This is a genomic window from Pseudomonadales bacterium (assembly GCA_041395945.1).
In the GTDB taxonomy this organism is placed as follows: domain Bacteria; phylum Pseudomonadota; class Gammaproteobacteria; order Pseudomonadales; family Azotimanducaceae; genus SZUA-309.
The window spans coordinates 346,029-403,471 of sequence record JAWKZN010000001.1 but is presented as its reverse complement, the minus strand read 5'-3'; the positions used below and the strand labels follow the sequence as shown (position 1 = coordinate 403,471).

The following is a 57,443-nucleotide window of genomic DNA, read 5'->3' as shown; positions in this document are numbered from 1 at the left end:
GCACCACGGCAAGGTATAAACACAGTGTGGACAGCACCGCGACGGACGCTGCCCGTGGCCAATTCGCGGAAGGTTCGAGCGCGGCAGAAGCGAACCTGGCTTGTTCGACTCTGGCCTTGCGACGCACGAAAGCGTCTGCACCCAGCACGATGAGTCCGTTGCCGAGCGCCCAGATCAGAATCTGATTGGTTACACCCTGGGGGAACAGCGCATTGGCCGTGAACAGTGCGCCCAGCCCGGTGAGCGGATAATAGGTCAGGGCGGGAATCGCGGCGGCCAGCGCTGCACTCGACCACCAGCCACCCGGCAGTGCTGCCGGTGGCACCCCGGCCAGCCGCTGAAAGGCCGGCATCCCCAGGATCAGCTTGCAGCTGCCCAGCAGCACCAGCATTCCGCCGATCAGGGCAATCAGGGTACCGAACTCCTTCCAGTGCCAGATCTGATCCGCAGAGTCGAGTTGTGTACCACCGGACAGCGTCATCGCCATCCAGTCGACCGTGTCGCCTATGGCTTCACCGGAGAGGTGATCGCCTGGATGAGTGGTATCGGGAATCGTCAGCCAGCGTGCGGTGCCTTGTTCTATGGAGCCGTAAAGCTGCTCCGGGACCACGGGTGCCTCTGTCCCGAACACGGCCCGCAGCTTTTCACTCTGCCCGACGTCTGCCGCATCAGCCACGCCCCACATGAGTGGGGCGAACTCATCGTAGCGGCTGAATATCACACCGAGATTACGGGGAAATTCCGGGGTTCCGACCGGGACAAACCCCGGACCTGTCGAGGATCCCACCAGTGCCAGTGATCTGTAACCGTCCGGTTGATCGGCGGCTGCCGCCAGGCTGGTCCAGCCTCCCATACTGTGGCCCTCGAGGCCGATCTGACTGGTGTCGACAAAAGGCAGCCCGCGCAGGTAGCGCAATCCCGCCGGACCGCCGAATCCTGCGCCGAAGGCAGGACCTTCGCTGAAGCCATGACCGGTCTGATCGATGGCCAGCACCACATAACCGCGCCGCGCAAATTCTATGGCGAAGCCGCTTTGTGTTTCACGGGAATTGATGTAGCCGTGCACGGCCAGAATACCCGGCGCCGGAGAGGCCGGCGTTGCATTCGCGGGTCTGTACAGCAGTGCGGACAGGTGCCTGCCGCTTTCGTATTCGAAGCGCACATCTTCGATGTCGATCCCGCCGGTGGTCTGAATGAGGTGTGCCAGACTCCCACCGAGAACGATAAGTACCCATCCGGCGATTGCCAGCTTTGCCTTGTTATACATTGCCGTCCCCATGAAGTCGGCAGAGTATAGCCGCGCGCCCTTTTGCACGCTGAACTGCAGCGTTTGGCCGACGGGCGGACATCCACAGTGCCGGATGCGGCCCTATACTGATGGAAATGGTCACAGGGGCATTCGGATGAGCGCCTACCAGCACCTGATCGGACAGTCTTTCAACCGCAACGGTACCCGCTTTACCGTGATCAAATGCGAAGGGGCAACCGTGATTGCCGGTTTTCTGCACCAGGGCCGCCTGCAGCGCATGCTGGTTCCACTGGGCGATGTGCTGAAATCTCTCGACGTGACAGAGATTGAAATGACCGAATTGCCCACCGTGCCGCGGGAAGACAATCTCCGTCCGGTCACCAGTCGCTGACTGCTACCCGCCAAACAGCGTGAATCGGGCGGCTTCGATGATGCGGACGACAGCGGGATGCTTCAGTTTGCGTTCAGGAGAAATGGCGAAGTAGTTTTCCAACACACCTTCAGCCTCTCCTACCACGCTGGCGTGATAGGTTCGCTCGATCTCACCGGATATGGCTTCCGGCGCGGGAAACACTCCTATGCCTGCCTCACCGAACGCCTTTAACAACGCGCTGTCGTCGAACTCGGCTACCACCCGCGGCAGGATGCCGACACGCTCGAACCACTCATCCAGTCTCCGTCGGAGCGCACTGGAATGCATGGGCAGCAGCAGCGGTGCGGCGTCCAGCGATGCCGGAAAACCTTCCGCATAACGCGGCCCCAGGCCTGCCCCCGCAAAAAACGAGATTTCACTTTCTCCCAGCGCGTGGTTGTAGGCCTTCACATTCAATCCTGTCGGTATCGGGCGATCGGAAAGCACCAGATCGAGCCGGTGGACGGCGAGATCCCCGAGGAGCGTTTCCAGATCTCCCTCCCGGCAGATGACCCGAAGCGGCTCTTCGAGCTGCAGAGCCGGTTCGATGATGCGGAACGCAATCAGCTTCGGAATCGAATTGACGATCCCGACATTGAGCGCCACCGGCCTGCCCGCGCCACCCGCCTTCACTCTGGAGCTGAGTTCCACTCCGAGTGAAAAAATCTCCTCCGCATACTGGTTCACCAGGGCTCCGGTTTCCGTCACCTGCAGCCCGCGACCCACCCTCTGCAGCAGGGGTTCACCCACCGACTGCTCCAGCAGTTTCAGCTGGCTGCTGATGGTCTGAGGCGTGAGATGCAGGGTTTCGGCAGCGCGGGCGATGCTGCCCTCTCTGGCAACGGTCCAGAAGTAGAGCAGGTGGTTGTAGTTCAGATGTTTCATGCTGAGTCGACTGCCTGTGTTGACCAGGGAAGACGCGGGGAAATCTAACACATCGAAAATATCTGTGTATAAGTATCAAATATTCGAATTGAACGAATTAATGGCAGGGATAAGACTGGCATCCTTTTCACAGGTGTGGAGCTGGAAATGGGTGAGCTGAGATCGATCAACACCGCCGCCGGGACAAACCGGGTAACTGCTGCAGCGGTCCCCGCCGCCAGTCGCGATTTCTCCGCTCAGATCGCGCCGGGGGAGCGTCCGGTCCTGCGCAACACCTACCGTCTGCTCGCCATGACCCTGGGTTTCAGCGCCCTGGTTGCGGGGGTGTCCGCCGCTCTCGGTGCACCAGCACCCGGCATCCTCCTGACGCTTGCCGGCTATTTCGGGCTGCTGTTTCTGACCTCCCGCCTGCAGAACAGCGGCTGGGGTCTGGTCAGCGTGTTCGCTCTGACCGGCTTCATGGGCTATACCCTCGGCCCCATTCTCAGCGCCTACCTCAGCCTGCCCAATGGCGCGACGCTCGTGACGACGGCCATGGCCGCCACCGCCGCTGTGTTCGTCGGCCTGTCGCAGTATGTCCGATCGGGCCGAGCGCCAAACATCCGCTCCTACGGTACGTTTCTCTTCGTCGGCGTGCTGACGGCCTTCGTGCTGGGTCTGGCAGCCATCTTCTTCCAGCTCACCGCACTGTCCCTGGCGGTTTCGGGTCTTTTCGTGCTGCTGATGAGTGGACTGATCGTCTACCAGACCCAGGCAATCATCGACGGCGGTGAAAGCAACTACATCATGGCCACCGTCACCCTGTTTGTGGCGATCTACAATCTGTTCCTGAGCCTGCTGCAGCTGTTCGGCTTCTTCGGTGCGGACGATGCCTGAGTCCGTTGCGCGCCTGGGCATCCTCGGCGCGGGCCAGCTGGGTCATCTGCTCTGTGCCGCCGCCCGGAAGCTGAACGTCCGGACCATCCTTGTCGGCGCCGGCCCGGACGATCCGGTGGGTGGCAGCCCGGACGAAACCCTCTATGCGTCCTGCATCGACCTGAAAATTCTCCAGGACCTGGTGTCCCGGGTGGACGTGATCACTTTCGAAAAGGAAGCCATACCTGTGAATGCGCTTGAGTTTCTGATCCAGGCCGAACAGGCGGGTCAGGTAGCGGTGCATCCCAGTCCGCGCATTCTGCTGATGCTGCAGAACAAGGGGCTGCAGAAACGCTGGTTGAGCGATCAGGCGTTTCCGACTGCACCATTCGAAATTCTTGCGCCGGAAACAGCGAACCTGTATCCACAGATCGAACGCTTCGGCCTGCCTCTCGTGCAGAAGGCCCTGCAGGGTGGTTACGACGGACGCGGCGTGCAGATCCTGCGGACACAACAAGAGTGCGGAAATTTCTGGACAGGGCCCAGCCTCATCGAGCAGTTCGTAGCAGACAGGCGGGAACTCGCGGTGCTGGTGGCACGCAACGCCCAGGGTGAGCTGCGCAGCTATGCGCCGGTGGAACTGCGTTTTGATACTACCCGTAACGTGCTGGATCTCGCCCAGGCTCCCGCAGACATCGACGCTTCCATTACCCGCGAAGCTCTGCAACTGGCAGAATGCGTGATCTCACGGCTTAGAGGAATCGGCGTGTTCGCGGTGGAGATGTTTCTCACGGACGACAACACCCTGCTCATCAACGAAATCTCACCCCGCGTACACAACGCGGGGCATCACACCATGGAATCCTGCCTGACCTCCCAGTTCGAGCAGCACGTCAGGGCGGTCTGCGGGCTGCCGCTCGGCGCCACGGAACAATCCATGCCGGCAGCAACGCTCAACCTGCTCTGTACACCACTGCTAGCACCCCTGTGCGAAACAGGTACCCGGGGTTACCCCATCAGTGAGGCAGGCCTGTTCCTGCACTGGTACGGAAAACGACAGGCCAGGACGGGTCGCAAACTGGGGCACCTCACCTGCCTGGATACCAGCACGGCTGAAGCAGCCCTTCGTGCCGGCGTGGCAGCGCGGCGTCTGGGCGAGTTCGCTGAGGGTCTTTCGCCATGACCATCCGTGTCGGCATCGTGATGGGCAGCGACTCAGATCTGCCGGTCATGGAAAAAGCCGCCGAGGTGCTGTGCGAACTCAAGGTGCCCTACGAACTGGATATCGTCAGTGCCCACCGGACACCCGATCGGCTCTTTGAATATGGTCGCGAAGCCGAAGGGCGCGGCCTGCGGGTGATCATCGCCGGCGCCGGCGGCGCCGCCCACCTGCCCGGCATGATGGCCGCGCTCTGTGTGCTGCCGGTGATCGGCGTTCCGATCAGCGCCACCTGCCTCGAAGGCGAAGACGCGCTTTTATCCATCGTGCAGATGCCTGCCGGCGTTCCAGTCGCCACCGTGGCGATAGACAACGCCACCAACGCCGGAATTCTCGCGGCACAGATACTGGCCACTGCAGACGACGCCCTGCGCCTGCGGCTCCACGATCACAGGCAGTCCCTGGCAGACCGGGTCGTTGCAAAGTCTTCAGCCGTCTCGCGCAGCGGCTGAAGCATTGGAATCCCTGTTTCTCACGAACCTGGCCTCTCCCCCGCTGCTGTTCTTCTTTCTCGGCGTCGCAGCCGTGCTGCTGCGTTCCGATCTCGAGATTCCCACAACCATTGCCAAGGCGCTGTCGCTGTATCTGCTCTTCGCCATCGGTTTCAAGGGCGGTGTCGCGCTTGCAGCCAGCCCGCTGGATGCCAGCGTAGGTCGCGGGCTGACAGCCGCCTTCGGACTTTCGATCGTCGTTCCCATCTATGTCTTCTACCTGATCCGCCGGAAACTGCCGCTCGCCGATGCCGCCGCAGTAGCTGCCACCTATGGCTCCATCAGCGCCGTGACCTTTGTCACGTGCACCAGCTATCTGGATCTGAACAATGTCCCCTGGAGCGGTTACCTGGTCGCAGCCATGGCGCTCATGGAGTCTCCAGCCATCATCATCGGCATCCTCCTCTATCGACTCCACAGCGACAGAGCGGCTGCAGGCAGCAGCGGAGGGCTGGACTGGCGCGAGCTGTTGCGCGAGTCCTGCCTGAATGGATCCGTCTTTCTGATAATCGGCAGCATGATGATCGGTTTTGTCGCCGGACCCAGGGGTGTAGGCCAGCTTCATCCCTTCGTCAACGATCTGTTTACCGGCCTGTTATGCCTGTTTCTTCTGGACATGGGCATCGTGGCCACCCGAAGGCTCCAGGATCTGCGCAGCGCCAGGGATCGGATTGCCATTCTGCCGCTGGCAGGTTTCGCCCTTGCACTGCCGATGGGCAACGCACTGCTGGCGGGATCCATCGCCTGGTCGCTGGGCTTGAGCGAAGGCGACGCGCTGCTGCTGACCATCCTCGGCGCCAGCGCCTCCTACATCGCTGTACCCGCTGCGATGCGGCTTGCCCTGCCGGAGGCGAATCCCAGCATCTACCTGCCGATGTCCCTGGCCATCACTTTCCCGCTGAATCTGACACTCGGCATCCCCATCTACCATCAGGCGCTGCGATGGGTGCTGGGTTGATCGGGCTGTCAGTGCCGCATTCACTCCACTGTTCTTACTTCAAAGTCCCGGTAGGGGTTCATCATGAAAGCCTGCAAAAGAATTGAAATAGTCATCGAACAACCCCTCGCCAGACGTATGGCCGATCTGCTCAGTGACCTCGGTGCACCCGGCTACACCATCATCCAGCAGACAGGCGGCCGTGGCGATCGGGGTCTGCGCCGCGCCGACGAGCCTACGGGCACTTCCAGCAACTGTGTGTTCATCATCGCCTGCGAGACGGAAGATGCGATGACACGAATCATCGAAGGTGTCCGTCCGCTGCTCTCCCGATCCGGCGGCATCTGCCTGGTATCAGACGCGATGTGGGTAAGGCACTGACGCAGCACGGGGCTGGTGAACGGCAGCGCATTCCAGCGCTGCACTGTAGAAATGCGTATTGCTGCGCGCTAGTGGCATCGATGCCGATAGGTGACAATGTTCCCGGGGCGGGAGCATGGCGCTCGCGGCCTGACTGATCGACAGCAACCGGACGGAGAAATTCAGTGAGTGAACCCTACGATCTGAGCAACCGGTTCGTCACCGCGAATGCTCTGCAGTTTCACATCGCGGTGGATGGTGACCCGGCTGCACCTACCCTCGTTCTCGTCAACATGGCGAGCCACAATCTGACCTGCTGGGAACCCGTAATGCCCGGACTGCTGGAGCACTTCCGGGTCCTGCGTTTCGATATCCGCGGTACCGGGAAGAGTGGCTGGGGTGCAGATGACGCCTTTACTTTCAGTCAGTACGCGGACGATCTCGCGGCCATTATGGATGCCGTGGCTATCTCACAGGCTTTCGTAGTGGGCGTGGCCTACGGTGCTCGAACTGCCGCCCGCTTCGCGCTGAAGCACCCGCAGCGGCTCACGGCGCTCGGGCTTTTCGATGTTTCACTTACCCCGCCAGTCGAACAGTCCGGCCAGCGAGCGCTCGCGGAAGAGGCCCGGAGCCTGCTCCTTAAAGCCGGTGAGCCCATGGTGGCAACGCGGAAATCCTGGCGTTTTTACGAGAACCGGGAAGCGGCACTCAAGGCCCACACCGCTCATCAGGGTGAGCCGGATCTCTCCGAGTCACTGGCTGGTGTGAGCGCACCGGTGCTGATTGCCTGTGGCCGCCAGGACATGAATCTCGCCGAAGCGCAGCGCATCGCAGCGGCCACGCCCGGCAGCAGCTTCGAAATCATGGAAATGACCGGACACGGTTCCCCATTTTTCCGCCCGGGACTGTTCGTCTCCCTGTTGCATGAGTTCGCAGAACAACATCGGCTTCCCGATACCCGGCAAAAGGCGTAGCACCGCTCGAAGGCAGGTCTCAATCAGCCGGGTTGCAATTCTCGAGGGAACTGACGCTCAGGGATTCAGTTCGAGCACCCTGCCATCGAGACCGGCCGGGGTTTCAATGCCCAGCAGATCAGCGAGGGTCGGGGCCAGATCGATACTGTGCGCGGGCGTCAGATCCTTTCCCGCACTCACACCGGCGCCATAAAAGAGCACCGGCACCGATCGATCCTGAGCGTAGACGGAACCGTGTGTGGTCCCCTCATCGCCGATGATGCAGTCCGGATGGAGTTGCAGAAACAGATCACCGCTGACACCCGGCACCACGGAATTGTGCAGCAGTCGTGCCACCTCATCCTGGCTCTTTTCGAGTTCTGCCAGAGTCCATGCTTTCATCACACCCGGGGTACTTTCGAGAATCTCGATCAGACTGGCGAGCACCGCCTCGGCGTCGAGGTTCTCCTGCGCCACATAGGCAGGGTTTACATAGACCTGACCGTCGCCGAACTGCACCAGTTCTGTGGGGGCATCGAACGGAAAGGTATGTCGCCAGTATATTCTGCCGTAAACACCCGCGAGCAGTCGCCAGATCGACATCCGGCTTCCCGGCACGGGACAGCGATTCACACCCCTGGCAAGCGTCCATTCAGGCAGTTCGGTAATGCCATGATCCGAACTGAGCGCTACCACGTAGCGATCGCTACCTATCCGTCTGTCGAGAAAATCCAGGAATTCCCCGAGCCGGAAATCCAGACGCCGCAGAGCATCCTCGGCTTCCGCGCTGAAGGGTCCATAGAGGTGGCCGACGGTATCGGTCGCAGATAACGACACCGCCAGCAGATCCAGGCTGTCCCCCGAGCCGAGCTGCTCGCTGACGACAAGCGCCTGCGCAAGATCCAGTGTGATTTCATCGAGATAGGGCGACTGGGAAATCTGCCGACCTGCCTCTTCACCTGCAGCGAGCGGGTGACCACTGACCCTGCCGTTTTCCTCCGACTCTCCGGGAAAATCATCCACACGATGCGAGCCTGCCGCGTGCTCCCAGCGAGCCGGCAGGCGACCTGCGAGCGTGGAATTGAAGGCCTTCAGGTAAGCGGGCATTTCCCGGGTGTAGTAGCCGCTGGTCGTGAAGACCGCCTGATCCGCATCGAACCAGTACGCGCCGTCCGGTGCCCGCCCGCCCATCATGATCGATGAGCGGTCCTTGCCACCGACCGAAAAGACTCTGCGCGCCGGATCGGCAGCCTTAAGCCAGTCTCCGAGCCCGTCGACCTTGAGCAGCCCCGGCGAGCGACCGTCTGTGCCACCAAGCACTCGGTGCGCGGGATCATCGTCTTCGACACAGTAGCGGGTACGCCAGTTTTCGCGGTCGACATAGGTGTTTCCGGGAATGCCAGCGCGACCCGGCTGCATGCCGGTGATGAGGGACGCATGACCCGGGCAGGTATTCGTGAGCCCGTGATCCAGACTGCTGTTCATGAAGCGCCGGCCGTTGTGAACGAGCCGTCCCAATCCGCCGGAGAGCGCATCGGTCAGCCGCTCATTGGTCAGCTGATCGATGGCGATCACCACTGCAAGGGCTGGTGCCTGTGCCGCAACCGCGGGAGCATCGAGCCACAATGCAGCCAGCAGAACGACGAGCCTGAGCCTGGTGCGCATGGGTGGTCTGTACATTCGCCGATGGTACGCATCGTATCAGTGCGCCGTCGAGCCAGGCACTCCTTCTGATTCGCCATCAGCGGATGCGTGGATCCACCGGGCCGCCGCCGGTGTCAGCTTCCTGCCGGTCACGGTGCGTGTCCGCAGCAGCCTCTGTTGACACCGCTTCGCCTGCCCAGCGGTTGTCGCCGGGGTCCCCGTCCGGCCAGTCCGCGAAGGGGAAAGGTCGGTCTTCAGAATTGAATGTCTCAAACTGCAGGATCTGCCGGACATAGTTCCCCAGGTTGTACCCGAACCGCAACGCCGGCTCATTGGCGCGGCGCGTGAAAAGAATTGTCAGAAACTGAAAGATCACCACCAGACCCAGGACGATTTCTGCGACGCTGTACGCGATCACAAAAAACAGCATGTACAACGCCCGCATCCACAGATCCCGACTGGTCAGTCGCTCTTTCATTTCAGCATCCATTTTTTTAACTCCTGTCGGTAGGTGACAGTTTACCGAGCAAGATCGGTACCATGATATTTTTCTATTAATATCAACTAGTTATCGCATAGGAGTTAGCGCCGGGGTGGTGCATTGCACCAACATTCGGTGGGAACACACAGGACGGGCTTTCACACAGCCGGGGCACGGGCGCTCAGTAGTGAGGGGGCGGGGGCTCCGGTGGCTGATCAGCCACTTCAGAATCTTCGCCGATCCGCTCGATGAGTGACTGCAGCATCTGTTCCAGCAGATCCAGGCGCTCCTGCTGCCTGACCAGGGCCTCATTCAGGCTGGCGATGGTGTCTTCCTGGAACTCCACCCGGGACTCGATAGCGTCGATGCGGGTATCCGACTTCATCTCTGACCTGCCTGATCGGAGCCGTCCAGCGGTTCGAAATCCGCGAGGTACTGTTCGAGTTCGTACAGTCCCCGGGTGCGTTTCAGGTCAGGGTACAGTTTGTACCACCAGGTATAGTTCAACGCGACGCCACCCGGCACCGGCAGAGGCAGCGCGAAATTTCTCAGTGATCGATCCGTGACCACACAACGGCTGAACTCCCCCTCGTCATCTTCGATGCACACTCTGTACTGCGCTCGTCGGCCGCTGTCCCGGGTATTATCCAGGTCCATGCGCACCCGTCGCCGCACACCGTCTTCTTCCACATACAGATAATTGCGATCAACCACCGAGCGGTCGATTGCAACCTGCAGGCGGCGCTCTCCGGTAGAGGGTTCTTCAAGACCGTGCAGCAGCAGGAAGTGTCTGGAGGTAGGGCGGAGTCTGCCGGTACAGGCACGATTCGTGACCTGCAGATCGAAGCGAGCCGTCCAGCGCAGCGCGTTCGTTTCACCCTCAGTTCTGCCCGCGGTCTCGAAGGATTCCAGTGCCCCGATCTTCGTACCACACCCTCTCCCCAGCAGATCCAGCCTGTCGTCCAGGGCACGACCCGACTCGTTGCGATAGAAAGCCACTGCGGGTCGAGAATCCGCAGCAACATCCAGCTCGAGAAGGATGTTGATCAGCGGATCTGCATGCACGGAACAGTCGCGTACACGGTCGTCACAGGGGTTGAAGTTCAGATCGTCGTCCGGAGCGGGGGTGAGAGCGGAGGCAAAGCTACCGACATGCAGACCCAGATAGGGGTTCATTGCGGCGTAACGTCCGTCGAGACTGCCACCGTACGCCGCACCGACACACAGAGGCAGAGCGATGACAACCCATCGACAGCCCCTCAACCATTCCTCGCTTTGGCTTCCCGACGCCGTGCGTGCAGCACGGGTTCGGTATACCCGCTGGGTTGTTCAATGCCTTTCAACACCAGATCACAGGCTGCCTGGAAAGCGATGCTGGCAGCGAAATCCGGCGCCATCGGCCGGTAGGCGGGATCATCGGCGTTCTGTGCGTCCACCACCCCCGCCATGCGCTCGAGAGTCTTCACCACCTGATCACGGCTGCAGATACCGTGATGCAGCCAGTTGGCGATGTGCTGACTTGAAATGCGCAGTGTTGCCCGGTCTTCCATCAATCCCACATTGTTGATGTCCGGAACTTTGGAGCACCCCACGCCCTGATCGATCCATCGCACCACATAGCCGAGAATGCCCTGGGCATTGTTGTCGAGTTCTGCCTGCACTTCCGCCGCGCTGAGGTTGCGACCCGCCAGCAGGGGGATACGCAGAATGTCGTCCAGGCTGGCCGGGGCACGTTTGCTCAGTTCTTCCTGCCGGGCGGCGACATTCACCTGATGGTAGTGCAGGGCATGGAGGGTTGCCGCGGTCGGCGACGGTACCCACGCGGTATTCGCACCCGCCATCGGATGAGCCGACTTCACCTCGAGCATTTCCTTCATCTCATCCGGCTTCGGCCACATGCCTTTACCGATCTGCGCCACACCGCGGAAGCCAGTGCTCAAGCCGGCGTCGACATTGGCGTTTTCATACGCCTGGATCCAGGGTTCCTGTTTGATCGCATCCTTCGGCAGCACCGCTCCTGCCTGCATGCTGGTATGGATCTCATCCCCGGTGCGGTCAAGAAAGCCGGTGTTGATGAACACGATCCGGTCTCTGGCGACTTCTATGCAGGCGCGCAGATTAACCGTGGTACGGCGCTCCTCGTCCATGATGCCGACTTTCAGCGTGTTGCCCGGCAAACCCAGCATCTTTTCAACCTCGGCGAACAGCTCGCAGGTCAGGGCTACTTCCTCAGGACCATGCATCTTCGGTTTCACGATATAGACACTGCCGGTCCGGGAATTGCGGAATTCACCCTTGCCGTTGAGATCGTGCATCGCGGCGAGCACCGTCACCGCGGCATCGAGAAAACCTTCGGGAACTTCTTCCCCCTGGCTGTCCAGCACCGCGTCTGTGGTCATCAGATGGCCGACATTACGGACGAGCATGAGACTGCGACCGTGGAGCCGGACGGGATTACCGGTGACCCCCGTGTAAGTACGGTCGGGATTGAGCCGCCGCCGTACCATGGTGCCGCCTTTGCTGAACGATTCTTCCAGGTCGCCCTTCATGAGGCCGAGCCAGTTTGCATAGACGACGGCCTTGTCTTCCGCGTCCACCGCGGCCACCGAGTCCTCGCAATCCTGGATGGTGGTGATCGCGCTTTCGAGAACCACGTCTTTGACACCGGCGGGGTGCAGCGCACCCACAGGGTGTTTGCGATCTAACTGTATCTCGATGTGCAGACCGTTGTGCACGAACAGCAGCACGCTGGGATCGTCTTCGCCGACAAAACCAACGAATCGCTCGCTGTACTCCAGGCCTGTGTTACCACCATCCGCAAGAACCGCGCGAAGTTGACGCCTGCCACCCGCGTCGCTGCCGATACCGTAGGCCACCACATCGGCGTGCTTCGCACCTGCAAGCGGGATGGATGCGTCGAGAAATTCCGCCGCCCTGGCAACCACCAGCTCACCACGAGCCGGATTGTAACTGCTGCCCTTCTCCCGACCCGGAGTCTCCGGGATCACATCTGTGCCGTAGAACGCATCATACAGACTGCCCCAGCGGGCATTGGCCGCGTTGAGCGCAAATCTCGCATTCATCACGGGCACCACAAGCTGGGGTCCCGCGATGCGAGCAATCTCGTCGTCAACGTTGCGGGTCCGGATGGTGAAGGGGGCCGGCTCCGGGACCAGATACCCGATCTCCTCGAGGAAGGCCCTGTAGGCGACCGGATCGAAAGCCTTACCACGACGCTCGAGGTGCCAGCGATCGATGGCAGACTGAATCTCGTCTCTGCGTGCGAGCAGAGTCCGATTGCTGGGCCCCAGTCTGGTCAGCAGCGCCTCGAATCCGGACCAGAACTGTTCCGCCCCTATCCCAGTACCCGGCAATATGCGACGGGAAATCAGCGTATCGAGTTCGGCGGCAACACTGAGGCCTCCATGTTTTACTCTGTCGCTGGTCGTCATGGGCTGCCCCCTGGGTGAAAAAGCCGCTAAGTATAGCCGCAGGTGTCGAGTGTGCCAGCCGCAGGATCGACCGGACACTCCGATCACGCGTCTTTGACAACCGATTCAGTCACTCGATCCACGCGCTGGCGAGGCGGCGTGACGGTGCCCTCAGAAGAGGTATGCTGGCAGAAGCCAGCTTGGCGAAGGATATTGAACATTGAACGTTGAACCCCTGAGCCCCACGATTGGTGCCGAGGCAGGCGGCTGCAATCTGCGCGCACTCGTTCACCACCAGTTCGCAGGGCTGCGCCGTGCTTCCGCCCGCCACCAGGTGCTGCCGCTGCTGCTGTCACTCCTGCTGCACGGTTGCGGTAACGGGAGCGGATCTGCGGGCGGATCTTCCACGATCCCGGTGGATCTGATCCTTCACAATGCTCAGGTACTGACCATGGCAGCGGTCCCAGAAGACCCTGCCCCAGGCTCGACTGACGCTACGGTGACCGCTGTTGCTGTGACCGATGGCCGGATCGTCGCTGTAGGGGATGAGAGCCTCCCGGATCGCTACCAGGCCGTCCGCAGCGAAGATCTCCAGGGTCGGACCCTGATGCCGGGTTTCATCGATTCCCATATTCACATCAGCGGCAACCCGGTCCACTACATCGATCTGACCGAGGTCGAATCGGTAGCTGAGATCCGCGAGCTGGTTGCACGGAAAGCGTCTGTCGTGGGATCGGCTAACTGGATCACCGGCTACGGCTGGTCCGAGGACGAACTCGAAGAGCAGCGCCGGCCGGAGCGGTCAGACCTCGACGCCGCCGCACCCGGGCATCCGGTGTTTCTGGTGCGCGCGGGGGCACACAGCGCGGTCAGTTCCAGCGCCGCTCTCGATCTCGCCGGTATCGATGCCGGCACTCCGGATCCGGAAGGCGGCACCATCGAGCGGGATCCTGAAGGCAATCTCAACGGCATTATCCGGGAACGCCACGAAGAACTCGTGGGTCACCTGGTACCCCCTTCCAGCGATGAAGCACTCCGTCCCAGCCTCATCGCCAATCTGCAGGCTCTGTTTGCCAGCGGTATCACGTCGATCATCCAGGCCAGCGACAGCATCGGCCACTACCGCGAATGGCAGACCGTGTACGCACAACATCCCGGCAATCTCCCCAGGGCGGCCGTACAGGTCACCTACGAAGGTCAGACAGCGATGGCCGCTTTCGGGATGGTTTCCGGAGCAGGTGACGAGTTCCTGCGGGTGGGCGCAATCAAGATTTTTGCAGACGGCGGGTTCACCGGCCCGGCGGCCTACACGAGCAAACCCTACAAGGGCGAAGATGAGTATCGCGGCAAGCTGAACATGTCCGAAAGCGATCTGCGTGCGCTCATCATGCAGGCCCACGAGGACGGCTGGCAGCTGGGCATCCACGCCATCGGCGACGCAGCCATCGCCCTGACCGTCGACTATCTGATTGAGGCACTACTCACCAGCCCGCGGGCCGACCACCGCCACTATCTCAATCACTTCACGGTAATGCCCGATGCGGGCACCATGGCTGACATGGCCAGGTACGGTATCGCGATCACTCAGCAGCCGAACTTCACGTACACACTCGAAGGGCGCTATGTGGCCAATCTCGACGGTGAGCGTCTGGAGACCAACAATCCTCTGCGTACTCCGATGAACCATGGGATTCACACTGCCCTGTCCAGTGACATCCTGCCTATCGGACCGCTGACCGGAATCCATGCCGCTGTCACCCGCAAGGGCATGAGCGGCAGGGTGTTTGGTGCCGGCGAGCGCCTGACCGTGGCAGAGGCGCTGCGCGGCTACACCACCCTGGGGGCGTGGCTGACCCGGGAAGAGTCGAGCAAAGGTGTGCTTGCACCTGGCATGCTCGCAGACATGATCGTGCTGTCTGAGAATCCTCTGCTTGTGGATCCGGACGACATCCTCAGGATCGAGGTACTGAAGACCTACCTCGGTGGCAGAACTGTCTTCGAAAAATCTCTGTGAATCGGGAATAAAGAATGGGCCTCTACGAAAACCATGTGTTGCCAAAGCTGATCGATCTCGCCTGCTCCCAGCCGCCCATGACCGAACTGCGCGCACGTTACGTGCCCAGAGCCAGCGGCGATGTGCTGGAGATCGGTATCGGCAGTGGCCTGAATCTCTCTCACTACGGCGACGATGTTCGCTCCATCACCGGACTGGATCCGGCGGCAGCATTGACCGAGCGTGCCCGGGCGCGCGCAGGCCGAATCAGGCCGGATGTCGAGATCCTGCAGATCTCCGGCGAAGAGATACCGGCAGACGACGCCCGGTTCGACAGCATCGTGTGCACCTGGACCCTTTGCTCAATTCCAAATGTCTACAGAGCGCTACGGGAAATGCATCGGGTGCTGAAACCAGGCGGCAACTTCTACTTCGTGGAACACGGTCTGGCACCGGATGGCAATGTACGAAGCTGGCAGCGTCGTATCGAGCCTTTGTGGAAGATCATTGGCGGAGGCTGCCACCTGACCCGTGAGGCGGACCGGCTGATTCAGGATGCGGGATTCCAGCTCCCCGAGCTCGAGTCCGGCTATCAACCCGGACCCCGCTGGGCCGCCTACATGTCACACGGCGTCGCCCGGCGACCCGTCTGAACGGCGCGCGGGAACGCGCTCCACCGCGGACCGCTCAACGCTTGAGTCTGGATAGCAGCAGATCCCGGTAGGTCTCGTAGCGCGGCATCTGCTCGGCGCTGAGGAAGCCTGCCATCCGTTCATCCATTTCCCGGGTCAGGGACTTACGCTTGCGTCGTACCTGGTTCTCCAGATTGGGTACCCCTCTGCGCACAAGTTTCTCGACTTCCTGCCCGAAGGACTGGAGAAAAAGGGTGACGGATTCCCGGAACTGCACCTGCTGGGATTCATCCATGCCGATGCGGATGGCGGCGCCTACCACTTCCTCGTCGAGCCAGGCCGGACGCTCCCCATTCTGGGCGGCTGATACCGGCTCGGCCGCCCAGCCGCTGCCGGACCACCCACCCATCGCCACAACCAGTGTAAAAACCAACGCGACAGCTGTTTTCATGAACACATTCTCTGGAGGAGCCTTCAGCGAATATAAAGAGCCTTCAGCGCATACAAAGAGCCTTCAGCGCATACAAAGAGCCTTCAGCGCATACAAAGAGCCTGCAGCGGAATAAGGAACTCAGCCAAATGGTGCGATGAAGCGGATATTACCTGCTGTCATCCCGCTTGCAACAACCTCCAGTCCACCGCTCTTGATCATCCACTCGAGCCGGTGATCCCGATACTCCCGCTTGAACAATCCCTGCTCCAGCGCCTGGCGCACTGCAGTCAGACTGGCGCCGGATGAGTCCATGGCCACGGCGCGAGCCGCTGCCACACAGGCCGCCACGCTGGCCCGACCATTGGCACGCTCGAGCCATTGCGCCAGACTGCCCTCCACGGGGTGTCCGAACCCCACAGCGCCATTGAGAAACGGCACCACGCAGAGGTCGCCCCAGCCGAACTGAGTGCCATTGAACCAGGTCCGTGTGCCAAGTTGTTTTGTCAGCCAGCGATACCAGCCGGCGAGCTGATCCCGGGCCGCCGACTCCAGACGCTGCGCTACCGCTCCCCCGCCACGGCCGAAATTGCGTACCTCCGACAGCCCCCAGGTGATCGCCTCGAAGTGTGTGTCCATCGCATCTTCGAGCATGCGCACCCGCGCACGTTCCGCCGGTGCGGCCGGTAACAGCGCAGGCTCCGGCCAGCGCTCCTCGATGTACTCCAGAATCACCGTCGAGTCGAACACGGCGGTCGCGTCATCCACCAGCACAGGCACTTCGCCGCGCGGACTGACCTCGGCGAACGGACCCCGGGTCTGGCCACTGCCGATCGCGCCGGGCTGCACAGCCTCAAACTCAACGCCTTTCTCAGCGAGGGCAATTTTTACCTTCTGCCCGTAGGGGGACAGTGGATGGTCATACAGGGTGATCAATGCTCGGACTCCCTTCACAGGCACGCATCGGGTACCTTATCCCAATTCATGGGTTTTGACTCGAGGGCGTAAGGATGAGCAAATCACAGCGGCTGGACGGACGCCGTGTCCTGATCACCCAGGCGGACGACTACATGGGCCCGGCGACGGCTGAGTTGTTTCGCGAGCAGGGCGCCGACGTCATCTGCGACAATCGGGATCTGACCCTCCCGGGTGCCTGCGAATCGCTCATCGATGAGACCGGTCGCATTGATGTGCTCATTGCCAATCTGGCCTCTGAGAATTTCAGCGGAATTCCGGTGACCGATCTCGACGACAGAAGCTGGTCCAGAACCTTCGATGTGATGGTACATCCGCTGCATCGTCTGACCCGGTCGGTCCTGCCGCAGATGCGCGCGCGAAAGGCCGGAAAGATCGTGGTCTATGGCAGCGCGACCGCACTGCGCGGACTGAAAACGGTGGCTGCTTACAGCGCAGCACGGGCTGCACAGGTGGGCTACGTGCAGTCAGTGGGGGTAGAGGTCGCACCGGACAACATCCAGATCAACCTGATCGCCCAGAACTACGTGGAAAACCCCGTTTACTATCCGCCTTCATTACGTGAAAACGAACGCTTTCAGGCCTCTTTGAAGCGACAGGTGCCACTCGGCAGACTGGCTACCGCCAGAGAGGATGCGTTGTTTGCTCTGTTTCTGGCGAGCGAGGAAAGCGATTTCTTCATCGGTCAGGCTATTCCCTTCTCGGGTGGCTGGGTACAGCGCTGAGGAGCAGAACTGCAGCGCAGGAATGCGGTGTAATACGCAGAGGTCTGGTATATACGAGTCTGCCAACAGAAGTTGCGGTCAATGTCAGCCAATGGAGACACAGCCATGCACATGCGACAGTTCATACTTACCCTGCTGCTCGCCACTCAGAGCGGTGTCGCAGGCGCAGAAGCGGCGCAGGGTGAGCCCCGCAATGAGCCGATAACAATCTGGAGCGACGGTACCCGGCTCGCCGGAAACCTCTGGAAACCGGAAGGGCTGGCTGCAGACGAAAAGCGACCTGCCATCCTGCTGGTACACGGCTGGGGTGGACTCAGGTCCCACCTGAATCAGGCCTACGCGCCCCAGTTCGCCCAGCTGGGATACGTCGTCCTCACCTTCGACTACCGCGGCTGGGGCGATAGCGATGGCAAACTGGTGCGTACCGGTGCCCGGCCCCAGGGCGACCTCACCGAATACGTGCTGCGGGTTCAGGAAATCCGGGAAATTGTCGACCCGCTCGACCAGCTGGAGGATATCCGTGCCGCTTACTACTACCTGCTGGGTGATCAGAATGTCGATACCGGGCGCCTGGCGATATGGGGCAGCAGCCTCGGCGGCGGACTGGCCCTGGCCACCGCGGCCAGCCTGCCAGGCTTCAAGGTGCTCATCACTCAGATCGGCAGTGTCAATCCCCAGGCAGGGCTGGACTCCCGGAATCCGCAGAGCCCACTCTCGGCGGACAGCTTGAATCGCTGGCGTACCGCGCGCAGCCGCGGCGAGGTTCCGCCCTTTCCAGGAAGTGACAGCGCGATGGAAGGACTGCGTGGCAGTCCGGACTGGCCCGAGTTTGTGCGCTACGATCCCTTCCCGAGTCGCGAGAGCCTCACCGCGGCAACCCTCATCATCGATGCTGCCAATGAGGAACTGTTCGACATCAAGCGCAATGGTGAGGCCCTTTATCTGTCGATCAAAGACCGTGTCACCACCCGTTACGAAACCCTGCCGGGCACCCACTACGACATCTACCGGGGTGAGGGTTATCAGGCCGCTCTGGCTATGGAAATGGACTGGTTGCGCGAACATCTCCCCGTCTCCCCGAGACGGAATATCCCGCAGAGCCGGTAAGCACGTATGACCAGAACCTTTCTGCGCGGTCTCGGCGTGGTGCTTCCGCTGGTGGTCACCGTCTGGGTGATCGTGTGGCTGGCCACCGGCACGGAAGCCATGCTGCACACGCTGTTTCTGCTCGTTCTACCTGCCGACTATTACCTGCCGGGGCTCGGTCTGCTGCTGGGTGTCTCCTTCATTTACCTCTGCGGTCTGCTCGTCGGACTGCTGCCGATCCGCAACTTCTGGGATTATGTGGAGAGCTGGCTGCAGCGGATTCCTCTGTTCAAAACCATCTATCGCGCGATCAGCGACTTCACCGATTTCTTCAGCACACCACCTGCACCCGGAGACTCCAAAGTGGTGAGTGTGGACATGGGCGAGGGCAGCCGGCTGATCGGCTTCGTCACCGACCACGACCCGAAACTGGACCGGCTGATCGAGGATCCGATCGAGCGGATCGCCGTCTACCTGCCGATGAGCTACATGATCGGCGGCTATACCCTGCTGGTGCCAAGAGCGCGGGTCACCGAACTGCCGATCGGTGTTGAGGAAGCGATGCGGCTGGTGCTCACGGCCGGCATACAGAAGCGTCGCTAGGGCGTCGCGGGTCGGCAGAACAGCGACGGCTAACGACGATACAGCCTCGCGAGTCGCGCCCGCGCTTCCTCGCCCACCGCACCAGACGACTGGCCTGCGGCTTCGTAGTAGCGGGCGGCCGTTTCGAGATTACCTTCCGCTTCGGCGATCTTGCCAAGTTCCAGATAGGCAATCGTTGTCGGCAGCAGTTCGATCGATGACTCCAGATCCGCTTTCGCCAACCCCCTCTCACCCCCGGCCGCCCGCGCCATCCCGCGTCCCAGGTAATAGGCGTAGTAGGCGTTATTGCGTTCGATGGCGCGATCAAAATTGATTCTGGCATCAGCCCAGTTTTTCTGACGGAGCCTGATCTCACCCCGCAACCCATGAAAACCCGGCTCCGCATTCTGCAGCTCGATCGCGCCGCCCACCAGTTCAAGCGCCTTGTCCAGGTTGCCCTCGAGCATGGCCTTGCGTGCCTCGTCGTGCGCCTTGTAGGCGGGCGCATCCCTGCGCAACCGGCTCGTGGCCGACTGGTATTCCTGGGAGCGGTATTCACCGCCGGTGAAACCTTCCCGACGCAGGGTCTCAACCAGACCGCGGTTATTAGCAACCCGCTCTGCAGAGGGCGGATGGCTCGAAAACATACCCGCCGCCGCCGGTGAGCCACTCTCCTGGGAGAGTTTCAGAAAGGTTTCCTGCAGGGTCACTGCAGCATTGGGATCGTAGCCGGCCTGAGCGAGCATCCGGGTACCGTAGTAGTCGGCCTCACGCTCCGCATCCCGGCCGTATTTCAGATTCACCAGATTGGCCGCCATCTGGGCACCCTGCATGACCGAATCCGCAACCGGTGTTCCTTCGGCGGTGACCGCTGTCACTACCAGCGCCCCCTGCAGCAGTATGCTGCGCTCCATCTGTTTTGCGCCGTGTCGCGCCGCCGCATGCACGATCTCATGACCGAGCACCGCTGCCAGTTCAGCCTCATTGCGCAGTTCCATCAGCAGGCCGCGATTGATGGCGAGCTTGCCGCCGGGCAGTGCCCAGGCATTGGGCACCGAGTTGTTCAGAACCACAAACTCGTAGGGCAGGTTGATGTTCGAATACCGCGCGAGGCGCCCGCCCACCTCGGACACATAAGCTGTCAGTGCCGGATCCACCGTGTAGAGCCCGCCCTGCATCTGCTGGGCGGGTCGATACTGCTGCTCTCCCACACTGATCTGTTGGGCCGTGCTGACAAAGCCGACTTCCTGGGCACCGGTAACGGGGTTTGTGACACAGCCTGTCAATACCAGGCTCAGGCCCGCCAGCGCGACCCCCGCTGCCGCCAGGCCCCGGAAACGTACCAGAATTCGTGTATCCGCCATGGCTATCCTCTTTGAAAACCTGTCCGGACCCTGCTGAATCCGGCTCTGCGCCATTAGACCACTGCCATCCATATTGCTTCCAGAATTGATCCGTCCTGTTTGCAGAGTCCAGGCATAGCATCGGTCGGGTATTGGTAGTGGTGTTGAAGGCTGACATGAGTCTCGGACGATCCATCGCGCAAACCTCTCCTGGAACCGGCGTCTCCGGCCGGGTCGATGAGTCGAGCGACCAGCTGAGCGGAGCCGAAAGTGCTCTACTCCTCGGTGCTTTCTTTACGCTGGCAGTGTCCCTGATGTCGTTTGTCACGCTCTGAAATATCGCCACCAATCTGACTCTCCATAGACCTTGTGATGACCAGATGGCCAACCCCGCCTGACAAGGCGGGGTTTTTTTTGCTCGGATTTCCGACCCGGATTTCCCCCGGTGAGCGCCCATCTGTAGTCTCCGTTCGAAGGATCCATCGGATACCACAAATGAAATACCTGCATACCATGATCCGGGTCACCGACATCGATGCCACCGTCGCTTTTTTCAATCTCCTGGGTCTGGAGGAACAGCGACGCCACGAGAGCAAGGCCGGACGCTTTACCCTGGTATTCCTTGCGGCTCCGGGGGACGAATCTGCTCAGGTGGAACTCACCTATAACTGGGATCCGGAGACGCTCAGCGGTGGACGTAACTTCGGCCATCTGGCCTACGAAGTCGACGATATCTACGCGCTGTGCAAAAAACTCCAGGACCATGGCGTGACCATCAATCGGCCACCACGGGACGGACATATGGCATTTGTGCGATCACCGGACGGTGTGTCCGTGGAGCTGCTGCAGGAAGGCGATCCGCTGCCTGCACAGGCACCCTGGCGTGATATGCCCAATACCGGTGAATGGTAGGTCGATGGTGTGAAACCACCAGGGTCCCTAGAATAGCCGAGCTGTTCATCGGCGATCTGCACCCGGCTTACGCGTTCGCTGATCCGAACTACTGATCCAAGTTACCAATCTCAATCGACAGGAGACGCGCATGAAATTTTATAACTCGATGGGACCGAACCCCCAGGTTGTCCGCATGTTTGCCGCAGAGCGCGGGATTACCCTGGACAAGGTCGAGATCGATCTGATGGGTGGCGAGAACCGCAAGCCCGAGTACCTGAAAAAGAATCCCACCGGTCAGTCACCGTGCCTGGAACTCGACGACGGCACCGTGATCTCCGAGGTTACCGCCATCTGCGAGTATCTCGATGAGACTGCCCCGGGTGATCGACTGCTCGGCAGCACGCCCGTCGCTCGCGCCACGGATCGCATGTGGACTCGCCGGGTGGACCTCGGAATCTGCGAGCCCCTGGCCAACGGATTCCGCTTCTCCCAGGGTCTGGAGCTGTTCAGGGATCGCATCCTCTGTCGCCCCGAAGCCGCGGACGGCCTCAAGGCGATGGCCCAGGATCGCCTGAAATGGCTCGACGGTCAGCTGCAGGGCAAGCAGTTCATTCTCGGTGGGAAGCTCGGTCTCGCAGACATCCTGCTTTTCTGTTTCCTCGGCTTTGGCGCCAATGTGGGACAACCCCTGAACCCCGAAAATAAGAACATCACAGCCTGGTTCGAGCGCATGAAATCCCGGCCCAGCGCAAAGGCCTGATTCCGCAAAGGTCTGTGAGATTCCGCGCCGTTTTCAGACCACATCCAGGCGGTTGCCGGTCTGTCCGGAATCTACCGGCCCTGCTGTTGCAGCAGGGCCTGGCGATTTCACAGGAATTCGACGACGGTCGGACTATCCTCCAGTCACACAATGCGCTGACACGGTCTAATTTATCTATGCAGAGGCTAGATCGGTGTTCGGGCTTGTGTTACTTTTCGTAGCACTTTCTGCATAGACGATGGCCGGCCTCCGCGTCGTTCGAGTTATCCCTCCTTAAGACACAGCAGGATCGCCAATGCGTGCCACGTACATCACAGCCACCGTCATCGCTCTGGCGATTCTGGCCTGGCTCTTTTCAGGGCAGATCGGCAACGAGTCCACCATCGACGGGAGCAACCTGGCTGAGCGCAACCGGCAGGCCGACGCTCTGCAGCAGGATCGCAGTCCGACCCGCATACGCGCACGCGTCATCCAGGCGTCACCCCAGACTCAATATGTGGTACTGCGCGGCAAGACGGAAAACAAACGCACGGTGAGTGTGAAGGCGGAAACCGCAGGGCGTATCGTTGAGCGTCCGGTCGAACGCGGCGAGCGGGTCGAAGCCGGTGAGCTGCTTTGTCAGATCTCCCTGGAAGACCGCTACGCAAGACTCACCGAAATGCGCGAAGCCTTCAATCAGGCCCAGATCGAATACCAGGGCAGCCTCAAGCTGAAGGAGAGAGGCTTTCAATCCGACACCGCGATCGCCCAGGCGAAAGCGCGTCTTGCTGCCGCCGAGGCCCAGGTACATCGTGCGGAAATCGAGATTCAGCGTACCTACGTGCGCGCGCCTTTCGCAGGCGTGGTCGAAGACGTGCACCAGGAGGTGGGAGATTATGTGACCCCGGGTGCCGCCTGCGTCACGGTGGTGGACCTCAATCCCATGCTGCTCGTCGGACGGGTTGCAGAAAAAGATGTGCAGTTGCTCGAGCTCGACCAGCATGTGACGGGAATACTCAGCGATGGCACCGAAGTCACCGGACCGGTCTCGTTCATCGGCCAGCAGAGCGATCCGGCCACCCGTACCTATGCGGTGGAGATCCAGGTGCCCAACGCCGACTACGCCCTGCGTTCGGGGCTCACCACCGAGATCCGGGTGCCTGTCGCACAGGTGATGGCACAGAAAATCAGCCCCGCCCTCTTCGCCCTCAATGACCTCGGACAGATTGGCGTCAGGACAGTCGACGAATCCGGAAAGGTACGTTTCCATCCGGTACAGATCGTGCGGGATACGCCGGACGGGGTCTGGGTGTCCGGTCTGCCGGAAGTGGCAACATTGATCACCGTCGGCCAGGAACTCGTGGTGCCCGGGGAGCAGGTGGAAGTCGACTACGAATCCGCGACCGAGCTGCCGGCAGCCACGCCCCGGAATACCGAGCCCGAAACCGGGAAGGATGGGCTCACCGCGCTCAGTGACAACAGGCCGAACTCGATCAACCGCTCATGAACGCTTTCATCGATGCGGCACTGAACCGCACCCGGACCACCATGCTGCTGATGCTGATGGTGGTGATTGCAGGTCTCATCGCTCGCTCTGCCATTCCCATCGCCAACGAGCCTCATATCGAGGTGCCCTTCTTCATCATCGGAGTCGCCCACGAGGGCATCTCTCCGGAGGATGCGGAGCGGCTCCTGGTGATGCCCATGGAAGTGGAACTGCGCAAGGTCGAAGGGGTCAAGGAACTGACCGCCTATGCCTCCGAGGGCTTCGCCAATCTGATGGTGGAGTTCGACGCCGACTTCGACCTCAATCAGGCCCTGCTGGATGTACGCGAAGCCGTGGATCGCGCCAAGGTGGAGCTGCCCAGCACGGCAGAAGAACCGTTCGTGCAGGAAGCAACAACGGATGACTTCCCCATTATCCAGGTCAATCTGGTCGGCGCAGATGTACCGGAGCGGGTGCTCTACAACCTGGCTATCGATCTGCGTGACGATATCGAAGCCATTCCCTCGGTACTGGAGGCCAGGCTCCAGGGGGCCCGGGAGGAACTGCTCGAAGCGGTGATCAACCCGACCGCACTCGAAGCCTATCAGATCTCCAACGAAGAACTGATCAACACCATCGTACGCAACAACCGGCTGATTCCGGCCGGCAGCATCGACACCGGCCAGGGAAGATTCTCAGTGAAGGTGCCGAGCGTAATCGAAGACGCCCGGGACGTTTTCGATCTGCCGATCAAGACCAGCGGCGACACCGTGGTAACCCTCTCCGACATCGCTGAAGTGCGCCGCACCTTCAAGGATCGGACCAGCTATGCGCGGGTCAACGGCCGCAACACCCTGTCGCTGAACGTTTCGAAACGCGCAAACGGCAACGTGATCGAAACGATCGATCAGGTCAAAGCCATCGTCGAACGCCACAAGGAGCGCATGCCGGGCAAAGTCGATGTCTTTTATTCCCAGGACCAGGCGCCTTTCGCGAGACAGCAGGTCACCGAGCTGCAGGGCAACATTTTCACAGCGCTTGCTCTGGTGATGGTGCTGGTTGTCGCCGCCATGGGCCTGCGCAGCGGCATCATCGTCGGGATCGGCATTCCGGTGTCTTTTCTGTTCGCCCTGATCTTCATCTATCTGCTGGGCTATACATTCAATTTCATGGTGATGTTCGGCATGCTGCTGGGACTGGGCATGCTCATCGACGGTGCCATCGTGGTAACCGAATATGCCGACCGCAAGATGACCGAGGGCTTCGATAGAAGAGCCTCCTATTCGATGGCCGCAAAGCGCATGTTCTGGCCGGTAACTGCCTCCATCGCCACCACTCTGGCCGCCTTCCTGCCACTCATGTTCTGGCCCGGCGTGTCCGGAAAGTTCATGCGCTATCTGCCGGTCACGGTCTTCACCGTGCTCACCGGTTCCCTCGTGTATGCACTGATTTTCGGACCGGTGCTCGGCGCCATTTTCGGTAAAGCAGGTTCCCGCGATGCGGTGGCCATGGAAACCCTCAAGCAGCTCGAAGACGGTGATCCGACCAGGCTGCGGAACCTCACCGGTCTGTACGCCAAGCTGCTGGCAGTCGCCAGTCGCTACGCTGTCGTTACCCTCACCCTGGTATCGCTGCTGCTGGGCAGCATTTTCTGGGCATACGGCCAGTTCGGACAGGGCATGATTTTCTTCTCCGATCCGGATCCGAAATTCGCCAATGTCACGGTCAGAGCCCGGGGCAATCTTTCTGCCGACGAGATCAACGCCCTGGTGCTGGAAGTCGAAAGCGAAATACTCCAGGTCTCGGGTATCGAAGGTATCAATACCCAGACCATGCTCACAGGCGGCGCCTCCCGGGACGGCTTCGACCGCATCGGTCGGATCTTCATCGAGCTGATGGATGAGAACAAACGCAACCGCAAGGGTGCGGACATTTTTCGCGAGATTCGCGAACGCACCGCACCGTTCGCCGGAATCTCAGTGGAAATACAGAAAATGGAACAGGGCCCACCCGTGGGCAAACCGATTCAGATTCAGTTCTCTTCCTATCAGCGTGAGCTGCTCGAACCTGCGGTTGCCAGGATCCGCGCACATCTGGACACAGTGCCTGAGATCATCGACATAGACGATACCCGTTCGCTGCCGGGTATCGAATGGCGACTCACCGTGGATCGAGCCCAGGCCGCCCTCTACGCGGCGGACGTCTCTCAGGTCGGCATCGCCGTGCAGCTGGTGACCAACGGTGTCAAAGTCGGCGAGTACCGTCCGGATCGTTCGGATGATGCGGTCGATATCCGGGTCCGTTACCCGCAGGAGTATCGGGGCGTCAGCTCCCTGGATGATCTGAAGATCAGCACGCGCAACGGACTGGTCCCCATATCCAATTTCGTGCAGCGCGAGCCCGCGCCGAACGTCGACACCATTCAGCGCATCGATGGCGTTGCGGTGGAATTCATTCGCGCCAACGTGGCAGACGGTGTGCTGGCAGACACCGTAGTCAAGGAGTTGCAGGAGTGGCTCGCCAGCCAGCCGAAAGACCCTCGCCTGAAAATCGAGTTCCGCGGGGCAAATGAAGAACAGGCGGAGTCGATGGCATTCGTTCAGGGTGCATTCCTGATGTCGCTGCTGCTGATGTTCGTGTTGCTGGTGACCCAGTTCAACAGCATCTACCAGAGCGTCCTGATCCTGCTGGCCGTGGTGATGTCTACCGCCGGCGTACTGCTTGGCCTGATTATCCTCGAAGCCCCCTTCAGCGCAATTCTGTCGGGCGTGGGCGTGGTCGCACTCGCGGGCATCGTGGTCAACAACAACATCGTGTTGATCGATACCTACAATCACATACGTCGCGAACACCCGGAACTCGATTACGTGGATATGATCGTGCGAACCGGTGCTCAGCGTCTGCGGCCGGTCATGCTCACCACGGTGACTACCGTCTTCGGCCTGCTGCCTCTCGCCAGCAATCTGTCCATCGACATCATCAATCGCACCATCGTCTATGGCGGCCAGTTGTCGTCGTTCTGGGTGCCTCTGTCACAGGCCATCGTCTCCGGACTGACCTTCGCGACCATTCTGACACTGATCGCCACACCGGCATTGCTGGCATTGCCTCACCAGCTTCGAGGTGCGATTCGAGCAGTACGGGGCAGGCTGCGTCCCGCGGAGAATCCTGCCAGCGCCTGAGCTTGCGGATACTTCAACTGTCAGCAGTTGAGGAGATTGTGTTGAGGCCGCAAGCGCGTACCATTGCGGCCCATGCAGGGTTCTGACTCCTGGCTCATCCCGCTGTCCCACCCTCTGTGCGCAGACGACAGTCGGGTCGGCGGCAAAGCCGCACAGCTTCACTGGCTCATCGAGAACGGGTTTCCGGTACCGGACGCCCGGGTACTCACCGTGGGCGCGTTTCACCAGCATTTTCCCGAGCTGGATCTATCCTGCCCGCCGCCAGCACCACAGCTATCTGCAGCACTGACGGAAAGTCTCAGCAGCGTCTGCGCACCACTCCTCGACGGGGCGTCTTCTTATCTGGCGGTGCGCTCTTCCGCAATTGGCGAAGACGGTGCGGCATTCAGCTTCGCGGGTCAGCATGCCACCTACTACTACGTGGATGCGGATACCCTGCCCAAGGCGGTGTCCGACTGCTGGATGTCGCTGTTCTCACCGGCGGCAAACGCTTACCGCGGGCATCTCCAGCTGCAGGCGCGCGAGGACGCCCGTGCGCGCGAGGACGCCCGTGCGCGCGAGGACGACCAGGCGCGCGAGGACGACCAGGCGCGCGACTTCGGAATGGCCGTGATCATCCAGCGGATGGTGCAGGCCGACCGGGCTGGCGTCTGCTTCACCCAGGATCCCAGCGGCGCGCGACCGGACCTGGCCCTGATCGAGGCTGCCTGGGGTCTGGGTGCCGCTCTGGTGGACGGAAGAGTGTCTCCGGATCGCTACTGGCTGGACACCGAAGGCCGTCTTTCGCGGCAGCGGATCGGGCGCAAACGTCTTCGAGTGGCCGCCAATCTGCCGGAGCCCGGGGCACCCCGCCTGGAACCTGTACCGCTGCCGCTGCAGACGAAGCCGGTACTCAGTGCCGGGGAAGTCGATCGCATCGGTGCCACTGCCCGTCGTATCGCTCGTCTCAAACGAACACCCCAGGACATCGAGTGGGCCTACAGCAGAGGCGAGCTGTACGTGCTGCAGACCCGCCCGATCACGGCCATCACAATCCGACCGGTGCCCGACGTGCCAGGCCGTTGGGTGCTCTTCAAACCGCTTATCGAAAATTTTTCAGAGCCACTGACCCCGATGACGGTGGATCTGTTGCGCAGAGTCCTGCCACCGATCGGCAGATTCATCCATGGCTGGTACTACCTGAGTCTCGAACACCTCCAGCGTGTAACCCCGCTGCAGATGAGCGATGCACAGCTGGTCCAGGCACTCCTCCTGCGGAAGCAACGGACCGGGGCAGGTGAGAACCAGGCCGCACCTGCGCCCTGGAAATGGATGGGACTGATCCGTGCAGCCACACTGCTCTTTTCAGGCTATCTGAGTGCCGGTGCTTTCTGGTCCCGCGCCAGCCGCGCACCTGCCCAGCGACTGATCGATTTCGAGGCGCATTGTAAGCGGGTGCTGGAAGATCCTGAATGCGATGCGCTTGGTGCTCTGAAACGCCTGCTGCACAATCGCCACCCCTTGCGGCCGATCGGCGAGTATCCGATACAGGTGAATCTGGCCAGCGGCCGGTACATTGTTCTACTCGGCGTACTGAAACGTCTGCTCCGGCATCTTGCACCCGACTACGATCAGACCGGGCTTGCGATACTCTGCAGCGGTGGCAGCGGCATGCTGTCGCGAACCATGGTGGAGGAAATACAGGCACTGGCCCGCATCGCCCGCCAGGATCCGGAAGTACGATCACTCCTGCTCAGCGATGACGGCATCGCCTCCGCAGGTCTGAGCGAGCTCGATGGAGGCAACGAGTTCTCCCAGGGGCTGGCCGGTTTTCTGAGCCGCTTTGGCCATCGCACCATGCGCGAACTCGAACTGGCCACGCCCAGATGGCGGGAAGATACCGCGGCCGTACTGCAGATGATTCGAACCACTGCGCGCAACTTCACGACCAGCGAGCGTGCACCTGGTACCCCTGACCATCATGGACAACTGCTCGCGGCCCGCGATCAGCTCCATCAGTCACTGCGTTATCGTTCAAGCCGCTCGCTGATCGACTGGCTGATTCGCCGCATCCAGCACTACGCGATGCTCAGGGAGAACAGCCGCCACTACCACGCGATGCTCTTCGACACAGTGCGTCGCAAACTGCTGTTACTCGAAAATCAGCTGATCGCATCGGGCCGCCTGCGCTGCGCGGACGACATCTTTTTTCTCGAGTATCCACAGACCCTCGCGCTTGCGCAGGGCCGCATGGACTGGCGGGATGTGGAGGACAGTATTCGTGAGCGTCGACTTGCCCATCAGCGACGCAGTCAGCAGCCGCCTCCGGCGACGATCAACATCGATGTGCCCGACACAGCGGTGCAGATCCCGGGTGGTCGACGGCTGCAGGGGGATTGCGCGAGTCCGGGAATGGTCGAAGGCGTGGCCCGGGTCATTTTTGATCCCGCCACGGATGCCGGGCTCGAACCGGGAGAGATACTGATCGCACCCTACACGGATCCCGCCTGGACGCCTCTGTTTCCATCCGCAGCCGCCATCGTTGTTGAGATCGGCAGTTACCTGTCCCACGCCGGCACCCTCGCCCGGGAGTTTCAGGTGCCCTGTCTGGTAGATGTGGCCTCATGCACCCAGCAGATCCGTACAGGGCAGAGGCTGCGCGTCAATGCCAGCGAAGGCTGGGTGGAGATCCTCGAGTGATGGCCGCCCTCTACTTTCTTGTCACCCTGCCCCTGGCGGTGCAGACCCTGGGCGCGCTGCTGCATGTCTTCGATCACCTCGACCGGGCCCGGGGTCTGCTGCGACTGTGCCTGTACCTGAGCCTTTTCGTGGCGCTGATTCTGGCAGCCGGGCCCGAGCACCGGAGCTGGATCGCCTGGGCCTGTCTTCTGGTCTGCACCCTGCATCTGCTGGCACAACTGATCATACGAGCGGGTCTACGCTACGAGTGGTGGGTATCCGAGCGGGTCGAATAGTGGGAAAGGAAGGAAAGAAACACCCCGGCGGCGGGGGATTGGGGAGGGGAGGGGAGGTTGCCGCCGGGGTGTTTGTAAACTCAATCCTTAGAGCCTGGGCCCTGGGTAATTGTTCCGTTGTTGCCTTAATAAAGTTATAGCAGAAGGCTGAAAACCCGCCAGGATGCCGCCGAAATCTCTGTCAGCTCCCTGAGCAGGCAGCCCCCGGCGCTGATCTCAGGACTTAAGCCATTGAATAACATAGGGATAGGCTGCAGCATCCTGGATGAGGAAAAGGTGGCCACCTTGGAAAAACTGCAGTGTCGAGCCGGGAATCTGATCCGCCAGTGCGGTCAGATTGTCTACCGGCGCGATGCCATCGAACCTGCCACCCGCCAGCAGCACCGGCATCCGCAGCGCAGGCAGCCGTTCCCAGGTGTCATGCCCCGCTCTGGCCGCCAGCGGGCTGTCGAAAACATTGGGCCGGGTCCGCAGATCACCACCGGTACCACCGATGAACAGCAACTTCTCACCCTTTCCCGCTGCTGGCATTGCGGTTTCGTAGTAGAGATTGATTCCGTTCCCTCGCAGCAGGCTCATCTGGTGGTTTTCCTGGGTTTCCCGGCTCCTGTATGCTGCCGCTTCCATCGACGGGAAGCGGGTAATGAGTATCTCACTGGGTGTTCATGTGGGCCAACAGAACATGACCATGGACGCCATGCGCGGTCTGTGGCGCAAGCTGGACCGCAGCGGTGTGGACTGGATTTCCTCGTGGGATCATTTCTACGAAGCACCACCCAAGGGTGGCACTCAGCCCCACTTCGAAGCCCTCGCTACCCTGGGCGCGCTGGCCGCCGAGACAAAAAACGCCCGCATCGGCTGTCTGGTGTTTTATGTGGGGTATCGCAATCCGGCTCTGCTGGCGAAAGCGGCAACCACCCTCGATCACATCACCGGCGGTCGCTTCGAACTGGGCATTGGCGCCGGCTGGCACGTATGGGAGGCGAGCGCCTATGGCTACCCCTTCCCCGACATCGGCACCCGACTGGACATGCTTGAGGAAGCCGCACAGATCATCCGCCGCATGCTGACCGAAGAACGCACCACTTTCTCCGGCGTGCACTATCAGGTGGATAACGCCAGCTGCCTGCCACCACCCATCCAGAAGCGACTGCCGATCTGGATCGGCGGGGTCGGGGAAAAGCGCACACTGAAAATCGTGGCCGATCACGCCGACGGCTGGAACGCCGCCTACCTGCCGCCTGAAGAGTTCGCCCGGGTGAACACCGTGCTCAATCAGTGGTGCGAAGATGAAAAGCGGGATCCGCGTTCGCTGAAGCGGGCCGCCAACGTGCTGTTCAATCTGGGTGTCGACGAAAAAGCGCTGGCACGACAGCGGGAGATTCTTGCCAGTGACTGGGGCGAACTGGCAACCCGCACGGCTGGAGGGGCGCTGCTGTGCACACCGGATCAGGCCGTGGATCGCATCATGGAATACGTCGAAGCAGGCGCCGATGAGATCAACATCGCTTTGCGCGCGCCCTGGGATGAGGAAGCGCTGGACGCCTACCTCTCCGACGTCATGCCCCGGGTACGGGCCGCAGTCGGCTGACAGCCGTCCGTCGGCTGATCGCCAAAATCAATCGCGACCGGCCATCGCCTCGGCGAAGGCAAGCACCCGCTCTGCTTCCGCGGCATGCAGGTTCTCGATGAGCCTGCCGTCCAGTTCGGCCACACCCTTCCCGGCCTTCTGGGCCGCCTGCCAGACTTCGAGCACTGCCCGGGCATCCGCGATCGCCGCCTGGGAGTAACCGAACACCCGATTGGCGATATCGATCTGGGTCGGATGAATCAGCGTTCTGCCGTCGAAACCCATGGCCCGCCCCTGCTCACAGGAAGTCTGGAAACTTTCCAGGTTGCGGAAATCCAGGTGCACACCATCAAGCACGTCGACTCCGGCCATTCTTCCTGCCAGCACACAGCGTTGCAGCGCATAGGCGAGATTGTTGCGGGACTCGATATGGGTTGCCCGCAATTCTTTGACCAGATCGCTCGTGCCCATTACCAGAGCACTCAGTCGTCCGGACGCCGCCGCCACCTCTGCGACATTCCACACCCCCCGGGGGGTTTCTATCATCAGCCACAGCGGCAGTGTGTGGGCGCCCGTTTCGACCGTAATCGCCTCGATTGCCCGCAACTGCTGCACCGATTCAACTTTGGGAAACAGCAGTCCGTCGATCGGCAGCTGCGCGACTGCGGCGACATCTGCGGCACCCCACTGTGTATCCAGTCCGTTGACCCTCACCACCAGTTCCCGATGACCGTAGCCGCCGGCTGCAATCATTGCACACACGGCAGCACGGGCGGCTTCTTTGGCCTGCACGGACACCGCGTCTTCGAGATCGAAGATGATGGCATCGCAGTCCAGTCCCCTGGCTTTTTCCATGGCCCGCTCATTGGCGCCCGGCATATACAGCACGGAGCGTCGCGGCCGCAGTGTTGCTGCGTTCGATGCAGCAGAAACAGTTGGAGAGGTGGTCATCTGAATTTCTGTATCACAGCAGGATCAGTCAGGAACGCGGGTGCACACACCAGGACGCAGGTGCACACACAGATCAGCTCTGGTTGCGGATATGACTCGGCACAGAGAAGAAGGCATGACGGCGAGCCTGCCGGGCTTCACGGCACTCGGCCTTGAGCCGACAGCTGTAATCGGAGAGCACGGGGATCATCATGAAGGCACTGAGGATCAGACAGACGGCAGCCCAGCCACGCTGATGCATATACCAGTCAGCGGCCAGCTTCGGGACCACGACAAAGAAGCCGGCGAAGAAGAAGAACATGAGTGCGGTGGTGGTGATCGCCAGTACCAGCGAGACGGATTCGCGGATTTCCTGTCGCAGTGTCAGAAAGGCGAGCGTGGCCCCCAGTGCATAGGGAACCCAGACAAAGGGTGTCGGATGCGGCACGTGCATCAGCGCAAACAGCAGCAGTGCGCAACCGATCAGACCATGTATGTACTGCATACGCCCGTTCCACCCCCTGTTAAGCGATTGAGCAATAAATTCCGGCAACTTCTCGCTCTGAAGCGCCCATCTTTTTTTGTTATGCCCGAATACTCTAACTTCAGTCCAATCCAGTCAACCGGTTTGTTACGCTTCGTGACAATTCCGGCGGCTTTTCCACACTTTTCTTCGTCCAGAAGCAGTCTGAGCAGCACAAGCCCGGCTCCCCCATGAGCCCTATTACCTTGTTTTACAAACAGTTATTGCATACCTGAGACTCAGAAACTGCTGCAGTTACACATTCAAATTTATAAAAAAATATATTAAAAACTCGTTCAATATTCCTACCGGAGCTAAAAAGTGCCCGTTTCCGCCGTTCAGCCAATTCTCGCAGCCTGCCCACCGTCCACCGGCAGGTTTACCCCGGTGATGAAGCGGGCTTCATCCGAGGCCAGGAACAGAGCGGCGTTGGCGACATCCCAGGCACTGCCCATGCCGCCGGCAAGGGGCACCGAAGCGTTGCGGCGTCGGATCAGTTCTTCCCGATCAGCACCTGCCGCCACATTGCCTTCGATCGCCATCGGCGTCTCGATCAGGCCCGGCATGATGACATTGGCGCGGATGCCGAACCGGGCATTCCCCATCGCCAGCGCGTGTGTATAGGCGTTGAGCGCCGCCTTGGAGGTCTTATAAGCCACTATGCCCACGGAGCAGACGGCGGCAACGGAGGAAATGTTGGTGATCACACCGCTTTTCCGGGAGCGCATGACGGGAACCGCGTGTTTACACAGAAACATTATCGCTGTGAGGTTGGTCGAGAAGATCCGCTGCCAGGCTTCCTCGGACATACTGGTGATCCCGCTGTCACCTGCACCAATGCCGATATTGTTATGCAGAACGTCGATGCGTCCGTACCGATCAACACAGTCTGCAATCAGACTCTGACAGGCCGGTTCACGGGTGGCATCGAGTTCGAAGACACAACCCTTTCCGCCCTCTTCCCGGATCATTGCCAGTGTTTCCTCTGCCGAACCGGCATTGCGGTCAACACAGACGACGGTGGCCCCTTCCTGCGCAAACCGGAGTGCGGTTGCTCTGCCATTTCCGATAGTGGCTCCCGGTGTCTGTCCGGCGCCCACCACCACCGCGATCTTTTCTGCTAGACGTCCCATCCGGGCAGCCCCTTGTCCGGCTGCACGCCGAAACTGTTCAAAGCCATGGATACCAGGTTGTACTGGCCGACTGTAAAGACCACATCCATCATCTGCTGCACACTCAGATGCCTGTTGAGCAGAGTCCAGGTTGCGTCGCTGACGTGGGCGTCTGCGTGCAGTTCGTCGGTCGCCAGCAGCAGCGCCCGATCCAGCTCGGATATTCCCTTAGTGTCAGGGCCGGTTTGCGCCAGCCGGATTTCCGCATCGGTCATGCCCTCCCGGCGCGCGATCAGTACATGCTGTCCCCATTCGTACCCTGACTGGCACAGGTAGCCGATCCGCAGAATGATCAGTTCCCGCTCACGCACAGGCAGTGTCGACTTGCCCAGAATGTGGTTGGCGAACACCATCCACCGTTTCGCCAGCGCAGGATGATTGGCCAGCGTCTTGAATATGTTCAGGACGTCTCCGCGTTCGACAAACGGCTGCATAAGAGCCGCTGCTCCTTCGTCCCAGTCATCCGCTTCCAGTGGTTTGATTCGCGGTGCTTTCAGGCGCATCAGTTTCCCCTTCAGATTCCATGGCAATTGCCCATCACGCTAACACAATCCCGCTGAATCCGGATCCATACCGAGACTGTGGCCAGCCCGTGATTCCGAGAGCGGTCGCCTCCGCGAGGACGGATGAGATAAGCTCGACCAACCTCTGTATACGGACACAGTACATGGCATTTTCCGAACGGCCGGCCTTCGGTGTGACAATGTTCCCCACCGACTATGCGATCCAGCCGGTGGCTCTGGCGAAGGCGGTTGAAGAGCGTGGTCTCGACAGCCTCTTCTTCCCCGAGCACACCCATATTCCCACATCCAGGGCAACACCCTTTCCCGGCGGCGGCGACCTGCCCGAGATGTACTGGCACACCCACGACCCCTTCGTTGCGCTGGGTGCGTGCGCGGCGGTTACCAGCAGAATCCGTCTCGGCACGGCCATCTGCCTGGTGATCGAACGGGATCCCATCACACTGGCCAAGGAAGTCGCCTCTCTCGATGTGATCTCCGGCGGCAGAGTGATTCTGGGCATCGGCGCCGGCTGGAACCGGGAAGAGATGGAGAATCACGGCGCCAGTTACCCCAAACGCTGGCAGATCGTGCGTGAGAAAGTGCTCGCCATGAAGGCAATCTGGAGCCAGGACGCGGCCGAGTTCCATGGCGAACACGTCGATTTCGATCCCATCTGGTCCTGGCCCAAACCGGTGCAGTCCGGCGGCCCGCCGATCTGGATCGGCGCCAATTCGAAATGGGTATTCGATCGCATCGCCGACTACGCCGATGGCTGGATGCCGATTGGCGGCCTGGGTTCAGGCAACATGCCGCGCCTGGAAGCTGCCCTGGCGGCGAAGGGACGCAGCGTGAAGGATCTGGATCTGGCGCTGTTCGGCGCACCAGTCGACCCGGAACAGCTCAAAGGCCGCATCGATCAGGGATTCGATGAGCTGGTGTTTTCACTGCCACCCAAACCGGAAGCAGACATCCTGCCCATGCTCGACAATCTTGCGGAACTGGCACAACGGATGCGGCAATAGAGCATCAGGCGTGAACGATGCCCGGCGGATGCAGTACACCCTGCATCAGCAGTCGCAGTGCAGCGTCCGTATCGGCCTGCAGCGCATCGAGTGAACGGGTGGTAAGCCGCTGGTTTGACTGATCCGCAGACCCGGTTCGAAACAGGACCAGCGATGCGATGCCATGGACGGCCGCCCAGGTGACACCACCCAGCTGAACGGGCGTCATCTGCCAATGCGGATACCGCTCAATCAGCGCTGCCATCGCAGCCAGCACGGGTGCGTAGGCCGCTTCCGCAGCTGCGGCAAGATCGGCATAGGCAGAAAAGTCATCCACGATCGTGCCGAACATGATCTGGTAAGTTGTCGGACGGTCGAGGGCGAATCCGATGTAGGCCCTGCCCAGATTCAGCAGACGCTCCTCCAGATCCTCGCTGAGACGTTCGTGTGCCTGCACCCGGCTCAGTAATTCGCGAAAACCCCGGGTCGCCAGCGCTGCGAGCAGACAGCGCTTGGAGGGAAAATGTCGATAGGGGGCTGCAGGGGAGACACCCGCCTCACGGGCCAGGCCGCGCAGACTGAGCCGTTCGGTGCCCTCCGCTGAGATCCTTGCCAGGGCAAGATCCATGAGCGTCACCGCCAGATCGCCGTGGTGATAGCTGTCGTTCGAGTCTGCTGTCATGTTGACATCGCTAACATCCCCGTTAGTATCGCCGCATATGTTAACGATGTATACATCCGTACAGGGCATTACCCGTCCTGCCCGTCCCGCCGCGGCCCTGCTCCTCGTCCTGGCACTGACGCTCACGCCAACCTGCCTCATACAGGCGGAAACCTCTGTATCCGCCCTGCGCATCGAACATACCAGCAGCTACAGCGCGACACGCTCCTATGCCGGCCGGGCGGTCGCCGCCCGTGCTTCGGAACTGGGATTCCGTCAAGGGGGTCAGTTGAGCCGGATCGACGTGGATATCGGCCAGCAGGTGGAGGCCGGTGCCCTGCTCGCCCTGCTCGACACCGCCAGCCTCGAAGCACAACGGGAACAGGCCAATGCCGAAGTCCTGCTTGCCAGCGCGAATCTGGTTGCCCTGGAGGCCGAGAGTCAGCTGGCACGGCAGACCGAAGCACGCTTCCGCAGCCTCGCGGAGACCGGACACGTCTCGCTGCAGGCTTACGACGAGCAACAGCTGACACTGAGAGCGAAGAATGCCCAGTCGGATGTCGCCCGGGCAAATCTGCTGCGTGCTAAGGCGGCTCTGCACGCGGCCCGGATCAATCTGCAGGAGTCCCGGATTCTGGCGCCATTTGCCGGGACCATACAGGCCCGTTACATGGACGAAGGCACCCAGGTGCTGCCGGGTCAGGCAGTTCTGCGTCTGATTGAGAGCGGACACATCGAGGCCCATGTCGGCATACCTGAAGTTGTCGCCGCCCAACTCCGGGTCGCGGCTGAACACCGCGTGAGCTGGGAACACCAGGACTTCCGGGCCGAACTGAAATCGGTACTTCCGGAAGTCGACCCATCGAGTCGCACCATGACCGCGGTTTTCGACATCCCGGACAGCCCGATTCCGCCCGGATCCGTGGTCGAACTCAGGCTCGATGCCACCGTAGTCACCCCGGGTTTCTGGCTCCCGCTCACTGCGCTGACTCAGAACGAGCGCGGCCTGTGGGCGGTGTTCGTGATCAACGCGGATTCCGCCGTGGAGAATCGGCTGGTCGAGATCATCCACACCGAGTCCGATCGCGCCTATGTGCGAGGCACCCTGAACAACGGAGAGCAGATCGTAAGCACCGGTGTGCAGCGGATCGTGCCCGGGCAGACAGTGCAGGTCGTCGAAGGCGACTGATGGGCGCCTTCTATACCAATCCACGCCTGTCGGCGTTGACCGTAATTTTCGTCCTCCTCATTGGCGCGCTCGCGCTTTCCTCCCTGGCACGCCAGGAAGATCCGACCATGACGGAGCGCTGGGCCAGCGTGTCCACTTTCCTGCCGGGCTCCAGCGCTGAGCGGGTCGAATCCCTCGTGACCGAGCCGATCGAGACGAAACTCAGGGAAATCCCGGAGATACGTACCCTCGATTCCCACTCGCGTATCGGGTACTCCCTCATCGGCATAGAACTCTATGACCATGTCGGTCCCGGTGAAAACGACATCGTCTGGTCCGAAGTGCGCGACAAACTCGCCGAGGTCCATGCGACTCTGCCCGGAGCCACTGCCGTACCGCTGCTGGAGATGCGCGCACCGCTTGCCTCCACCATCGTCGTTGCACTGTCCCGGGAGGACGGCGATGCCATCGAAATGAGCATCCTCTCCCGGCTGGCGGCCGCACTGGAAATACGCCTCGCCAATCTTCCCGGCACCAAAGAAACAGATGTACATGGAGAGTCTGAGGAAGAAATCCTGATTTCCGTGGACCCTTACCAGTTGACCGCAGCAGGACTCACTGCGGCCCAGATGGCAGCGGTAGTCGGTCGAGCGGACACCAAGGCTTCGGCGGGGCGGCTCCGATCGAGTCTGTCCGACCTCATCATCGAAGTGGACGCGGAACTCGACACGCCCGAGCGCATCGCCGGCATTCCCCTCAAGGAGACAGATTCCGGCAGAATACTCCGGGTTGGTGATCTGGGCGAAGTGCGGAAATACCAGGTGGATCCCCCCCGCACACTGGCTTTTCATGGCGACACCAGAACCGTCATGGTCACCGCGACCATGGAACCCGATGGCCAGATTGGTGTGTGGATTGAGCGCGCGCTGCAGGAAGTGGCGCAGTTCACTTCCCGCCTGCCGGCCGGCATCCGCGCCGAGGTGATCTACAACCAGAACGACTACACCAGCGAGCGGATGGATACCCTGCTCCTGAATCTGCTCTCCGCCCTGGTGATTGTGATGGTGACCCTCATCTGGTTCATGGGGGTGCGCTCCGCACTCACCGTGGGTATCGCCCTGCCCCTGTCCGGCGCGATGGTCCTCGGTTTCATGAACCTCATGGATGTCCCCCTGCACCAGATGTCCGTGACCGGACTGATCATCTCCCTGGGCCTGCTCATCGACAATGCCATCGTGGTTGTCGAGGACTACAAGCTCAATCGCAGCCGCGGCCATGAGATTGCGGCCGCCATAGACCTCAGTCTGCGTCATCTCCGCATTCCTCTGGGGGCCTCCACGCTCACTACGGTATTCGCCTTTCTCACCATCGCGATGGCGCCGGGCGGCATCGGAGATTTCACCGGTACGATCGGGCTCTCCGTGGTGCTCGCAGTTTCGAGTTCCTACTTTCTCGCGATGACCGTGGTGCCGGCCATCGCCAGTTTTCTCGAGCAGCGCTGGCCTGCCCGGAAGGACGGCGGCTGGTGGCAGAACGGCTACAGCAATGTGGTGCTGCTGCGCACCTACCGGCGTTCGATCCGCGCGACCCTCGCACGGCCCTGGCTCGGCGTCGCCGCCGGCTGCCTGTTGCCGCTGATCGGCTTTCTGCTTGCGCCCACCCTGACACAGCAGTTCTTCCCGCCCGTGGATCGCAATCAGTTTCAGCTGCAGCTGTCCATGCCTTCCCATGCCAGCATCTGGGAAACCCGCCGGGTCGTGGAACTCGTCGACGCGCTTGTCCGTGCCGAACCCGAAGTGGTGGACACCCACTGGACGATCGGAGAAGGCACACCCAGGGTCTACTACAACGTGCTCACCCAGAATGATGGCATTGCGAGTTTTGCTGCGGCCTGGGTCGACACCCATTCACCCGGCGAGACCCGGCGGCTGCTGCCCCGGCTGCAGAAGAAACTCAGCCGTGCACTGCCGGAAGCCCGCATTCTGGCCCTGCCCTTCGAACAGGGTCCGCCCTTCAATGCACCCATCGAAATGCGCCTGGTCGGTCCGGATCTCAACACGCTGCGTGTGCTCTCCGATGAGGTACGCCTGATCCTCAGCAGCCTGGAGGATGTGACCTATACCCAGGCCAGCCTCTCGGCTTCCGAGCCGAAACTGGTTTTCCATCCCCGGGAAAATTCGCTGGCAGCTGCCGGCATGCGCACGGGTGATCTGCCGGGTCTGCTGAACGATACGCTGCTCGGCATTCATGCCGGCACGGTCCAGGAAGGCAGCACGGAACTGAAGGTGCGGGTACGGATCGGTAACAGTGCGCGGGACGATGTCGACGAACTGGAAACCCTGCCCATACCCTCGGCCACGGGAGGCAGCGTGCCGCTGGATCAGCTCGGTCGCTGGCAACTGGAACCGGGAGCATCCGGCATTCAGCGCTACCAGGGTGAGCGGGTGAGCATCGTGGAAGGGTATCTCACGCCATTTGTATTGCCCGCAGGCGTGATGGCCGAATTCCGGGAGCGGCTGGCGGCGGCTCCCCTGTCGCTGCCCGCCGGTTTCCGACTGGAGATCGGTGGCGAGGAAGAGGAGCGCACCGAGTCCATGAGCAATCTGCTGTCCGTATTCATCCTCTTCGCGGTGGCGATGGCAGCAGTAGTGATACTTTCACTCAATTCCTTCCGGCAGGCGTGCATCATCGGACTGGTCGCGCTGCTGAGTTCCGGCCTTGCGCTGTTCGGTGTGAGACTGTTCGGCTGGCCCTTCGGCTTTCAGGCCCTGATCGGCACCCTGGGCATGGTTGGACTCGCGATCAACGGTGCGATCATCGTGATCTCTGCACTCAAAGCGGAACCCGCCGCGAGCGGGAATAATCTGCAGGCCGCAGAAGAAGTGGTGGTGGACGCAACACGCCACATCATCTCGACGACTGTCACTACCATCGGCGGTTTCCTGCCCCTGATCATATTCGGAGGCACTTTCTGGCCACCGCTGGCCACCGCCATCGCTGGAGGCGTTGCCGGATCCGCCATCCTTGCCCTCTACACAGTGCCGGCGCTTTACATGCGTATCCAGCGCAGCGGCGAAAACGTCCAGGTGACCGTCGCCGGGGCCGGTTCAGACCCGATTCCACTGCCTGCGCGAAAACTGGCGTCCTGAACTGCGGGGCGGCGCTGACCACCGCGCGCCGTGCAGGCGGTCAGCGGACCAGAGACACATCGTAGCCGCGCGCCTGCAACCCGGTGACGACCTGATCTACCTGCTCCTCGCCACGCATCTGTAGTGACAGTTCCACCAGGGTCGCCCGCACCGATGAACCACCGAAAGCCCGCTGGTGCACGATGTCGACGATGTTGCTGTCCAGCTCACCGAGAATCTGGGTGAGCTGGCCGAGTGCTCCCGGCACGTCGGGAATCTCCACTTTCAGACGCACCAGCCTGCCGCTGCGCACCATGCCGCGCTGCAGTACGGTTGCCAGAATCATCATGTCTATGTTGCCGCCGGACAGCACCAGCAGGGTCCTGCGACCGGCGAACCGTTCAGGACTGGCCCGGACTGCCGCCAGACCGACCGCGCCCGCACCTTCCACCACGGTTTTCTCGATCTCCAGCAGAGTGAACACCGCCTGCTCGACCTGTTCCTCACCCACCAGCAGTACATCATCCACCAGTCGGCGGATTACAGGCAGTGTGTGGGTGCCGGGGGTTTTGACAGCAATACCTTCAGCGACCGTACCCTGCAGAGAAGGTGTTTCCGCGACATTGTGAAAAGCATTGTAGGCAGCGGCAAAGCGGCGCACCTGAACGCCGATGATCTCGACCCGGGGGGCCAGTGCTTTCACAGCTGTGGCAATGCCGCTGATCAGACCACCGCCACCCACCGGCACCACGATGCACTCCACATCGGGCATCTGTTCAAGAATTTCCAGTCCCACCGTACCCTGACCGGCAATCACCCGGGGATCGTCATAGGGATGGACCAGCGTCAGGTTCCGTTCGGTTGCCAGTCGGTAGGCATACTCACGGGCCTCGTCGAACTGGGCACCATGCAGATGCACATCGGCACCGAACACCCGCGTCTGCTCCACCTTGGCATTCGGCGTGAATCGCGGCATGACGATGCACGTAGGCACACCGAGGCGCTGGCCGTGATAGGCGAGCGCCTGGGCATGATTGCCCGCGCTCATCGCGATCACGCCCTGTCTGCGCTCGCTGGCGGTGAGCTTGCGCAGGCAGTTGAGAGCACCGCGCTCCTTGAACGATGCGGTGAACTGCAGGTTCTCGAATTTGAGCGAGAGTTCAGCACCGGTCAGTCTGGAAAGGGTTTCCGAACGCATCAGGGGAGTTACCAGAACCTGGCCGGCGATGGTGCGTCGTGCTTCCTCGATATCTCTGAGTTGCATTGGCTGTTGCCCTGAGTGCTACGAACAGATCCCGTCACGCTGTTCCCTGTCGAGGCACGGTCTGTGGCGCAGATGACGCGCGCAGTATACTCGCGTCTCTCTCGCCAGACTCTGTACGACGGCATGAAACATCTGCTCGTGGTTTACCATACCCAGACCGGCAACACCGGTCGCCTCGCCGAGGCGGTCTGTCGAGGTGCGTCGGATGCGCTCGTGGAGAATGTCGAAGTCAGATGCCTGCGCGCTGCCGACGCAGGCCCGCAGGACCTGCTATGGGCGGATGGATTGCTGCTGGGCACACCGGAGAACTTCGGCTACATGTCCGGCGGTATGAAGGACTTCCTCGATCGCACCTTCTACCCGGTTGAAGGGAAAATTCTCTCGTTACCCTATGCGCTGTTTGTCAGCGCGGGTAACGACGGCACGGGTGCTGTGAGGGCCGTGCGCAGAATTGCCAACGGCTATCCCTTCAAGGAAGTTCAGGAGCCCCTCATCGTCCGAGGCATGGTTGAAACAGCCGATATTGCCCGCGCCGAGGAACTGGGGCTGACACTCGCAGCAGGCCTGGAGGCCGGCGTGTTTTGACCACCTCTATCTGGACCCGGTTTTAAGCCCGGCGGTCGATATGAGGCCAATCTGGTCTGGGCCCGGCAAGCTTCAGCGCAGAGACTTACGGATTCGCTTGTAGGCTTCGCCCAGTTCCTCCGCGACCTGGGACAGTGCAGCGCCAACTTCTCCCGCAGACTCCTTGGTCTCGTCTGCCACCCGCTCAAGTTTCGACTCGACATGCTCCCATTGCTTCTCGAGGGACTGCCACTCTTCCCGCACTTCGGCTTTCGCCAGATGCATTTGTACCTTCAACTCGTCGCGCTGGGTTCGCAGGTTCTTTAACAGACTGTCGAGGGACTCTTTTGCATTCATAGCTCTATCACTCTTGAAAAATCGCTCTTCAGATCCTGATCAGGGTGCATTGTTTCACGCCGTACCGCATCCGACCCTTCGTAGATTCCACAGTTCCTCAGCGGCACTCACTCACCCCGCAGCGCCACAGTGATCGGCAGCCGTGCGGCACGCACCGCCGGAAACAGCCCGCCGACCAGCCCAAGCCCCAATGCCCAGGCTATGCCCAGCATCATCAGTTCACCGGTCACTGCGAAGTCAAAGGCGACCTGGGAAAACGACGCGTTGTTGAGAGTGGAGGCGGTGTAACCGTCGAAGAGCAGATAGACCAGAATCCCGCCCACCAGTCCGCCAACGAGTGCCAGGAAAATGGCCTCGATCATGACCGACACGACTACGGGTACATTGGAGAAGCCCAGAGCACGCAGGGTGGCGATCTCGACAGTGCGGGCACTGACCGCCGAATACATGGTATTCAACGCAGCAAATACCGCCCCAATGGCCATGATCGCGGCCACTGCATAGCCGAAGGTATTGATCAGCTCGGAGCGATCTTCGCTCTGACCGGCAAAAAATTCTTCCTCGGTCGTCAGTGCGATATCCAGCCGGGGATCTGCCTGGATACGCTTGTTGACTGACACTGCAGCGGATGGATCCTCGAGCAGTACCCGCGCTGAGGAGAGGGTGCCACCTCGCCGGAAACTCGTCTGGGCGACCGGCAGGTCGGCCCAGACCTCCGACTCATAGGCGCTTCCGCCCGTGGTGAAAGTGCCCACCACTGTCCAGCCACTCTCCCGGAATTCCACCACATCACCCAGTGACAGTCCCGCAAACTCACTCGCCGCCTTCACGCCGACAATGATCTCCCCTTTGCCGGCTTCAAACAGCCGGCCCTGCACCAGGTGCATTTCCGGCCGCACGTCGATACCAGCCTGGCGCATTCCGCGAATCACCAGATTTGCGGGCGTACCGGTATCCCGCTTGGGCACGTCGGCCACCACGTACAGCTCGTCGCTGGCCAGTTTCACCCCTTCCATACGCGCGAGAATATTGAATTCCTCCACGCTGATGCCGCTGGAGAGTTCGTTGTTGCTGCCATCCCTCAGCACGATCGCCCGCCCCGGCATGCTGGAGCCTTCGAGTGCTGCAGTGAATCCCGCCGCCATGGACAGCACGCCGATCAGCACAGCGACCACACCGGCGATACCGACGACGATCACCGAAGAGGAACCGATCCGGGCTGGCAGGTTGCGCAGATTCATCAGGGTGATCTCGAAAATCTGGGCGAACATCTTTCAGCGCACCCGCAGCGCGTCGGTTATCGTCAGCCGGCGGGCGCTCAGAGCAGGCAGTCCACCGATCACCAGACCGACCAGAACAGCGAGAATCAGCGCATAGCCTGCCAGATCAAACGACAACTCGAAGGTGCCCAGCATGCCTTCCAGCGACGGGCCTATCGCCGATATCAGCCCGTACGCCAGGCCGATACCGGCCAGTGCACCGACCACACACAACAGAACCGCCTCGCCGAGCACCAGCATCGAAACACTGGTGTCCGTAAACCCCAGGGTCTTCAGCACTGCCAGCTCCGGTATCCGCTCCCGCAGCGCCTGACTCATGGTGTTGCCGGTCAACAGCACAATGGTGAAGAACACCGCGGCCATGATCACCGTGGTGAGGAAGCCGATATCACCCAGCTGGCTGGCGAACTGACGGGCGAATTCATCCTCGGTCGCCGTGCGGGTGGGGTTCGGAGAATTTTCGAACAGCCTGTCGATCACCCGGGCGATTTCTTCCGCACGGGCAGGGTCGCTGAGCCGCACGGTCCACCAGCCCACCTGGTCCTTGCCGAAGCTCGCTACCGCCTCGGTGAAATACTGGTACTGAAACAGCAGCACCGGATTGCGGCCCTCGGTACTGACATAGGTCCCCACCAGTTCAAATTCCCAGCTTCGATCCCCACCTTCTTTCGGCCAGATGTCCGCTTCGATGGGGATCACATCACCGATCTTCCAGCCGTATTCGTCCGCCAGTTCCTGCTCGGCAACCGCCGCGGTACGTTTCGCGGCGAAGGCATCGAGCTGGGCCGGATCAATCTGCAGTTCGTTGTACATCGCGAAAAACTCCCGGGGTTCCACCGGGTATTTCGGAAAGAAGTTCTTAGGGTCCTGGTAGACGCCTCCGAACCATTGCTGCTGGGTGACTGCTGCCACGCCGTCCACCGCCAGAATCTGCTGCTTCTGGCTCATCGGCAGGGAGTCGACGATCGAGTACTTGGGTGACGCAATCAGCCGATCGACGCCGATCAGGTTACCGCCCGTCTCGAACGCACCCGCGACCGTGCGCAACAGCATGAAAAGCAGGAAGGCGATTGCCACGGAGAGCATGGTCAGCACGGTGCGTGTACGTTTCCGGAAGAGATTCGACCACATGAGCCCAAACAGCTTCATGACACAGCCTCCTCAACCAGACGCCCCTTGTCCATGTGCAGTGTCTTCCCCGCATGGCTGGCCGCTTTCGGATCGTGGGTGACCATGATCACCGTTTTACCGTGGTCCCGGTTGAGGGTTTCGAGCAGGCCCAGGATGTCATCCGCCGTCTGGCGGTCCAGGTCACCGGTAGGCTCATCACAGACCAGCAGTTTCGGGTCTGCTACCAGCGCGCGGGCAATCGCCACCCGCTGCTGCTGACCACCCGAGAGTTCGCCGGGCTTATGCCCCGCGCGATCACCCAGGCCCACGATCTCCAGCGCAATATCCGTGTTGCGGATCCGCTCCGCCCGCGACAGTCGTGTCAGCAGCAGCGGCAGTTCCACATTCCGGCGCGCCGTGAGCACCGGCAGCAGGTTGTAGAACTGAAAAATAAACCCGACGTTTTCCGACCGCCAGCGGGCCAGTGCCCGGCTCGACATCCGGTTGAGATTTTCACCGGCAACGATCACCTCTCCTGAAGTCGGATGATCCAGACCGCCGATGAGGTTGAGCAGAGTGGACTTGCCGCTGCCGGATGGGCCCATCAGCGCGAGAAAATCTCCCGCAGCCACACTGAGATTGATACCGTCGAGCACATCAACAGTCTCTCTGCCCTTCACAAACCGCTTCGTCACATCCCTGCAGAACACCAGGTCCGACATGGTTCCGATCTCCCCTTTCAGTTCAGTAGCGTGATGGCTTCTCCCGCTTCGAGACGTGCCTGCAACTCGGCCGACACGGCCAGCACGACCCGCTCCCCGGTCACCAGTCCATTGATGATGCGCATCTTTGATCCTGCCTCGCCACCGGTCTCGATCCCACGACGCTCAGCCCGATCACCTCTGACCACGAACACATAGGATCCCCCGGCGTCGGAGACCACCGCGCTGGAGGGTACCAGTACCCCTTCCTGCCCGGGTTCGGCGGCTGTTTCCGTCACTTCCAGGAATGCGACCCGCACACCCATATCAGGCAGCACCCGGTCATCCCGCTCCTCCAGCCCCACCCGCACCCGCACCGTCGCCTTACTGCGATCCGCAGTAGGAATAATGGCAATCACACGCGCCTGATAGCCGTCCTGGGGATAAGCATTCAGCGTCACCTGCACCGGCTGCTCCGGATACACCCGATTGATGTAGGACTCGTTCACATCGACTTCCACTTCCAGGGAATCCATGTCGACGATGGTGCAGATTCCGGTACGGGTGAACCCTCCGCCTGCGGACACCGGCGAGATCATCTCTCCCGGCTGCGCAGCTTTGGCCACCACGATGCCGGCAAAAGGTGCGCGGATTTCCATATCATCGAGCAGGCGCCGCTGCACATCCAGGCTGCGCTCGGCAACGACCACTTCGGCACTGGCCCGGGCCAGGCGCGCAGTCAGTGCTTCCACGTTCAGGCCGTCCCGGTCCAGATCCGCCTGACTGGCCAGCTGTCTCCCGGCGAGTTCCGCCGTCCGCTGCAGGTCCAGCTCTGCCTGTTTCAGCTGCACCCGCAGTTCCGCCAGACCGGCACTCGCCGCCCGGTACTGGGATTCGCTGAGCTCGAACTGTGCGCGGGGAATGGTATCGTCGAGTACTGCAAGCAGCTGATCCCGGGTGACCCGATCTCCCTCTTCAATAAGCACACGGATCACCTTACCCGTTGTCTTCGCGCTCACCGTGGCCTGCCTGCGGGCCACCACGTAGCCGGTCGCATCGAGCACACTGTCGCCACTCGACGCCTGGGCCGCCGCCTGGGCCGGTGCAGTACTGACCGGGATCGCCCGGGGAGAAAAGTCGACGAACAGACCCACAAAGACCAGGCCGCCAGCGAGTGCCACAGCGATGAACCACTTCAGCGGCCGGCCGCGATCGGACGTGGAAGTGCTTCGATCGATCTTCAGCTCGCTCAGCAGCGCGCGCTTGTCCCGCACAGAATCTGACTGGTCAGTGTCTCCCATCCGCTTTGTCCGGTATCTGCCTTAACTTCTGTGCGCCGCGATGGACTGCGGGCCGCGGCGCTTCATGGGCCGCAGAAGGCACCTATGGTACAACTACCGATGTGATTTTTTCATGAAGTCCGGAAACGAGGCGTCAGATTGACCGAACGCAGAGCCAGAATTCTCCACAGCATCAATGAAATCGAAGCCCGTGTCTGGAACCGTTGTGCCAATCCGGAAGGGTTACCATTCAATCCCTTTCTGAGCCATGAATTCTTCTCGGCCCTGGAAGAAAGCGGCAGCGCCTGCACGGAAACGGGCTGGCAGCCCTTTCATCTGGTGCTTGAGGAAGGGGCAGACGCCGGGCAGAGCGGACCGGGGACACAGGTGCTTGGTACCGTGCCGATGTATGTGAAAGGCCACTCCCAGGGTGAGTACGTATTCGACCATGCCTGGGCTGACGCCTGGCACCGTGCGGGCAGGAATTACTACCCGAAACTTCAGGTCAGTGTCCCCTTCACACCCGCGACAGGCCGTCGCCTGCTCTCCGCGGATGCCGGCCCGGCAACGGACGCTGCGCTGCTTTCCGCCTGTGCGCAGATCTGCGAGCAGGTCGAGCTGAGCTCAGCACACATCACCTTCATGCCCAAAGACCAGTGGCAGACGGCGGGCGAACTCGGCTATCTGCAGCGCATCGATCAGCAGTACCACTGGCACAACCCGGGGTATCGCAGCTTCGACGATTTCCTCGCCGATCTGTCCGCGAAGAAGCGCAAGAACCTGAGGCGGGAGCGACGCGAAGCGCTGGAGAACGGCATCAGTATCGAATGGGTCAGCGGCGACGATCTCACCGAATCACACTGGGACGCCTTCTACCGTTTTTATCTCGATACCGGCGGTCGCAAATGGGGATCACCCTACCTGACCCGCTCTTTCTTCAGCCACATCAGTGCAACCCTGGCAGAACACGTGCTGCTGATTCTGTGCAGGCGTGAGGGTCGGTATGTGGCAGGCGCACTCAACTTCATTGGCACAGACACCCTCTACGGACGCAACTGGGGCGCAGTGGAATATCACCCCTTCCTCCATTTCGAAACCTGCTACTACCAGGCCATCGATTTCGCCATCGAGCGTGGACTCAAAAGGGTGGAAGCGGGCGCCCAGGGCAGCCACAAAGTGGCGCGCGGTTACCTCCCCGAAGCGACCTACAGTGCGCACTGGATCCGGGATCCCGAGTTCCGCCGCGCCGTGGCCCACTATCTCAGAAGCGAGAGGGCGCATGTCACGCACGACATCGAATATGTCGAACAGCACGCCCCTTTCCGCAACGGTGTGGATCTGAGCACCGTCAGAGGGATCGTGCTGAAGCCGGACCAGGACGCCGATACGACGACTCGCTGAGAACCAGCTTCCCGATCGGCAGCTTTCGGGGCGCTATTTCACCAGCTCAGCACGCAGCCGGGTCAGATAGTCCTTGAGCCTGCGGACATTGCTCGGGCCCATCCGCAGAAGCTGTTTCTGCAGAGGTTGCAGGCCTTCCAGTGCCGGGTCCGCATATTCATAAAACACCTTAGGCTGCACCAGTTCGACCTCTGCACCCGGTTCCGGTACGGCGAGCAGCAGATCAATCGCCGCGACCAGCTGGTCGTCTACTGCGCCGGGATTGCCAAGCTCACCGAGCGCTTCGGAAATCAGCGGTTCGAAAGTTGAGACCCAGCCGGCAAGCTGGACAGGATCCACCGACTCCAGGGTGTCTACATAGCCGTCGAAGCGCTCATAGCTGATCGGATCAACCAGCAGCCGATCACCCTCCCGGATCACCTCGAACTTACCGGCCGGGGCCAGAAAAGCTAGCTGCTGACGCGGGTATTCGCCCTTCCGGGCATTGTCCATGACCACCGCCAGCCTTCGCACCAGGTCTTCTTTTGCAAGCCAGGTCTGGGGCAGTGCGGACTGCGCCAGAGTCTCCCGGACCAATCCGTCACTCTCCGCCAGAGGTGGCAGCGCAGGCGCCGCCGGTGGGGGCGCGGTGCCGGTTGCCGGCATACTCAACTCTTCGGCCGGCATCGGGTCTGCGGGTGGCGCGGTATCCGTTACCGGTGCGGAAATCACACCAGCCGGCTCCGCAGGCACGCTGTCTGTTCCCGGTTCTCTGAGCAGAAAATACAGTCCGATCGCGATGACGACCAGCACGACGCCACCAATTACCAGGTCATTCTTCATAACTGTCCAAACTCCATATTCAGGTGGACGGCTCCAGTATTTCTCCGGCTCTGGAGGGATGTCGATACGTGATCAGAGTCTCTACCGCGGTTTTCCATTATGATTCCCGCCCTGACAACCTCTGCCCAAAGCACTATACCTATGGCCGTCACATCCATCAGATCCATTCTCGATCATCATATTCCTGTGGGCAGCGACACTGCCATAGAAGGCTGGGTGCGCTCCCGCCGCACCTCCAAAGGCGGTTTTTCATTCATCGAGGTAAACGACGGCTCAGCGCTCGCGTCTGTTCAGGTCGTCGCAGACGGTGCGCTGCCCAACTACACGCAGGAGATACTGGAGATATCCACGGGCTGCGCGGTGCGCATTCGCGGCACCCTGGTGGCGTCTTCCGGTCGAGGCCAGGACCGGGAAATTCAGGCCGCCGAAGTCGAAGTTCTCGGGTGGGTGGAAGATCCGGAAACCTATCCGATCGCCAAAAAGCGACACACCTTCGAATATCTGCGCAGCGTGGCGCACCTGCGCCCGCGCACGAACACATTCGGCGCAATTACCCGGGTACGCAATGTGATCGCAAACGCCGTGCACGGACACCTCCAGCGCAACGATTTCATGTGGGTGAACACACCGATCATCACCGCCAGCGATTGTGAGGGCGCAGGACAGCTGTTTCGGGTTTCCACGCTCGACCAGCTCAATCGCCCCGCTTCCGGATACAGCGAAGATTTCTTCGGCACTGAAACCTTTCTCACCGTATCCGGCCAGCTCAACGTGGAAAGCTATTGTCTGGCCATGAAGAAGGTTTACACCTTCGGGCCGACCTTCCGCGCAGAAAACTCGAACACCTCGCGGCATCTCGCCGAGTTCTGGATGATCGAGCCGGAAATCGCGTTCGCAGATATTCACGACAACGCCTCACTGGCCGAAGGACTGCTGAAGGCCGTTTTCACCGATGTGCTCGACCAATCAGCTGACGACATGCGCTTTTTCGCAGAGCACATCGACGCTACTGTGATCGAGCGGCTGGAAACCGTGATCAACAAGCCGTTCGAACGGATCACCTACACAGAGGCGGTCGGCATTCTCGAGCGTTGTGGCGAGAAATTTGAGTTCCCCGTCAAATGGGGGCTCGATCTGCAATCCGAACATGAGCGATTCCTGACCGAAAAGCACATCCAGGGACCGGTCGTTGTGATCGACTATCCGAAGGAAATCAAAGCCTTCTACATGCGCATGAATGACGATGATCGAACTGTCGCAGCGATGGACGTGCTCGTGCCCGGTGTCGGAGAAATCATCGGCGGCAGCCAGCGGGAAGAACGGCTCGACGTTCTCGAGCGACGCATGGCGCAGCAGCAGCTGGGCGACGAACTGTGGTGGTACAAGGATCTGCGTCGTTACGGCAGCGTACCTCACGCAGGTTTCGGTCTCGGCCTGGAGCGCCTGGTGCTCTATGTCACCGGTATGGAGAACATCCGGGACGTGATTCCGTTTCCACGGGTGCCGAACAGTGCAAGTTTCTAAGAAACCCGGCTAGGGGATGTTTCGATCACTCCTCCGACTTAAGAAATTCGTCGGCCGCTACAGGCTGCGGCTGGGGGCCGGCATTCTGGCTTTCGGTCTCTCCCGACTGCTCGAAGCAACGGTGCCACTGTCCCTGGCCCTCGGCATTGACCGCCTGGCAGCTGGAAACTCGGACCTGCTGCTGCCGGTAGCCGCCATCTTCGGTGCGGTCAGCGTACGCTTCCTGGTGGTCAGCGGCGCCCGTTTTCTGGTTCGCAGCGCCGGTATCCGGGTCGCCTTCGATCTGCGTGAGGCGCTCTATGACGCACTCCAGTACCAGGGTTTAAAATTCTTCAACCGCCATACCATCGGCGACATGATGACCCGCGCGGTGGCAGACATCAGTCTCATCCAGAGACTGATCGCCATGGGAACCATCCTTCTGGTCATCCTGGTCTATGCGACTGTGATCGGCTTCGGCTTCATGATCTATCTGTCACCGTCGCTCACACTGCTGCTGCTGCCACCGCTGCCCTTCGTGTTCATCTATGCGCGCTACTCGGCTCTGCAGATGGCCGCGGCATCCGAAGAAGTCCAGGCGAAACTCTCCGAGCTCGGTGCCCACGTGCAGGAGAATCTGTCGGGTATCCGCACCATCCAGGCGATGGTGCAGGAAGAGAAGGAGATTCTCCGCTTCGCCGACACCAATCAGGCCTACGCAAACGCCTTTTACGAGCAGGCTCGAGTAAATTCCCTGATGGCTGCCTGGATGCCCTCACTGGCGGCCATCTGTTCCGTGACCATCCTGGGTTACGGCGGTTACCTGGTCACCCAGGGCGAGCTCAGTGCGGGCGGTCTGATCGCTTTCTTCATGTATGTGGGCATGGTGGTGCAGCCAGTCCGGGTCGCCGGATTCATCATCAGCCTGTTCCAGCGTGCGGCGGTCGCCAGCAACCGCCTCTTCGAGATACTGAACCTGGCACCGGAGATTGCGGATACGCCGAGTGGCCGGACCCCCGGGATGATCCGCGGTGCCATCAGTATCCGCGAACTGACGTTCCGCTACGCCGAGCACTCCGGGAAGGTGCTCGACCGTGTCAGCCTGGACATCCGCGAAGGCGAGAGCCTGGCCATCATGGGGCGCGTGGGCGCCGGTAAAACGACCCTGCTGAAACTGCTGGTCCGGCTGCTGGATCCCCCCGCCGGCACCATCCTGGTGGATGGTCACGACGTGCACGACTATCCGATTTCCCAGCTCCGCTCTCAGATCGCCATGGTGCCCCAGGACCCCTTTCTGTTCGCAGAGCCGCTGGGCAGCAACCTCACCTACGATGACCCGAACCGCGCCCTGGATCAGATCTGGGCTGCCGCAACCGCCGCCGATCTGACCGACACCATCGAAAACTTCCCCGATCAGCTCGACACACTGATCGGTGAGCGGGGTGTCACTCTCTCCGGCGGCCAGAAACAACGTGCCACACTGGCACGGGGGCTGATCCGCGAAGCACCGGTGCTGATTCTCGACGACTGCTTCTCGAGTGTGGATACTGAGACCGAGGAACACATTCTCTCCGAACTCAAGCGTCTGCGACGGGGCCAGACCACCCTGCTGGTCTCCCATCGGGTGTCGACCGCGCGCCATGCAGATCGCATCGTCATTCTCGAAGCGGGCCGTATCGTCGAATCCGGCAGTCACGAAGAACTGATCGCCAGCGGCGGCTTCTACGCCGAGCTCGAGCGTATCCAGCGGGAAGGCGCGGCAGAGTCAGATTACCGGGAACTCGGAGTGTCGACCTGATGGCCGAATCCCAGGCACAGGCGGACAAACGCGACTACGCGATGTTCGATGCGGAGCTGTCTGGCAATGCGCTGAACCTGAGGCTGCTGCGACGGCTGCTCGGCTGGATGAAGCCCTATCGGGTCACCTTCGCTGTCAGCGCCGTGCTGATCCTGGTTTCTTCGACGCTGCAGGTACTGCTGCCCGTGATCATCTCGCTGGTGGTGATTGATCACATCATTCGCGGCACCGTACCCGGTATGACGCCGGATCTCGGCATGGTCGAGGTCACCGACTGGATTGTCGCGACCTTCGCGATACCTCCGCTGCTGGCGGCCTGCATACTCTATACCCTCATTTACGCTGCCTGGGCCGTGACCGGACACGCCCATCGAATGACCCTGATTTCCTCGGTGATCAACGGTCTGCGGGATCTGCGCCTGGATCTCTTCCGGCATCTCGAGACCCGGCCCTCCTCCTTCTACGACCGGGTAGCCGTAGGGCGTCTGATGACCCGGGTCACCAACGACGTGGAGGCGCTCTACGAACTGCTGCGCGGTGTCGGCACGCTGATCGGTGAGTTCGTGCCTTTCTTCGTCGCCCTCACCATCATGCTGGCCATCGACGTGCCCCTCACCCTGATGCTGCTGATGGTGCTGCCGATAATGGGCACTGTCACTTACTACTTCCGCCAGGCGACCCGTCAGCTCTTCCGCATGGTGCGGATGACCGTGTCTTCGCTGAACCAGAATCTGCAGGAAAACCTCGCCGGACTGCAGGTGGTGCAGCTGTCTGACAGACAGCGCTTCAATCTGGAGCGCTACACGCGCATCAACAAAGACAACCAGCGCTGGGAACTGAAGAGTGCGAGACTCGAGACCCTCTACGGCGCCTTTACCGACAGCATGGCCCAGATCGCCCTCGGCGTGATCATCTGGTACGGCGGAGGTGCCGTCATTCAGAACGAACTCTCCCTCGGCGAAGTCATTCTGTTTACCCGTTTCATCGACATGCTGTTCCAGCCCGTGGTCGCCCTCGGTGAGCAGACCAATGTGCTGTTCCGCGCCATGGCATCCGGCGAACGGATCTTCCAGGCACTGGACTGGGACGAAATCATTCATGAACCCAAAAATCCGGTGCAGCTGCCGGAGCGGCTCAAGGGTGAACTGCGTTTTTCACACCTGAGTTTCGGTTACCTGTCGAACACACCGGTGCTGCACGATGTCAGTTTTACGATCCACCCCGGTGAGAAACTCGCCATTGTCGGACCCACCGGCTCCGGGAAGAGCACGCTGATCCGCCTGCTCGGCCGCTTCTATGATTTCAATGACGGGCAGATCTTTCTCGACGGCATCGATCTGAATCGGATTCACACCCGGGATCTGCGGCGCCGCATCGGGGTGGTCCTGCAGGACTTCCACATTTTTTCCGGCAGCATCTACGACAACATCGCCCTCGGTGATCCAACGATCACACGGGAGCGCGCGAGACAGGCGGCTGAGCGGGTCAACGCTCATGGCTTCATTCAGTCTCTGCCCGAAGGCTATGACACCGAGCTTTCGGAGCGCGGTCAGAATCTCTCCCAGGGGCAGCGTCAGCTGCTGGCCTTCGCCCGGGTGCTCGCAGCGGATCCCGAAATCCTTGTGCTCGATGAAGCCACCGCCAGTATCGACACCGAAACAGAGCTCCTGATTCAGGATGCCCTGCGCCAGCTGACAAAGGGTCGCACCTCCATCCTGATCGCCCACCGGCTGCAGACCATTCAGGAGGCGGACCGGGTACTGGTTCTGCACCACGGACGGGTCGAAGAAATCGGCACCCACACTGAACTGCTCGCCCGCAAGGGCCTCTACCACACACTGCACTCCCTACAGTTTCAGTCGGATCCGCCTGATGAGCCATAGTCCGATTGCTGAACTCCTGCGCTTTACGATGCGAAAAACTCTGTCAGTGGCACTGCTGGTTGCCTTCTCTCAAGCCGCCACAGCCGGATCGCTGGTGCTGGATCTGCGTGCTCAGGCACAGATCCGGGATGCCTGGCTTGAACGCCGCACCACCGTCGTACTGCCCGAACTGATGCGACGCGCGGACATCGATCTGTGGGTGATTGCCGGACGTGAGTACAACGAGGATCCTGTGCTGAAGACCTTTCTGCCGGCAACCTGGCTGTCCGCACGACGACGCACGGTACTGCTGATCCATGATCCGGGTGCAGACCAGCCGCTCGAGACACTGGCTGTCGCCCGTTACGATGTGGGCCGAATCTTTCGCCAGTCCTGGGATCCGGAAGCTGAGCCGGATCAGTGGCGGCGCACCGCGGTGCTGATTGCTGAGCGCAATCCTGAGAGAATCGGCATCAACACCTCTGCAGATTTTGCGCTTGCCGACGGCCTGACCCATTCGGAACACCAGGCGTTCACCCGGGCGCTTGGCCCGGAATTGAGCCGGCGCCTGACAAGCGCCCAGTCTCTCGCCGTCGGCTGGCTCGAAACCCGCACCGCGGAAGAGATGATCGTCTACCGGCAGATCTGCGCAATCGCCCACGAGATCATCCGCGAAGGATTCTCCAGGAAGGCGATTCAACCCGGCGTGACCACCACCGAGGATCTGGTCTGGTGGTTCCGGGAGCGGGTGCGCGCACGGGGACTGATCGACTGGTTTCATCCTTCGGTATCCGTACAGCGGGCTGAGGTTGATAGCACCGACCACAGGAGTGAGGTGCTCAGACGCACCCGGGACAGCGGACCCATTCAACCCGGCGACCTTCTGCACGTCGATTTCGGCATCACCTACCTGGGCCTGAACACCGACACTCAGCAGCACGCCTACGTTTTACGCGAAGGTGAAAACACCGCACCGCAGGACCTCGCAGACGCCTTGAAGGTCGGCAATCGGCTGCAGGACATACTGACCGGTGAATTCACCAACGGCCGGACAGGCAATCAGATCCTCCGGGCAGCGCTGGAGCAGGCGGCGAAGGAAGACATCGTGGCCTCCATCTACACCCACCCCATCGGTTACCACGGACACGCTGCGGGTCCCGCCATCGGTATGTGGGACCAGCAGCAGGGCGTGCCAGGCAGTGGCGACTATCCGCTCTATCCCAATACCGCCTACTCCATCGAACTCTACGCGGAGCGTCCCATCGCAGGCTGGAACCGCAGCGTGCGCATCAAACTCGAGGAAGACGCCTTCTTCGATGGCACTTCGGTGCGCTACATCGACGGTCGACAGACCGAACTGCTGCTGATCGGGAACTGACCATGCGCATCTGGGTCGACGCGGACGCCTGCCCGAAGCCGGTCAAGGACGTGCTCTACCGGGCCGCCGAACGGCTGCAGATCCACACTACCCTCGTCGCCAATCAGTTTCTGCGTACACCGCCATCCAGGGTCATCACCGCAGTCGTCGTACCCGGCGGTTTCGATGTGGCGGACAATCACATTGTGCAGGCGATGAGCGCGGGGGATCTCATCATCACCGCGGACATCCCCCTGGCCGACGAGGTCATCAGCAAAGGTGGCACCGCATTGAACCCCCGCGGGCAGCTCTACACCCGGGAAAACATCAAGGAACACCTGACCCGGCGCGACATGATGGAGGAACTGCGTTCCAGCGGGGCAATCAGCGGCGGGCCAGCGGCGCTGTCGAACAAGGATGTGCATGCCTTTGCGGGGGCGCTGGATCGGCTGCTGGCGCAGATTCATCGATAGAGTCCAATCTTTCGCCTCGGGAATGGTGATCCGTATGCGGGGGTGGGCGGGGGTGCAGCGGACCTCGCTCCGGCGCTCCGCGCTGCCCGCCTCAGCCGACCAGCCCCGAAGCGGGTCTGTTCGGCATCGTTGGCGTCGCTACACGGTCCGCTACACCCCCGCCCACCCCCGCATCCACAGCGCGCTTCCAGGTCCGCCTTAGAAGGTGTATGCATTCGATTCGAGCGATCTGCCGTTCCATCCCCAGATCTCACTTCCGTCGAACCTACCTGCTAAACTCCCGAAATGCCCAAATGCCCCACCACGCCCACCAGCGGCAGCAAATTCCGCACCGAATCCGGTGTACATGCCATCCGTGACGGGGTGAAAGCCAATGCCAACAGCCAGCTTCCCGGCGGCCGCAAGCCACCGTGGTTACGCGTGCGCATTGCCGGCGGGGAGAAATACGAATCTGTGCGTGCCACGGTCCGACGCCATTCCCTGGCCACTGTCTGCGAAGAGTCTCACTGTCCGAATATCGGCGAATGCTGGAGTGCCGGGACGGCCACCATCATGCTGATGGGATCCGTGTGTACGAGGGCCTGTCAGTTCTGCTCGGTGGACACTGGAAATCCCCGGGGGCGGCTCGACCCTCAGGAACCGGATCACGCCGCCGAGTCAGTGCGGCTGATGCAGCTGAAATATGTGGTCATCACTTCAGTGGACCGCGACGATCTGGCCGATGGGGGTGCCGCCCACTACGCTGCCTGCGTGCGTGCGATCAAGGCACGCAATCCCGCGACTGCCGTGGAAGCGCTGACCCCGGATTTCAACGGCGATCAGGATGCCGTGCGCCTGGTGGCGACATCGGGACTGGATGTATTCGCGCAGAACCTCGAAACCGTGGAACGATTGACCCACCCGGTACGTGACCCGAGAGCCGGCTACAGGCAGACGCTGAATGTGCTGCGCCATGCCAAACAGGTCGCCCCGGGGGTGCTGACCAAGTCCAGCCTCATGCTCGGGCTGGGTGAGACGGAAGCCGAACTCCTGGCCGCGATGGACGATCTGCGTGCTCAGGATGTGGACGTCCTCACC

54 protein-coding genes (2 of these 54 cut by a window edge) are annotated in these 57,443 nt (G+C 61.1%); 31 read left to right on the top strand and 23 right to left on the bottom strand.

Annotation, left to right across the window (positions count from 1 at the left end):
* On the bottom strand, nt 1-1,267 hold the 5' portion of the coding sequence (locus R3E82_01905) for an alpha/beta fold hydrolase (GenBank protein MEZ5549623.1). 440 nt of this gene lie to the left of the window's left edge; the window shows 1,267 of its 1,707 coding nt (coding positions 1-1,267); its start codon is at nt 1,265-1,267; its stop codon lies beyond the left edge, outside the window.
* Nucleotides 1,268-1,403: 136 nt separating this feature from the next.
* Here R3E82_01905 and R3E82_01900 point away from each other — a divergent pair, with 136 nt between their 5' ends.
* Entirely contained in the window at nt 1,404-1,640 is a 237-nt protein-coding gene (locus R3E82_01900; protein MEZ5549622.1) for a hypothetical protein, read from the top strand.
* A 3-nt stretch (nt 1,641-1,643) separates the two neighbouring features.
* Here the strand turns inward: R3E82_01900 and nhaR are convergent, their stop codons facing one another.
* Entirely contained in the window at nt 1,644-2,546 is a 903-nt protein-coding gene (nhaR, locus tag R3E82_01895) for a transcriptional activator NhaR (protein MEZ5549621.1), read from the bottom strand.
* A gap of 147 nt (nt 2,547-2,693) precedes the next feature.
* Here nhaR and R3E82_01890 point away from each other — a divergent pair, with 147 nt between their 5' ends.
* The 6 genes from R3E82_01890 to R3E82_01865 all read left to right on the top strand — a co-directional run bounded on the left by R3E82_01890 (nt 2,694) and on the right by R3E82_01865 (nt 7,382).
* The gene (locus R3E82_01890; protein ID MEZ5549620.1) at nt 2,694-3,422 is read left to right on the top strand and encodes a Bax inhibitor-1/YccA family protein; all 729 of its coding nucleotides are present in this window, start codon (nt 2,694-2,696) and stop codon (nt 3,420-3,422) included.
* Nucleotides 3,415-4,584, top strand: coding sequence for a 5-(carboxyamino)imidazole ribonucleotide synthase (locus tag R3E82_01885; GenBank protein MEZ5549619.1), 1,170 nt, complete (start codon nt 3,415-3,417; stop codon nt 4,582-4,584). The genes R3E82_01890 and R3E82_01885 overlap by 8 nt, the downstream gene beginning before the upstream one ends.
* Nucleotides 4,581-5,072 carry a 5-(carboxyamino)imidazole ribonucleotide mutase gene (purE, locus tag R3E82_01880; GenBank protein ID MEZ5549618.1) on the top strand — a complete coding sequence of 164 codons (492 nt, stop codon included), beginning with the start codon at nt 4,581-4,583 and terminating at the stop codon, nt 5,070-5,072. Before R3E82_01885 ends, purE begins: the two co-directional genes overlap by 4 nt.
* Nucleotides 5,073-5,076: 4 nt before the next feature.
* Complete coding sequence (locus R3E82_01875; GenBank protein MEZ5549617.1) at nt 5,077-6,069, top strand: sodium-dependent bicarbonate transport family permease; 993 nt, start codon at nt 5,077-5,079, stop codon at nt 6,067-6,069.
* Between the two features lie 63 nt (nt 6,070-6,132).
* Entirely contained in the window at nt 6,133-6,429 is a 297-nt protein-coding gene (locus R3E82_01870; protein MEZ5549616.1) for a hypothetical protein, read from the top strand.
* 164 nt (nt 6,430-6,593) lie between these two features.
* Nucleotides 6,594-7,382, top strand: coding sequence for an alpha/beta hydrolase (locus tag R3E82_01865; protein MEZ5549615.1), 789 nt, complete (start codon nt 6,594-6,596; stop codon nt 7,380-7,382).
* 57 nt (nt 7,383-7,439) lie between these two features.
* Here the strand turns inward: R3E82_01865 and R3E82_01860 are convergent, their stop codons facing one another.
* The 5 genes from R3E82_01860 to R3E82_01840 form a co-directional block, all read right to left on the bottom strand.
* A complete protein-coding gene (locus R3E82_01860) occupies nt 7,440-9,026 on the bottom strand; it encodes an alkaline phosphatase family protein (GenBank protein MEZ5549614.1) in 1,587 nt (528 codons plus the stop codon).
* Nucleotides 9,027-9,102: 76 nt separating this feature from the next.
* The gene (locus R3E82_01855) at nt 9,103-9,495 is read right to left on the bottom strand and encodes a DUF4389 domain-containing protein (GenBank protein ID MEZ5549613.1); all 393 of its coding nucleotides are present in this window, start codon (nt 9,493-9,495) and stop codon (nt 9,103-9,105) included.
* Between the two features lie 172 nt (nt 9,496-9,667).
* Nucleotides 9,668-9,871: a SlyX family protein gene (locus R3E82_01850; protein MEZ5549612.1), complete on the bottom strand. Its 204-nt coding sequence runs from the start codon at nt 9,869-9,871 to the stop codon at nt 9,668-9,670.
* Complete coding sequence (locus R3E82_01845; protein ID MEZ5549611.1) at nt 9,868-10,749, bottom strand: hypothetical protein; 882 nt, start codon at nt 10,747-10,749, stop codon at nt 9,868-9,870. The genes R3E82_01850 and R3E82_01845 overlap by 4 nt, the downstream gene beginning before the upstream one ends.
* Nucleotides 10,746-12,938 (bottom strand): malate synthase G, encoded by a 2,193-nt coding sequence (locus R3E82_01840; GenBank protein ID MEZ5549610.1) that lies wholly within the window; start codon nt 12,936-12,938, stop codon nt 10,746-10,748. Before R3E82_01840 ends, R3E82_01845 begins: the two co-directional genes overlap by 4 nt.
* Nucleotides 12,939-13,137: 199 nt before the next feature.
* On the opposite strand from R3E82_01840, the gene R3E82_01835 reads away from it, so the two are divergent.
* Both R3E82_01835 and R3E82_01830 read left to right on the top strand, forming a co-directional pair.
* Nucleotides 13,138-14,931 (top strand): amidohydrolase family protein, encoded by a 1,794-nt coding sequence (locus tag R3E82_01835; protein MEZ5549609.1) that lies wholly within the window; start codon nt 13,138-13,140, stop codon nt 14,929-14,931.
* 14 nt (nt 14,932-14,945) lie between these two features.
* The gene (locus R3E82_01830; GenBank protein ID MEZ5549608.1) at nt 14,946-15,563 is read left to right on the top strand and encodes a class I SAM-dependent methyltransferase; all 618 of its coding nucleotides are present in this window, start codon (nt 14,946-14,948) and stop codon (nt 15,561-15,563) included.
* A 34-nt stretch (nt 15,564-15,597) separates the two neighbouring features.
* Here R3E82_01830 and R3E82_01825 read toward each other — a convergent pair whose 3' ends face one another.
* Together R3E82_01825 and R3E82_01820 are read right to left on the bottom strand one after the other, a co-directional pair.
* Nucleotides 15,598-15,993, bottom strand: a complete 396-nt coding sequence (locus R3E82_01825; GenBank protein ID MEZ5549607.1) for a hypothetical protein — start codon at nt 15,991-15,993, stop codon at nt 15,598-15,600.
* A gap of 120 nt (nt 15,994-16,113) precedes the next feature.
* Nucleotides 16,114-16,908, bottom strand: a complete 795-nt coding sequence (locus tag R3E82_01820; GenBank protein MEZ5549606.1) for a glutathione S-transferase family protein — start codon at nt 16,906-16,908, stop codon at nt 16,114-16,116.
* 74 nt (nt 16,909-16,982) lie between these two features.
* Between R3E82_01820 and R3E82_01815 the strand changes: the two genes are divergently transcribed.
* From R3E82_01815 to R3E82_01805, 3 genes are all read left to right on the top strand, one after another.
* Entirely contained in the window at nt 16,983-17,672 is a 690-nt protein-coding gene (locus R3E82_01815) for an SDR family oxidoreductase (protein ID MEZ5549605.1), read from the top strand.
* 105 nt (nt 17,673-17,777) lie between these two features.
* Nucleotides 17,778-18,779, top strand: coding sequence for an alpha/beta fold hydrolase (locus R3E82_01810; GenBank protein MEZ5549604.1), 1,002 nt, complete (start codon nt 17,778-17,780; stop codon nt 18,777-18,779).
* 6 nt (nt 18,780-18,785) lie between these two features.
* On the top strand, nt 18,786-19,361 hold the full coding sequence (locus R3E82_01805; GenBank protein ID MEZ5549603.1) for a DUF502 domain-containing protein: 576 nt from the start codon (nt 18,786-18,788) through the stop codon (nt 19,359-19,361).
* Between the two features lie 29 nt (nt 19,362-19,390).
* On the opposite strand, the gene R3E82_01800 is transcribed toward R3E82_01805, so the two are convergent.
* On the bottom strand, nt 19,391-20,704 hold the full coding sequence (locus tag R3E82_01800; protein ID MEZ5549602.1) for a M48 family metalloprotease: 1,314 nt from the start codon (nt 20,702-20,704) through the stop codon (nt 19,391-19,393).
* Nucleotides 20,705-20,859: 155 nt separating this feature from the next.
* On the opposite strand from R3E82_01800, the gene R3E82_01795 reads away from it, so the two are divergent.
* The 7 genes from R3E82_01795 to R3E82_01765 all read left to right on the top strand — a co-directional run bounded on the left by R3E82_01795 (nt 20,860) and on the right by R3E82_01765 (nt 29,938).
* Nucleotides 20,860-21,018 carry a hypothetical protein gene (locus R3E82_01795; GenBank protein MEZ5549601.1) on the top strand — a complete coding sequence of 53 codons (159 nt, stop codon included), beginning with the start codon at nt 20,860-20,862 and terminating at the stop codon, nt 21,016-21,018.
* 160 nt (nt 21,019-21,178) lie between these two features.
* Complete coding sequence (locus R3E82_01790; GenBank protein MEZ5549600.1) at nt 21,179-21,595, top strand: VOC family protein; 417 nt, start codon at nt 21,179-21,181, stop codon at nt 21,593-21,595.
* Between the two features lie 130 nt (nt 21,596-21,725).
* Nucleotides 21,726-22,337, top strand: a complete 612-nt coding sequence (locus R3E82_01785; protein ID MEZ5549599.1) for a glutathione S-transferase family protein — start codon at nt 21,726-21,728, stop codon at nt 22,335-22,337.
* Nucleotides 22,338-22,632: 295 nt separating this feature from the next.
* On the top strand, nt 22,633-23,823 hold the full coding sequence (locus R3E82_01780; protein MEZ5549598.1) for an efflux RND transporter periplasmic adaptor subunit: 1,191 nt from the start codon (nt 22,633-22,635) through the stop codon (nt 23,821-23,823).
* Nucleotides 23,820-26,984, top strand: a complete 3,165-nt coding sequence (locus R3E82_01775; GenBank protein ID MEZ5549597.1) for an efflux RND transporter permease subunit — start codon at nt 23,820-23,822, stop codon at nt 26,982-26,984. Before R3E82_01780 ends, R3E82_01775 begins: the two co-directional genes overlap by 4 nt.
* Nucleotides 26,985-27,056: 72 nt before the next feature.
* The gene (locus tag R3E82_01770) at nt 27,057-29,663 is read left to right on the top strand and encodes a PEP/pyruvate-binding domain-containing protein (protein MEZ5549596.1); all 2,607 of its coding nucleotides are present in this window, start codon (nt 27,057-27,059) and stop codon (nt 29,661-29,663) included.
* On the top strand, nt 29,663-29,938 hold the full coding sequence (locus tag R3E82_01765; GenBank protein MEZ5549595.1) for a hypothetical protein: 276 nt from the start codon (nt 29,663-29,665) through the stop codon (nt 29,936-29,938). The genes R3E82_01770 and R3E82_01765 overlap by 1 nt, the downstream gene beginning before the upstream one ends.
* A gap of 216 nt (nt 29,939-30,154) precedes the next feature.
* On the opposite strand, the gene R3E82_01760 is transcribed toward R3E82_01765, so the two are convergent.
* A complete protein-coding gene (locus R3E82_01760) occupies nt 30,155-30,517 on the bottom strand; it encodes a hypothetical protein (protein ID MEZ5549594.1) in 363 nt (120 codons plus the stop codon).
* A gap of 64 nt (nt 30,518-30,581) precedes the next feature.
* Here R3E82_01760 and R3E82_01755 point away from each other — a divergent pair, with 64 nt between their 5' ends.
* Nucleotides 30,582-31,529: a TIGR03560 family F420-dependent LLM class oxidoreductase gene (locus tag R3E82_01755; GenBank protein ID MEZ5549593.1), complete on the top strand. Its 948-nt coding sequence runs from the start codon at nt 30,582-30,584 to the stop codon at nt 31,527-31,529.
* Between the two features lie 27 nt (nt 31,530-31,556).
* Here the strand turns inward: R3E82_01755 and R3E82_01750 are convergent, their stop codons facing one another.
* The 4 genes from R3E82_01750 to R3E82_01735 form a co-directional block, all read right to left on the bottom strand.
* Nucleotides 31,557-32,459, bottom strand: coding sequence for a CoA ester lyase (locus tag R3E82_01750; GenBank protein MEZ5549592.1), 903 nt, complete (start codon nt 32,457-32,459; stop codon nt 31,557-31,559).
* A gap of 73 nt (nt 32,460-32,532) precedes the next feature.
* A complete protein-coding gene (locus R3E82_01745) occupies nt 32,533-32,943 on the bottom strand; it encodes a hypothetical protein (GenBank protein ID MEZ5549591.1) in 411 nt (136 codons plus the stop codon).
* Between the two features lie 356 nt (nt 32,944-33,299).
* The gene (locus R3E82_01740; GenBank protein MEZ5549590.1) at nt 33,300-34,094 is read right to left on the bottom strand and encodes an SDR family NAD(P)-dependent oxidoreductase; all 795 of its coding nucleotides are present in this window, start codon (nt 34,092-34,094) and stop codon (nt 33,300-33,302) included.
* Nucleotides 34,082-34,636 (bottom strand): carboxymuconolactone decarboxylase family protein, encoded by a 555-nt coding sequence (locus R3E82_01735; protein ID MEZ5549589.1) that lies wholly within the window; start codon nt 34,634-34,636, stop codon nt 34,082-34,084. Before R3E82_01735 ends, R3E82_01740 begins: the two co-directional genes overlap by 13 nt.
* A gap of 164 nt (nt 34,637-34,800) precedes the next feature.
* On the opposite strand from R3E82_01735, the gene R3E82_01730 reads away from it, so the two are divergent.
* Nucleotides 34,801-35,658, top strand: coding sequence for an LLM class F420-dependent oxidoreductase (locus tag R3E82_01730; protein ID MEZ5549588.1), 858 nt, complete (start codon nt 34,801-34,803; stop codon nt 35,656-35,658).
* Nucleotides 35,659-35,662: 4 nt separating this feature from the next.
* Here the strand turns inward: R3E82_01730 and R3E82_01725 are convergent, their stop codons facing one another.
* Complete coding sequence (locus tag R3E82_01725; protein ID MEZ5549587.1) at nt 35,663-36,319, bottom strand: TetR/AcrR family transcriptional regulator; 657 nt, start codon at nt 36,317-36,319, stop codon at nt 35,663-35,665.
* A 46-nt stretch (nt 36,320-36,365) separates the two neighbouring features.
* On the opposite strand from R3E82_01725, the gene R3E82_01720 reads away from it, so the two are divergent.
* Complete coding sequence (locus R3E82_01720) at nt 36,366-37,487, top strand: efflux RND transporter periplasmic adaptor subunit (protein MEZ5549586.1); 1,122 nt, start codon at nt 36,366-36,368, stop codon at nt 37,485-37,487.
* Complete coding sequence (locus R3E82_01715; protein ID MEZ5549585.1) at nt 37,487-40,615, top strand: efflux RND transporter permease subunit; 3,129 nt, start codon at nt 37,487-37,489, stop codon at nt 40,613-40,615. The genes R3E82_01720 and R3E82_01715 overlap by 1 nt, the downstream gene beginning before the upstream one ends.
* Before the next feature lie 40 nt (nt 40,616-40,655).
* Here R3E82_01715 and R3E82_01710 read toward each other — a convergent pair whose 3' ends face one another.
* Nucleotides 40,656-41,858 carry a threonine ammonia-lyase gene (locus R3E82_01710; protein ID MEZ5549584.1) on the bottom strand — a complete coding sequence of 401 codons (1,203 nt, stop codon included), beginning with the start codon at nt 41,856-41,858 and terminating at the stop codon, nt 40,656-40,658.
* 123 nt (nt 41,859-41,981) lie between these two features.
* Here R3E82_01710 and R3E82_01705 point away from each other — a divergent pair, with 123 nt between their 5' ends.
* Entirely contained in the window at nt 41,982-42,443 is a 462-nt protein-coding gene (locus R3E82_01705) for an NAD(P)H-dependent oxidoreductase (GenBank protein ID MEZ5549583.1), read from the top strand.
* 72 nt (nt 42,444-42,515) lie between these two features.
* On the opposite strand, the gene R3E82_01700 is transcribed toward R3E82_01705, so the two are convergent.
* The 5 genes from R3E82_01700 to R3E82_01680 all read right to left on the bottom strand — a co-directional run bounded on the left by R3E82_01700 (nt 42,516) and on the right by R3E82_01680 (nt 47,171).
* Entirely contained in the window at nt 42,516-42,779 is a 264-nt protein-coding gene (locus R3E82_01700; GenBank protein MEZ5549582.1) for a hypothetical protein, read from the bottom strand.
* Nucleotides 42,780-42,886: 107 nt separating this feature from the next.
* A complete protein-coding gene (locus R3E82_01695; GenBank protein ID MEZ5549581.1) occupies nt 42,887-44,050 on the bottom strand; it encodes an FtsX-like permease family protein in 1,164 nt (387 codons plus the stop codon).
* Between the two features lie 3 nt (nt 44,051-44,053).
* On the bottom strand, nt 44,054-45,208 hold the full coding sequence (locus R3E82_01690; GenBank protein ID MEZ5549580.1) for an ABC transporter permease: 1,155 nt from the start codon (nt 45,206-45,208) through the stop codon (nt 44,054-44,056).
* A complete protein-coding gene (locus R3E82_01685; GenBank protein MEZ5549579.1) occupies nt 45,205-45,891 on the bottom strand; it encodes an ABC transporter ATP-binding protein in 687 nt (228 codons plus the stop codon). Before R3E82_01685 ends, R3E82_01690 begins: the two co-directional genes overlap by 4 nt.
* A gap of 17 nt (nt 45,892-45,908) precedes the next feature.
* Entirely contained in the window at nt 45,909-47,171 is a 1,263-nt protein-coding gene (locus R3E82_01680) for an efflux RND transporter periplasmic adaptor subunit (protein MEZ5549578.1), read from the bottom strand.
* A gap of 138 nt (nt 47,172-47,309) precedes the next feature.
* Between R3E82_01680 and R3E82_01675 the strand changes: the two genes are divergently transcribed.
* A complete protein-coding gene (locus R3E82_01675) occupies nt 47,310-48,551 on the top strand; it encodes a GNAT family N-acetyltransferase (GenBank protein ID MEZ5549577.1) in 1,242 nt (413 codons plus the stop codon).
* Between the two features lie 33 nt (nt 48,552-48,584).
* Here R3E82_01675 and R3E82_01670 read toward each other — a convergent pair whose 3' ends face one another.
* Nucleotides 48,585-49,373: a DUF3014 domain-containing protein gene (locus R3E82_01670; GenBank protein MEZ5549576.1), complete on the bottom strand. Its 789-nt coding sequence runs from the start codon at nt 49,371-49,373 to the stop codon at nt 48,585-48,587.
* A gap of 141 nt (nt 49,374-49,514) precedes the next feature.
* Between R3E82_01670 and asnS the strand changes: the two genes are divergently transcribed.
* The 6 genes from asnS to lipA form a co-directional block, all read left to right on the top strand.
* Nucleotides 49,515-50,897, top strand: coding sequence for an asparagine--tRNA ligase (gene asnS / locus R3E82_01665; GenBank protein ID MEZ5549575.1), 1,383 nt, complete (start codon nt 49,515-49,517; stop codon nt 50,895-50,897).
* A gap of 16 nt (nt 50,898-50,913) precedes the next feature.
* Nucleotides 50,914-52,674, top strand: a complete 1,761-nt coding sequence (locus R3E82_01660; protein MEZ5549574.1) for an ABC transporter ATP-binding protein — start codon at nt 50,914-50,916, stop codon at nt 52,672-52,674.
* The gene (locus tag R3E82_01655) at nt 52,674-54,557 is read left to right on the top strand and encodes an ABC transporter ATP-binding protein (GenBank protein MEZ5549573.1); all 1,884 of its coding nucleotides are present in this window, start codon (nt 52,674-52,676) and stop codon (nt 54,555-54,557) included. Before R3E82_01660 ends, R3E82_01655 begins: the two co-directional genes overlap by 1 nt.
* Nucleotides 54,547-55,914 carry a M24 family metallopeptidase gene (locus tag R3E82_01650; GenBank protein MEZ5549572.1) on the top strand — a complete coding sequence of 456 codons (1,368 nt, stop codon included), beginning with the start codon at nt 54,547-54,549 and terminating at the stop codon, nt 55,912-55,914. The genes R3E82_01655 and R3E82_01650 overlap by 11 nt, the downstream gene beginning before the upstream one ends.
* A 2-nt stretch (nt 55,915-55,916) precedes the next feature.
* Nucleotides 55,917-56,366, top strand: a complete 450-nt coding sequence (locus R3E82_01645; GenBank protein ID MEZ5549571.1) for a YaiI/YqxD family protein — start codon at nt 55,917-55,919, stop codon at nt 56,364-56,366.
* Between the two features lie 285 nt (nt 56,367-56,651).
* Nucleotides 56,652-57,443, top strand: the 5' portion of a protein-coding gene (gene lipA / locus R3E82_01640; protein ID MEZ5549570.1) for a lipoyl synthase. 210 nt of this gene lie beyond the right edge of the window; 792 of the gene's 1,002 nt are visible here — the first part of the coding sequence; its start codon is at nt 56,652-56,654; its stop codon lies off the right edge, out of view.

Bases quoted from the DNA above. Each gene is read 5' to 3' on its own strand.
- R3E82_01900 (MEZ5549622.1), top strand. From the start codon at position 1,404: ATGAGCGCCTACCAGCACCTGATCGGACAGTCTTTCAACCGCAACGGT.
- nhaR (MEZ5549621.1), bottom strand. From the start codon at position 2,546: ATGAAACATCTGAACTACAACCACCTGCTCTACTTCTGGACCGTTGCC.
- R3E82_01890 (MEZ5549620.1), top strand. From the start codon at position 2,694: ATGGGTGAGCTGAGATCGATCAACACCGCCGCCGGGACAAACCGGGTA.
- R3E82_01885 (MEZ5549619.1), top strand. From the start codon at position 3,415: ATGCCTGAGTCCGTTGCGCGCCTGGGCATCCTCGGCGCGGGCCAGCTG.
- purE (MEZ5549618.1), top strand. From the start codon at position 4,581: ATGACCATCCGTGTCGGCATCGTGATGGGCAGCGACTCAGATCTGCCG.
- R3E82_01870 (MEZ5549616.1), top strand. From the start codon at position 6,133: ATGAAAGCCTGCAAAAGAATTGAAATAGTCATCGAACAACCCCTCGCC.
- R3E82_01860 (MEZ5549614.1), bottom strand. From the start codon at position 9,026: ATGCGCACCAGGCTCAGGCTCGTCGTTCTGCTGGCTGCATTGTGGCTC.
- R3E82_01855 (MEZ5549613.1), bottom strand. From the start codon at position 9,495: ATGGATGCTGAAATGAAAGAGCGACTGACCAGTCGGGATCTGTGGATG.
- R3E82_01850 (MEZ5549612.1), bottom strand. From the start codon at position 9,871: ATGAAGTCGGATACCCGCATCGACGCTATCGAGTCCCGGGTGGAGTTC.
- R3E82_01840 (MEZ5549610.1), bottom strand. From the start codon at position 12,938: ATGACGACCAGCGACAGAGTAAAACATGGAGGCCTCAGTGTTGCCGCC.
- R3E82_01830 (MEZ5549608.1), top strand. From the start codon at position 14,946: ATGGGCCTCTACGAAAACCATGTGTTGCCAAAGCTGATCGATCTCGCC.
- R3E82_01825 (MEZ5549607.1), bottom strand. From the start codon at position 15,993: ATGAAAACAGCTGTCGCGTTGGTTTTTACACTGGTTGTGGCGATGGGT.
- R3E82_01815 (MEZ5549605.1), top strand. From the start codon at position 16,983: ATGAGCAAATCACAGCGGCTGGACGGACGCCGTGTCCTGATCACCCAG.
- R3E82_01810 (MEZ5549604.1), top strand. From the start codon at position 17,778: ATGCACATGCGACAGTTCATACTTACCCTGCTGCTCGCCACTCAGAGC.
- R3E82_01805 (MEZ5549603.1), top strand. From the start codon at position 18,786: ATGACCAGAACCTTTCTGCGCGGTCTCGGCGTGGTGCTTCCGCTGGTG.
- R3E82_01800 (MEZ5549602.1), bottom strand. From the start codon at position 20,704: ATGGCGGATACACGAATTCTGGTACGTTTCCGGGGCCTGGCGGCAGCG.
- R3E82_01795 (MEZ5549601.1), top strand. From the start codon at position 20,860: ATGAGTCTCGGACGATCCATCGCGCAAACCTCTCCTGGAACCGGCGTC.
- R3E82_01790 (MEZ5549600.1), top strand. From the start codon at position 21,179: ATGAAATACCTGCATACCATGATCCGGGTCACCGACATCGATGCCACC.
- R3E82_01785 (MEZ5549599.1), top strand. From the start codon at position 21,726: ATGAAATTTTATAACTCGATGGGACCGAACCCCCAGGTTGTCCGCATG.
- R3E82_01780 (MEZ5549598.1), top strand. From the start codon at position 22,633: ATGCGTGCCACGTACATCACAGCCACCGTCATCGCTCTGGCGATTCTG.
- R3E82_01775 (MEZ5549597.1), top strand. From the start codon at position 23,820: ATGAACGCTTTCATCGATGCGGCACTGAACCGCACCCGGACCACCATG.
- R3E82_01770 (MEZ5549596.1), top strand. From the start codon at position 27,057: ATGCAGGGTTCTGACTCCTGGCTCATCCCGCTGTCCCACCCTCTGTGC.
- R3E82_01765 (MEZ5549595.1), top strand. From the start codon at position 29,663: ATGGCCGCCCTCTACTTTCTTGTCACCCTGCCCCTGGCGGTGCAGACC.
- R3E82_01760 (MEZ5549594.1), bottom strand. From the start codon at position 30,517: ATGAGCCTGCTGCGAGGGAACGGAATCAATCTCTACTACGAAACCGCA.
- R3E82_01755 (MEZ5549593.1), top strand. From the start codon at position 30,582: ATGAGTATCTCACTGGGTGTTCATGTGGGCCAACAGAACATGACCATG.
- R3E82_01750 (MEZ5549592.1), bottom strand. From the start codon at position 32,459: ATGACCACCTCTCCAACTGTTTCTGCTGCATCGAACGCAGCAACACTG.
- R3E82_01745 (MEZ5549591.1), bottom strand. From the start codon at position 32,943: ATGCAGTACATACATGGTCTGATCGGTTGCGCACTGCTGCTGTTTGCG.
- R3E82_01740 (MEZ5549590.1), bottom strand. From the start codon at position 34,094: ATGGGACGTCTAGCAGAAAAGATCGCGGTGGTGGTGGGCGCCGGACAG.
- R3E82_01735 (MEZ5549589.1), bottom strand. From the start codon at position 34,636: ATGCGCCTGAAAGCACCGCGAATCAAACCACTGGAAGCGGATGACTGG.
- R3E82_01730 (MEZ5549588.1), top strand. From the start codon at position 34,801: ATGGCATTTTCCGAACGGCCGGCCTTCGGTGTGACAATGTTCCCCACC.
- R3E82_01725 (MEZ5549587.1), bottom strand. From the start codon at position 36,319: ATGACAGCAGACTCGAACGACAGCTATCACCACGGCGATCTGGCGGTG.
- R3E82_01720 (MEZ5549586.1), top strand. From the start codon at position 36,366: ATGTATACATCCGTACAGGGCATTACCCGTCCTGCCCGTCCCGCCGCG.
- R3E82_01715 (MEZ5549585.1), top strand. From the start codon at position 37,487: ATGGGCGCCTTCTATACCAATCCACGCCTGTCGGCGTTGACCGTAATT.
- R3E82_01710 (MEZ5549584.1), bottom strand. From the start codon at position 41,858: ATGCAACTCAGAGATATCGAGGAAGCACGACGCACCATCGCCGGCCAG.
- R3E82_01705 (MEZ5549583.1), top strand. From the start codon at position 41,982: ATGAAACATCTGCTCGTGGTTTACCATACCCAGACCGGCAACACCGGT.
- R3E82_01700 (MEZ5549582.1), bottom strand. From the start codon at position 42,779: ATGAATGCAAAAGAGTCCCTCGACAGTCTGTTAAAGAACCTGCGAACC.
- R3E82_01695 (MEZ5549581.1), bottom strand. From the start codon at position 44,050: ATGTTCGCCCAGATTTTCGAGATCACCCTGATGAATCTGCGCAACCTG.
- R3E82_01690 (MEZ5549580.1), bottom strand. From the start codon at position 45,208: ATGAAGCTGTTTGGGCTCATGTGGTCGAATCTCTTCCGGAAACGTACA.
- R3E82_01685 (MEZ5549579.1), bottom strand. From the start codon at position 45,891: ATGTCGGACCTGGTGTTCTGCAGGGATGTGACGAAGCGGTTTGTGAAG.
- R3E82_01680 (MEZ5549578.1), bottom strand. From the start codon at position 47,171: ATGGGAGACACTGACCAGTCAGATTCTGTGCGGGACAAGCGCGCGCTG.
- R3E82_01670 (MEZ5549576.1), bottom strand. From the start codon at position 49,373: ATGAAGAATGACCTGGTAATTGGTGGCGTCGTGCTGGTCGTCATCGCG.
- asnS (MEZ5549575.1), top strand. From the start codon at position 49,515: ATGGCCGTCACATCCATCAGATCCATTCTCGATCATCATATTCCTGTG.
- R3E82_01660 (MEZ5549574.1), top strand. From the start codon at position 50,914: ATGTTTCGATCACTCCTCCGACTTAAGAAATTCGTCGGCCGCTACAGG.
- R3E82_01655 (MEZ5549573.1), top strand. From the start codon at position 52,674: ATGGCCGAATCCCAGGCACAGGCGGACAAACGCGACTACGCGATGTTC.
- R3E82_01650 (MEZ5549572.1), top strand. From the start codon at position 54,547: ATGAGCCATAGTCCGATTGCTGAACTCCTGCGCTTTACGATGCGAAAA.
- R3E82_01645 (MEZ5549571.1), top strand. From the start codon at position 55,917: ATGCGCATCTGGGTCGACGCGGACGCCTGCCCGAAGCCGGTCAAGGAC.